The sequence below is a fragment of the Halorubrum sp. B52 genome, from assembly GCF_059752555.1.
In genome coordinates this window covers 331531-386380 of the sequence record NZ_MWTG01000009.1, presented here as the reverse complement: position 1 = coordinate 386380, position 54850 = coordinate 331531, and the positions used below count along the sequence as shown (strand labels likewise).

General features: G+C 71.0%; 59 protein-coding genes (2 of these 59 running past the window's edge). 25 read left to right on the top strand and 34 right to left on the bottom strand.

What is annotated here, in order from left to right; all coding sequences use genetic code 11:
* Positions 1–145, top strand: partial view of a DUF7344 domain-containing protein gene (locus B4V04_RS10535; protein WP_498231444.1) — the final stretch only. 392 nt of this gene lie to the left of the window's left edge; only the last 145 of its 537 coding nucleotides appear in the window; the start codon falls outside the window, past its left edge; its stop codon occupies positions 143–145.
* Positions 146–158: 13 nt separating this feature from the next.
* On the opposite strand, the gene B4V04_RS10530 is transcribed toward B4V04_RS10535, so the two are convergent.
* Positions 159–671 carry a DUF7344 domain-containing protein gene (locus B4V04_RS10530; RefSeq protein ID WP_144797994.1) on the bottom strand — a complete coding sequence of 171 codons (513 nt, stop codon included), beginning with the start codon at positions 669–671 and terminating at the stop codon, positions 159–161.
* A gap of 601 nt (positions 672–1272) precedes the next feature.
* On the opposite strand from B4V04_RS10530, the gene B4V04_RS10525 reads away from it, so the two are divergent.
* Entirely contained in the window at positions 1273–2382 is a 1110-nt protein-coding gene (locus tag B4V04_RS10525; RefSeq protein ID WP_498231443.1) for a glycosyltransferase family 2 protein, read from the top strand.
* Positions 2379–3482 carry a non-hydrolyzing UDP-N-acetylglucosamine 2-epimerase gene (gene wecB / locus B4V04_RS10520; protein ID WP_498231442.1) on the top strand — a complete coding sequence of 368 codons (1104 nt, stop codon included), beginning with the start codon at positions 2379–2381 and terminating at the stop codon, positions 3480–3482. Before B4V04_RS10525 ends, wecB begins: the two co-directional genes overlap by 4 nt.
* Before the next feature lie 30 nt (positions 3483–3512).
* Here the strand turns inward: wecB and B4V04_RS10515 are convergent, their stop codons facing one another.
* The 5 genes from B4V04_RS10515 to B4V04_RS10495 all read right to left on the bottom strand — a co-directional run bounded on the left by B4V04_RS10515 (position 3513) and on the right by B4V04_RS10495 (position 7229).
* Positions 3513–3776 (bottom strand): HalOD1 output domain-containing protein, encoded by a 264-nt coding sequence (locus B4V04_RS10515; RefSeq protein ID WP_498231440.1) that lies wholly within the window; start codon positions 3774–3776, stop codon positions 3513–3515.
* Between the two features lie 226 nt (positions 3777–4002).
* Complete coding sequence (locus B4V04_RS10510) at positions 4003–4956, bottom strand: DUF7260 family protein (protein ID WP_498231438.1); 954 nt, start codon at positions 4954–4956, stop codon at positions 4003–4005.
* A 201-nt stretch (positions 4957–5157) separates the two neighbouring features.
* Positions 5158–6000 (bottom strand): eIF2B alpha/beta/delta subunit family protein, encoded by an 843-nt coding sequence (locus B4V04_RS10505; RefSeq protein ID WP_498231437.1) that lies wholly within the window; start codon positions 5998–6000, stop codon positions 5158–5160.
* Positions 6001–6577: 577 nt separating this feature from the next.
* The gene (locus B4V04_RS10500) at positions 6578–6934 is read right to left on the bottom strand and encodes an RNA polymerase Rpb4 family protein (RefSeq protein WP_498231435.1); all 357 of its coding nucleotides are present in this window, start codon (positions 6932–6934) and stop codon (positions 6578–6580) included.
* Between the two features lies 1 nt (position 6935).
* Positions 6936–7229, bottom strand: coding sequence for a 50S ribosomal protein L21e (locus B4V04_RS10495; protein WP_498231433.1), 294 nt, complete (start codon positions 7227–7229; stop codon positions 6936–6938).
* A 247-nt stretch (positions 7230–7476) separates the two neighbouring features.
* Between B4V04_RS10495 and mptA the strand changes: the two genes are divergently transcribed.
* Entirely contained in the window at positions 7477–8406 is a 930-nt protein-coding gene (gene mptA, locus B4V04_RS10490) for a GTP cyclohydrolase MptA (protein ID WP_498231431.1), read from the top strand.
* A 142-nt stretch (positions 8407–8548) separates the two neighbouring features.
* On the opposite strand, the gene B4V04_RS10485 is transcribed toward mptA, so the two are convergent.
* The 4 genes from B4V04_RS10485 to B4V04_RS10470 form a co-directional block, all read right to left on the bottom strand.
* A complete protein-coding gene (locus B4V04_RS10485; RefSeq protein ID WP_498231429.1) occupies positions 8549–9586 on the bottom strand; it encodes a sensor histidine kinase in 1038 nt (345 codons plus the stop codon).
* Between the two features lie 155 nt (positions 9587–9741).
* Positions 9742–10548: a TrmB family transcriptional regulator gene (locus B4V04_RS10480; RefSeq protein WP_498231427.1), complete on the bottom strand. Its 807-nt coding sequence runs from the start codon at positions 10546–10548 to the stop codon at positions 9742–9744.
* Between the two features lie 143 nt (positions 10549–10691).
* The gene (locus B4V04_RS10475; protein WP_498231425.1) at positions 10692–12350 is read right to left on the bottom strand and encodes a DUF255 domain-containing protein; all 1659 of its coding nucleotides are present in this window, start codon (positions 12348–12350) and stop codon (positions 10692–10694) included.
* A 136-nt stretch (positions 12351–12486) separates the two neighbouring features.
* Positions 12487–12708: a DUF8028 family protein gene (locus B4V04_RS10470; RefSeq protein WP_498231423.1), complete on the bottom strand. Its 222-nt coding sequence runs from the start codon at positions 12706–12708 to the stop codon at positions 12487–12489.
* 250 nt (positions 12709–12958) lie between these two features.
* On the opposite strand from B4V04_RS10470, the gene B4V04_RS10465 reads away from it, so the two are divergent.
* Together B4V04_RS10465 and B4V04_RS10460 are read left to right on the top strand one after the other, a co-directional pair.
* Positions 12959–14056: an asparaginase gene (locus B4V04_RS10465; RefSeq protein ID WP_498231422.1), complete on the top strand. Its 1098-nt coding sequence runs from the start codon at positions 12959–12961 to the stop codon at positions 14054–14056.
* Positions 14057–14115: 59 nt separating this feature from the next.
* Positions 14116–15318: a hypothetical protein gene (locus tag B4V04_RS10460; protein ID WP_498231420.1), complete on the top strand. Its 1203-nt coding sequence runs from the start codon at positions 14116–14118 to the stop codon at positions 15316–15318.
* A 30-nt stretch (positions 15319–15348) separates the two neighbouring features.
* Here the strand turns inward: B4V04_RS10460 and B4V04_RS10455 are convergent, their stop codons facing one another.
* The 9 genes from B4V04_RS10455 to cheB form a co-directional block, all read right to left on the bottom strand.
* Complete coding sequence (locus B4V04_RS10455; protein ID WP_498231418.1) at positions 15349–16518, bottom strand: ATP-dependent ribose-1-phosphate kinase; 1170 nt, start codon at positions 16516–16518, stop codon at positions 15349–15351.
* A complete protein-coding gene (locus B4V04_RS10450; RefSeq protein WP_498231417.1) occupies positions 16515–17486 on the bottom strand; it encodes a ribose 1,5-bisphosphate isomerase in 972 nt (323 codons plus the stop codon). The genes B4V04_RS10455 and B4V04_RS10450 overlap by 4 nt, the downstream gene beginning before the upstream one ends.
* Before the next feature lie 73 nt (positions 17487–17559).
* The gene (locus B4V04_RS10445; protein ID WP_498231415.1) at positions 17560–18240 is read right to left on the bottom strand and encodes a ribulose-1-phosphate aldolase; all 681 of its coding nucleotides are present in this window, start codon (positions 18238–18240) and stop codon (positions 17560–17562) included.
* Positions 18237–18950, bottom strand: coding sequence for a ribulose-1,5-bisphosphate 5-phosphatase (locus tag B4V04_RS10440; protein WP_498231413.1), 714 nt, complete (start codon positions 18948–18950; stop codon positions 18237–18239). The genes B4V04_RS10445 and B4V04_RS10440 overlap by 4 nt, the downstream gene beginning before the upstream one ends.
* Before the next feature lie 195 nt (positions 18951–19145).
* Positions 19146–20018 (bottom strand): CheF family chemotaxis protein, encoded by an 873-nt coding sequence (locus B4V04_RS10435; protein WP_498231411.1) that lies wholly within the window; start codon positions 20016–20018, stop codon positions 19146–19148.
* Entirely contained in the window at positions 20019–21230 is a 1212-nt protein-coding gene (locus tag B4V04_RS10430) for a HEAT repeat domain-containing protein (RefSeq protein WP_498231410.1), read from the bottom strand.
* Positions 21230–22033: a CheR family methyltransferase gene (locus tag B4V04_RS10425; protein ID WP_498231408.1), complete on the bottom strand. Its 804-nt coding sequence runs from the start codon at positions 22031–22033 to the stop codon at positions 21230–21232. Before B4V04_RS10425 ends, B4V04_RS10430 begins: the two co-directional genes overlap by 1 nt.
* A complete protein-coding gene (locus B4V04_RS10420; protein WP_498231407.1) occupies positions 22030–24231 on the bottom strand; it encodes an ATP-binding protein in 2202 nt (733 codons plus the stop codon). Before B4V04_RS10420 ends, B4V04_RS10425 begins: the two co-directional genes overlap by 4 nt.
* The gene (gene cheB, locus B4V04_RS10415; RefSeq protein WP_498231405.1) at positions 24231–25364 is read right to left on the bottom strand and encodes a chemotaxis-specific protein-glutamate methyltransferase CheB; all 1134 of its coding nucleotides are present in this window, start codon (positions 25362–25364) and stop codon (positions 24231–24233) included. The genes B4V04_RS10420 and cheB overlap by 1 nt, the downstream gene beginning before the upstream one ends.
* Before the next feature lie 102 nt (positions 25365–25466).
* Here cheB and B4V04_RS10410 point away from each other — a divergent pair, with 102 nt between their 5' ends.
* From B4V04_RS10410 to B4V04_RS10395, 4 genes are all read left to right on the top strand, one after another.
* Complete coding sequence (locus B4V04_RS10410) at positions 25467–25946, top strand: chemotaxis protein CheW (RefSeq protein ID WP_498231404.1); 480 nt, start codon at positions 25467–25469, stop codon at positions 25944–25946.
* A gap of 108 nt (positions 25947–26054) precedes the next feature.
* Positions 26055–26750, top strand: coding sequence for an RAD55 family ATPase (locus B4V04_RS10405; protein ID WP_498231402.1), 696 nt, complete (start codon positions 26055–26057; stop codon positions 26748–26750).
* A complete protein-coding gene (locus B4V04_RS10400; protein WP_498231401.1) occupies positions 26750–27136 on the top strand; it encodes a DUF8057 family protein in 387 nt (128 codons plus the stop codon). Before B4V04_RS10405 ends, B4V04_RS10400 begins: the two co-directional genes overlap by 1 nt.
* Before the next feature lie 43 nt (positions 27137–27179).
* The gene (locus tag B4V04_RS10395; RefSeq protein ID WP_498231399.1) at positions 27180–27788 is read left to right on the top strand and encodes a DUF7504 family protein; all 609 of its coding nucleotides are present in this window, start codon (positions 27180–27182) and stop codon (positions 27786–27788) included.
* 49 nt (positions 27789–27837) lie between these two features.
* Here the strand turns inward: B4V04_RS10395 and B4V04_RS10390 are convergent, their stop codons facing one another.
* On the bottom strand, positions 27838–28440 hold the full coding sequence (locus B4V04_RS10390) for a hypothetical protein (RefSeq protein WP_498231397.1): 603 nt from the start codon (positions 28438–28440) through the stop codon (positions 27838–27840).
* Between the two features lie 141 nt (positions 28441–28581).
* Here B4V04_RS10390 and glmM point away from each other — a divergent pair, with 141 nt between their 5' ends.
* Both glmM and B4V04_RS10380 read left to right on the top strand, forming a co-directional pair.
* Positions 28582–29943: a phosphoglucosamine mutase gene (gene glmM, locus B4V04_RS10385; RefSeq protein WP_498231395.1), complete on the top strand. Its 1362-nt coding sequence runs from the start codon at positions 28582–28584 to the stop codon at positions 29941–29943.
* Positions 29944–30142: 199 nt separating this feature from the next.
* Positions 30143–30433, top strand: coding sequence for a hypothetical protein (locus tag B4V04_RS10380; protein WP_498231393.1), 291 nt, complete (start codon positions 30143–30145; stop codon positions 30431–30433).
* A 114-nt stretch (positions 30434–30547) separates the two neighbouring features.
* Here the strand turns inward: B4V04_RS10380 and B4V04_RS10375 are convergent, their stop codons facing one another.
* The 4 genes from B4V04_RS10375 to B4V04_RS10360 all read right to left on the bottom strand — a co-directional run bounded on the left by B4V04_RS10375 (position 30548) and on the right by B4V04_RS10360 (position 34001).
* On the bottom strand, positions 30548–31186 hold the full coding sequence (locus B4V04_RS10375; protein WP_498231391.1) for an Sjogren's syndrome/scleroderma autoantigen 1 family protein: 639 nt from the start codon (positions 31184–31186) through the stop codon (positions 30548–30550).
* 108 nt (positions 31187–31294) lie between these two features.
* Positions 31295–31717, bottom strand: a complete 423-nt coding sequence (gene sufU, locus B4V04_RS10370) for a Fe-S cluster assembly sulfur transfer protein SufU (RefSeq protein WP_498231389.1) — start codon at positions 31715–31717, stop codon at positions 31295–31297.
* Positions 31718–31778: 61 nt separating this feature from the next.
* Entirely contained in the window at positions 31779–32318 is a 540-nt protein-coding gene (locus tag B4V04_RS10365; protein ID WP_498231387.1) for a response regulator, read from the bottom strand.
* A gap of 405 nt (positions 32319–32723) precedes the next feature.
* Entirely contained in the window at positions 32724–34001 is a 1278-nt protein-coding gene (locus B4V04_RS10360) for an aminotransferase class V-fold PLP-dependent enzyme (RefSeq protein WP_498231385.1), read from the bottom strand.
* A 527-nt stretch (positions 34002–34528) separates the two neighbouring features.
* Between B4V04_RS10360 and hemC the strand changes: the two genes are divergently transcribed.
* The 4 genes from hemC to B4V04_RS10340 all read left to right on the top strand — a co-directional run bounded on the left by hemC (position 34529) and on the right by B4V04_RS10340 (position 37909).
* The gene (hemC, locus tag B4V04_RS10355) at positions 34529–35716 is read left to right on the top strand and encodes a hydroxymethylbilane synthase (RefSeq protein ID WP_498231383.1); all 1188 of its coding nucleotides are present in this window, start codon (positions 34529–34531) and stop codon (positions 35714–35716) included.
* Positions 35709–36512, top strand: coding sequence for a uroporphyrinogen-III C-methyltransferase (gene cobA, locus B4V04_RS10350; protein ID WP_498231382.1), 804 nt, complete (start codon positions 35709–35711; stop codon positions 36510–36512). Before hemC ends, cobA begins: the two co-directional genes overlap by 8 nt.
* Entirely contained in the window at positions 36509–37345 is an 837-nt protein-coding gene (locus tag B4V04_RS10345) for a uroporphyrinogen-III synthase (RefSeq protein ID WP_498231380.1), read from the top strand. Before cobA ends, B4V04_RS10345 begins: the two co-directional genes overlap by 4 nt.
* Before the next feature lie 162 nt (positions 37346–37507).
* Positions 37508–37909: a hypothetical protein gene (locus tag B4V04_RS10340; protein WP_498231379.1), complete on the top strand. Its 402-nt coding sequence runs from the start codon at positions 37508–37510 to the stop codon at positions 37907–37909.
* Here B4V04_RS10340 and B4V04_RS10335 read toward each other — a convergent pair whose 3' ends face one another.
* The 3 genes from B4V04_RS10335 to B4V04_RS10325 form a co-directional block, all read right to left on the bottom strand.
* A complete protein-coding gene (locus B4V04_RS10335; protein WP_498231377.1) occupies positions 37910–38974 on the bottom strand; it encodes a DUF4382 domain-containing protein in 1065 nt (354 codons plus the stop codon).
* A gap of 131 nt (positions 38975–39105) precedes the next feature.
* Entirely contained in the window at positions 39106–40431 is a 1326-nt protein-coding gene (locus tag B4V04_RS10330; RefSeq protein ID WP_498231375.1) for a 5'-deoxyadenosine deaminase, read from the bottom strand.
* A 123-nt stretch (positions 40432–40554) separates the two neighbouring features.
* Positions 40555–40971 (bottom strand): SHOCT domain-containing protein, encoded by a 417-nt coding sequence (locus B4V04_RS10325; protein ID WP_498231373.1) that lies wholly within the window; start codon positions 40969–40971, stop codon positions 40555–40557.
* A gap of 127 nt (positions 40972–41098) precedes the next feature.
* Here B4V04_RS10325 and B4V04_RS10320 point away from each other — a divergent pair, with 127 nt between their 5' ends.
* Positions 41099–41755 carry a non-canonical purine NTP pyrophosphatase gene (locus B4V04_RS10320; RefSeq protein WP_498231371.1) on the top strand — a complete coding sequence of 219 codons (657 nt, stop codon included), beginning with the start codon at positions 41099–41101 and terminating at the stop codon, positions 41753–41755.
* Between the two features lie 9 nt (positions 41756–41764).
* On the opposite strand, the gene B4V04_RS10315 is transcribed toward B4V04_RS10320, so the two are convergent.
* The 3 genes from B4V04_RS10315 to B4V04_RS10305 all read right to left on the bottom strand — a co-directional run bounded on the left by B4V04_RS10315 (position 41765) and on the right by B4V04_RS10305 (position 44177).
* Positions 41765–43105, bottom strand: a complete 1341-nt coding sequence (locus B4V04_RS10315; RefSeq protein ID WP_498231370.1) for an aminotransferase class III-fold pyridoxal phosphate-dependent enzyme — start codon at positions 43103–43105, stop codon at positions 41765–41767.
* A 129-nt stretch (positions 43106–43234) separates the two neighbouring features.
* A complete protein-coding gene (locus B4V04_RS10310) occupies positions 43235–43510 on the bottom strand; it encodes a PadR family transcriptional regulator (protein WP_123113152.1) in 276 nt (91 codons plus the stop codon).
* Between the two features lie 520 nt (positions 43511–44030).
* A complete protein-coding gene (locus tag B4V04_RS10305; RefSeq protein ID WP_498231368.1) occupies positions 44031–44177 on the bottom strand; it encodes a DUF8555 family protein in 147 nt (48 codons plus the stop codon).
* 328 nt (positions 44178–44505) lie between these two features.
* Between B4V04_RS10305 and priS the strand changes: the two genes are divergently transcribed.
* The 3 genes from priS to B4V04_RS10290 all read left to right on the top strand — a co-directional run bounded on the left by priS (position 44506) and on the right by B4V04_RS10290 (position 48030).
* Positions 44506–45669, top strand: coding sequence for a DNA primase small subunit PriS (priS, locus tag B4V04_RS10300; RefSeq protein WP_498231366.1), 1164 nt, complete (start codon positions 44506–44508; stop codon positions 45667–45669).
* Entirely contained in the window at positions 45666–46676 is a 1011-nt protein-coding gene (locus B4V04_RS10295; protein ID WP_498231364.1) for a DNA replication complex subunit Gins51, read from the top strand. Before priS ends, B4V04_RS10295 begins: the two co-directional genes overlap by 4 nt.
* A 109-nt stretch (positions 46677–46785) precedes the next feature.
* Positions 46786–48030, top strand: coding sequence for an MBL fold metallo-hydrolase (locus B4V04_RS10290; RefSeq protein ID WP_498231362.1), 1245 nt, complete (start codon positions 46786–46788; stop codon positions 48028–48030).
* 6 nt (positions 48031–48036) lie between these two features.
* On the opposite strand, the gene B4V04_RS10285 is transcribed toward B4V04_RS10290, so the two are convergent.
* Positions 48037–48903, bottom strand: coding sequence for a hypothetical protein (locus B4V04_RS10285; RefSeq protein ID WP_498231361.1), 867 nt, complete (start codon positions 48901–48903; stop codon positions 48037–48039).
* Entirely contained in the window at positions 48900–49487 is a 588-nt protein-coding gene (locus tag B4V04_RS10280) for a DUF7344 domain-containing protein (RefSeq protein WP_498231360.1), read from the bottom strand. The genes B4V04_RS10285 and B4V04_RS10280 overlap by 4 nt, the downstream gene beginning before the upstream one ends.
* A 449-nt stretch (positions 49488–49936) precedes the next feature.
* On the opposite strand from B4V04_RS10280, the gene B4V04_RS10275 reads away from it, so the two are divergent.
* Positions 49937–50524 carry a hypothetical protein gene (locus B4V04_RS10275; protein ID WP_498231358.1) on the top strand — a complete coding sequence of 196 codons (588 nt, stop codon included), beginning with the start codon at positions 49937–49939 and terminating at the stop codon, positions 50522–50524.
* 385 nt (positions 50525–50909) lie between these two features.
* On the opposite strand, the gene B4V04_RS10270 is transcribed toward B4V04_RS10275, so the two are convergent.
* Positions 50910–51167 (bottom strand): hypothetical protein, encoded by a 258-nt coding sequence (locus B4V04_RS10270; protein ID WP_498231356.1) that lies wholly within the window; start codon positions 51165–51167, stop codon positions 50910–50912.
* A gap of 149 nt (positions 51168–51316) precedes the next feature.
* Here B4V04_RS10270 and B4V04_RS10265 point away from each other — a divergent pair, with 149 nt between their 5' ends.
* The 4 genes from B4V04_RS10265 (at position 51317) to B4V04_RS10250 (ending at position 54534) form a co-directional block, all read left to right on the top strand.
* Entirely contained in the window at positions 51317–52114 is a 798-nt protein-coding gene (locus tag B4V04_RS10265) for an inositol monophosphatase family protein (protein ID WP_498231355.1), read from the top strand.
* A gap of 348 nt (positions 52115–52462) precedes the next feature.
* Positions 52463–52993, top strand: coding sequence for a DUF5817 domain-containing protein (locus B4V04_RS10260; RefSeq protein ID WP_498231353.1), 531 nt, complete (start codon positions 52463–52465; stop codon positions 52991–52993).
* Positions 52994–53077: 84 nt separating this feature from the next.
* The gene (locus B4V04_RS10255; RefSeq protein WP_498231352.1) at positions 53078–54091 is read left to right on the top strand and encodes a DUF7490 domain-containing protein; all 1014 of its coding nucleotides are present in this window, start codon (positions 53078–53080) and stop codon (positions 54089–54091) included.
* Positions 54088–54534: a DUF8060 family membrane protein gene (locus B4V04_RS10250; protein WP_498231351.1), complete on the top strand. Its 447-nt coding sequence runs from the start codon at positions 54088–54090 to the stop codon at positions 54532–54534. Before B4V04_RS10255 ends, B4V04_RS10250 begins: the two co-directional genes overlap by 4 nt.
* A 37-nt stretch (positions 54535–54571) precedes the next feature.
* On the opposite strand, the gene B4V04_RS10245 is transcribed toward B4V04_RS10250, so the two are convergent.
* Positions 54572–54850: the 3' portion of a DUF8113 family protein gene (locus B4V04_RS10245; protein WP_498231349.1), read on the bottom strand. Its footprint extends 96 nt past the window's final position; only the last 279 of its 375 coding nucleotides appear in the window; the start codon falls outside the window, past its right edge; the stop codon is at positions 54572–54574.

Below are 54850 nucleotides of genomic sequence, written 5' to 3'. Positions count from 1 at the left end.
CCCCGCCGTCGCGGGCGGCGTCGTCGCCGTCGTCACGGCCGGCGCCCTCGGCCTCGGCCCGCTCGCCGCGGTGCCCGCGGTCACGTGGACGCTCCTCAGCGTCGTCGGCATCTTCGTGATCGTCGCCCTGCAGTCGGCGACCTGACCGCGAAGGGGGCTCAGTCGCTGACGAGCTGCTCGAGGAAGTGGTACTCCCGCTGCTTGAGCTCCGTCTCGTAGTACTGAAACGCCGCGAGAGACAGCAGCGCGGCGGCGAACGCGACGCTCGTCACCGGCGGAGCGAGCCCGATAAGCTGGACGACGGCGAGCGCGCTGCCGACGACCGCGAGGGCTCCGTAGTACACCGGCCATCGGCGGCGCGGCTCCGATTCGGACTCCAAGATCGCTTCGACCTCCTCGATCCGGTCCGTCAGCGACACCGCCTTCGTGTCGCTGTCGTACCGGACCAGACCGACCTCCTCCAGCTTCGGAACGTGGGTCTGGTACAGCGAGATGTAGAACCGCTTGACGATGTCGTCGTCGACCTCGCCGTCGCTCTCGGCCTTCGCCGTGTCCTTTGCGAGATCCCGTAACACCGCCCTGCCACCGCGTCGGTGGAGATGGTACAGGATCAGCCGTCGCCGCGAACTACTCAGCACCTCGAACACCTCGTCTTTCGTGATTTCCTCCATGGGTTCAGATCTCCGCTTCGCGCGCAGACGACGGCCACCGTTCCTGCGGTCGACTTGGGTGAACGGGTACCCGATCAACCCATACTCAGTTTGTTATCACCCCCATATCGGCGCTATTCACTCCCTGATTGCCCGCGTCCGGACCGGGACGGCGATCGGTCGATGCGGGCGTCCCCGGCTCCGGAACGACGCGAGACGGTGACGGGCGAGCGACGGAGCGAGCCGAGTGCCCGCCCGGAGGGCGGCGTGCACGACCGGTCCGCGCACGGCGCTGGCTCGCGCGGAAATCCGACGACTGCGACGGGAGCGAGGCGAACGATCGCCGACCGTCGGCAGGGGCCGAGAGGCCGGTTTCGCCCCCGGGACGAAGCGGAGACCGGACGATGTCGACGGGTGAGGCAGTGTATAACAAAAGCCGTGTCAAAGCGTTGTCGTGGTATGCTCCGCCGGGCGGGTCCGAGCGCGGACTCGGCCCGGGGGGACCAACACGGAGCCTCCGACATGACCACTAGCACGCGCCGAACGAAGCGGAACCGACGGCCCCTGCGCCCCCGATTCGGAACGGACCGACGCGGGGACCGCGGCGGGGACCGAAACTGAGATGTACGACGGCGAGACCGTCGGCGTTGTCGTCCCGGCGTACAACGAGGCCGGTCACGTCGGCGGGGTGATCGAGACGATTCCCTCCTACGTCGACCGGATATACGCGGTCGACGACGCGTCGACCGACGAGACGTGGCCGGAGATACGCGAACACGCGCGGCGTCGGAACGAACGGGCGGCGACTCGAAACGGGGCCGGCGGAACGGCGGAGGAGACGACCAGCGTGGTACCGATCAGACACGAACGAAACCGCGGGGCGGGCGCGGCGGTGAAGACGGGCTACGCCCGCGCGCTCGACGACGGAATCGACGTGGTCGCCGTCATGGACGGCGACGGCCAGATGGATCCCGCACACCTCGAGCGGGTCATCGAGCCGGTCGCGGCCGGCGAGGTGACGTACGCGAAGGGGAACCGGCTCCGGGCCAGTCGCGACTACGCCTCGATGTCGCGCTGGCGGCTGTTCGGGAACCTCCTCCTCACCATGCTGACGCGCGTCTCGAGCGGGTACTGGGAGCTGTCCGACCCGCAGAACGGGTTCACGGCGATCTCCAACGAGGGCCTCCAGATCGTCCGTTTCGACCGACTGTACGACCGGTACGGGTTCCTCAACGACCTCCTGTTCGCGCTGAACGTGAACCGGCAGCCGATCGCCGACGTCGCCCACCCGGCGCGGTACGGCGACGAGCGGAGCACCATCCGGTACTCGACGTTCGTGCCGCGGCTCTCGGCGCTGATCGCGCGGAACTTCCTCAAACGGATCGGCCGGTCGTACGTGCTCCGGCGGTTCCACCCGCTGGCGGCGTGTTACGCGCTCGGCGCCGTCGTCCTGCTCGCCGGCGTCGCCGCCGGCGGCTACTCGCTGTGGAGCGCCGGCGTCGACACGTTCCTCGGCGGCATGACGTCGTTCGTCGTCGCGACGCTCGGACTCCTGCTGGTGCTGTTCGGGACGTGGCTCGACGTCGTGGAGAACGAGGGGTTGGTTCACGACATCGGCCCGCTCGGAATCGACGGGAGCGCTCGCGTCGGAGCCGTCTACGACGACCGGGGACTGGACATGGCTCACGACGGCGGAACGACCGGCGACGACCCGGAGGCGGACGGTCGATGACGGAGGTCGCGTTCGTGCTCGGCACCGGGGCCGAGGCGATCAGGCTCGCGCCCGTGATCCGGGCGTGCGAGCGGCGCGGCGTGGATCACGCGGTGATACACACGGGAGAACACCGCGCGGAAACGCTCGAGCGGGCGGCGTTCGACCGGTTCGACCTGTCGGCCCCCGACATCACCCTCGACGTCGGCCCGGGGCCGCACGGGAAGCAGACGGGGATGATGTTGGCCGGGGTCGAGCGGGCGCTCGCGGAGACCGACCCGGCGGTCGCGGTCGTACACGGAGAGACGAACAGCGCCCTCGCCGGCGCGGTCGCGGCGAGCAAGATGCGTCCGGAGGTCGCTCACCTCGAGGCCGGGCTCAGGAGCTTCGACCGGTCGGCGCCGGAAGAGACGAACAGAGTGGTCGTTGATCACGTCGCCGATTACCTGTTCGCCACGACGGAGAAGGCCCGGTGGTATCTCGTCCGCGAGGGGGTCACGGAGCTGCGGATCACCGTCACCGGGAGCACGGCGGTCGACGCCCTCGAGCGCGTCCGTGACCGTTCGCCCCCGGAGAGCGAGGTGCTCGACGAGTTCGGCCTCCGAGCGGGCGGATTCCTCCTCGTGGACGTCCATCGACGGGAGAACGTCGACGACCCGGAGCGCTTCCGCTCGCTTCTGGAGGGGGCCGCCCGCTCCGGGAGCGCACGCGGCCTGGAGGTCGTCCGTCCGGTCCGTCCGCGCGCTCGCGACCGCTCGGGGGGCTCCGGTCTCGACGGAGCCGTTCCGGTTCGGACCGTCGACTCGCGGGAGTACGCGACGTTCGTGCGGCTCCTGTCGGCTTCGGCGGCCGTCGTCACCGACTCGAGCCGCGTGCAGGAGGAGGCGTGCATCCTCGGGACCCCCTGCGTGACCGTGCGAAACGAAACCGAGCGGTCGGAGACGACCGAGGTCGGCGCGAACCGACTCAGCCCGTGCGATCCCGACGGGGTCTGCCGTTCGGTGACCGAGGCGCTCGACGCGGACGGGGAGTGGCGGAACCCCTACGGGACCGGCGGGGCCGCGGAGCGGATCCTCGACGCGCTTCCGGTGAGCACGGAACGCGAGGAGGTGGTACGGTGAGGACGGTCCGCGTTCGGTTCCGGTCGGGGGCTAGTTCGGAGCGCTCGCTCGGACGGTCCGGTCCCCGGTCACGGTGACGAAGCAGCCGGCCATCCGGAACGAGACGGAGAGCTCCATCGAGTCGGCGCGTTGAGCCTGCTCGACGAGGCGCGCCAGCGATTCGACGTCGACCACGTCGTACAGGCGGTCGTCGATCCGGTCGGGTTCGATCCCGCGTTCGTCCGCGACGGTCGTGACGATGTCCCAGCAGAGAGTGTCGGCGAGGTCCGGGGTCATGTGCGTGGATGTATCCAACGGCTACGGGGGCATCTCGGTTGTGACGACGTGTATGGCATGTCAATCGAGCGGGCACTACACACGTAGTACCACGTCAGGCGATGGCGCGGCGTCGGAGAGATGCCCGCCGCCCACGTCGTCGTCGCGAGCCGCCGCTCAGAGCGTCGCGTCGAACTCCGCGGTCCGCTGATCGTCGGCCCGGCGTACCCTCCGTCGGCCCGGCGTACCCCCCGCCCCGCTCGGACTACTGACCGCCCGCCAACCGGCTCGCGACGCCGTCACGGTCCGTGCGTATCCGCTCCGCGAGCTCGGAGACCTGCGCCAACACGGGGTAGAGGGGCCCGTCTGTCGGCCCGTACAGGTACTCGTAGAAGGCGTGGTCCCCGTCGACGTCGACCGCGGAGTCCGGCGTCATGGGCGGGTCGGTGATCGCCTCCTGCCGCTCGGCGGCGATCCCGTCGCACTCGCGTTCGAGGTCCTCGAGCCGCTCCCAAACGTCGATCGCCGCGTCGGTCCCGGCCCCGGAGACGCCGTCGAGGTGTTCGAGGAGCCGCCTCCGACGGCGGTCGACGCAGGAGAGGTCGTCCTCGAACGCTCGCAGCGCCTCGATCTCCTCGCCGATCGCCTCGGCGAGCGAGGAGCGCGCGTCGGCCGCCCGTCGGCTCCGACCGACGAGCGCCGACTGCGCCGCGTCGGACAGGGTGCCGTTCGACGCCAGCGCGGTCGCCGTGTCGGGACCCAGCTCCGCGGCGAGGCTCTCCGGGACCGTCTCGTCGTACTCCTCCCTGTAGTGCGGCACCGACATCACCGTGTCGCGGTACGCCGCCAACACGCGCCTGAGCCTGACGTCGCCGCCGGCGCGGTCGACCGTGCGGACCGTCGCCATCGGCCCGTCGAACCCCGACGCCGTCGACTCGGCCGGCGCCGGATCGAGCGCGTCGATGCGGTCCGCGAACTCCTCGAACGCGTCGCGCTCGGCGAGGACGCGCCGCCGCTCGTGCTGGCCGGCGTCGACCGCCTCGCGGACGTACGCGAACGCGAGGAACGCCGCGAGCCCGACGACGACCGCCGCGACGACGACGGTCGGCTCGCTCGCCGCCGCGCCGACCTCACACGAGAAGCTCGTACACTCCTCCATCGCCGCCGGGTCCGAACCGGGGATCCGAAAGGCGTTGGCGGAGCCCGAATACACACTCATTGTATCCGTTAACACGGTGCACACACAAAGCATTTACGTCCGTTTTCCGGCGTAAAGAAAGATTCCTCGCACCGCGACGGGATCGGCTCCGCGACGGCCGGAGCGACGGCGGTCGGGACGGCGCAGTTCCGCCGCTGCTGATCGGCCTCACGTAACGGGTGAGCTCGGCCGGCAGTCGGGTCAGAGAAGCGGACGGCCCGGCTACTCGACGACGCCGTCGTCGGTGATCACGGTGTCGACCATGCCGATCGGGGTGGCGTCGTAGCTCGGGTTCTCGATCTCGACGTCCTCGACCGGCTCGCGCATCACCTCGACGGCGTCGCGGAACTCGTTCTCGAAGCGGAACTCCTCGATCGTCTTCGCGCCCGAGCCGACCGCGGTCACCGGGACGCCGAGCTCGCGAGCGGTGACGACGACCGGGAAGGTCCCGACCCGGTTGTAGTAGGTGCCGCCGGTGATACAGGTGATCCCGAGGAGGACGTGGTCGCAGTCGCGCAGGGCGTACCCCATCGCGCTGTCGACGACCATGTGGACGTCGACGCGGGACATCCCGGCGAGCACTCGCGCCGTCTTCCGGCCCAGGGTGCGCGGGCGCGCCTCCGTGACGTAGACGGTCAGGTGCGCGCCGTCGCGGGCGGCGGTCTCGATGGACTCCAGCACCGTCGTGGAGTAGTCGTGGACCAACAGCGTGTCGCCGTCCTCGATGCGTTCGGCCGCGTTGGCGGCGGCCTCCCCCTTCGCCGTCTCGATGTCGTCGGCGACGCGGTCGATGGTCTCCTGTAGCAGCTGTTTGGCGTCTTCGACGCTCGTCGGCTCGCCGATGATGGAGCGCTCGACGTCGCGCATCGCGTTGTGGAGCGCGGCGTGCGAGGGGTTCGACCGGCGCAGCACGCCCGCGTTGTGCTCCAAGTCGCGCTCGAACTCGTCGACCGTCACGTACTCGCGGTCGAGCAGCTCCGCGAGCGCGCGCGTCGCCTTCACGGCCACCGCCGACGTGCTGTGGGTCCGCATCGCCCGGATCTCGGCGACGGTCTCGTCGATCATACCGATATCCTCGTTGCGACCGTTCAAAGGGGTTCCGGGGTTTCGTCGATCGCTCGCGGCGACGAATCCGGCCGACGGCGAGGTCGACGTACCTCCGTCACGGACGCGGTGGCGCGCGCCTGCGAGGCCGCGAGTCGCGGCCGAGCAGCGTGCGCGAGGGAGTCGCTGGCGCCGGCGGCGCCAGCGACGAGGCTGGGGAGGCGTGAGGCCGCGGTGCTGTGCGGTGCGGGGCGGGACTCAAAGGGGCAGCCGCGAGGCGGGCGCAGGCGACGCAAGCACTGGAAAGAGCGAGCATCGCGAGCGATTGAAGCGCGCAGCGAGCGTGCGCCCGCCTCGCGGCTGGGGCTTTGGAGGTGTTCACCGCTGGTCACCGAGTAGTGAGGTATAGCCGAGCGGCTGGGGCTTTGGAAGTGTTCACCGCTGGTCACCGAGTAGTGAGGTATAGCCGAGCGGCTGGGGCTTTGGAGATGGCCACTGCAGATCGCCGAGTGACGATGTACGACCGAGCGGTTGGAGTTGTGAAGAAGTCCCGACGATCGAAGAGAGTCGCAGCCGAAAAGACGCGCTCCGTGAGGTATCAGGCGTACTTCGCGACGACGTCGAGCACGTCATCGAGCTCGTCGCCGTCGAGCGAGTACCGCTCTTGGGCGAACACCGAGCGCAGCTCGGTGCGGTCCTCGGGGAGGAGGTCGGCGATCTTCACCGCGGTGGGGACGTCGATCTGCTCTAACTCCGTCAGCTCCTCGACGAGCTCGCGGGACTCCTCGGCGTCGAGCCGGGCGAACCGGTTGACGTGCTCGATCGCGCGGGCGAGCTCGTAGCGGAGGTCGCGGTCCTCGTCCTCGGCGCGCTCCGCCTCGATGTCCACGAGGACCTCCTTCGCCTCGGAGATGGTGACGTACTCCTCGTCGACCTTCTCTTTGAAGATCGTCATCTCAGTTCTGCTGGGCGCTCATGTGGGCGGCGCGGACGATGAGCGTCTTCGTCTTCCCGCCGTCCGGAATCTCGACTTTGAACGCGGCGCCCTGCTTGCCCACGACGGTGCCGGTCCGGCCGTCGAAGCGCGGGTGGAAGCGACCCTCCTGGACGCTGGGGTCGATCTTGAGGTGGACCTGCGAGCCACTCTCGAACTCCTGGATGGCTCGCTGCGGCGGCGACGTGCCGCGGTCGCGCGGTTTGTTCGAGAGCTTGTCGCGAGTCGCCTTCTGGGGCCCATTGGAACTCGGCATGGTCTTGGGCTACGTTCCGCTGCCGCAGGTATAAATGGTGCGTTACGGGCGTCGCCCGAGAGCGGGTACCACACCGCGGGACGCCACCGCAGACGCGTCGCCGCGAGTCGGCGAACGCCGGTCGGCGTCGACCCTCGATCACGCGGCCGAGCACGGCTCGAAACCCCTCGCGACGGGCGCGAGAACTACCCTATGGGAGACCCCCTATCGAAAGTGCTAATCCCGGCAGTTCCCTACCGTGTTCGTAATGAGCCATCAGCTGCCGGACGTACAGGCGTCGGCGCCCGACGTCACCGTCGGCCTCTCGCAGGTCGGCGTCACCGGCGTGGAGAAGCTCGTCAAGCTCGCCCGCGGGGACAAGCGCCCCATCGTCCTCATGGCCGAGTTCGAGGTGTTCGTCGACCTCCCGAGCGGGCGCAAGGGGATCGACATGTCGCGGAACCTCGCGACGATCGACGAGATCTTAGAGGAGATCACCCGCGAGGAGGCGTACCGCGTCGAGGAGGTCTGCGGGGACGCCGCCGAGCGGCTCTTAGAGAAGCACGACTACACCACCACCGCCGAGGTGTCGATGACGGCGGAGCTGGTCACCCGCGAGGACACGCCGGCGTCCGGGATCGAGACGCAGAGCACGTCGACGATCATCGCCAGCGCGACCGCGACCGAGGCGGGCACCCGCGAGGAGATCGGCGCGGAGGTCACTGGGATGACCGTCTGCCCCTGCTCGCAGGGGATGAGCGAGTCCCGCGCCCGCGAGAAGCTCGCCGACCTCGGCGTCGACGAGGAGACGACGGAGGCGTTCCTGGAGGCCGTCCCGCAGCCGGGCCACTCCCAGCGCGGCCACGCGACGCTCACCGTCACCACCGACGGCCACCCCGACCTCGACCTGCGCGACCTCATCGACGTCGCCCGCGACTCGATGAGCGCGCGGATCTACAACATGGCGAAGCGGCCGGACGAGGACCACATGACCTACGAGGCCCACGCCGACGCGAAGTTCGTCGAGGACTGCGTCCGCGCGCTCGCCGAGGGCACGGTCGAGGAGTTCGACCACCTGCCGGAAGACGCCGTGGTCCGCATGAAACAGTCCAACGACGAGTCGATCCACCAGCACAACGCCCACGCCGAGCGGGAAGTCACGATGGGCGACCTGCGGGCGGAGCTGAACGCGCGGTAGGTGAGGTCCGGGACTCGCTCCCCGATCGGCCTCCCGTCGCAGCCCCGTCGAAATCCCCCGCTAGAGGCGTATTTCGATCCGAAATCACCGGTCGCTGACGACGGCGAATTGGACAAGCCGCGCGGGACCGTCGTTGGGAGGTCTACGCCGATCGCTCGAATTCGACGTGAAACGCCGCTCCGGTCGGGGTATTCTCAGTCACCCAGATGTCCCCGCCGTACTGCTCCATGAGCGTTCGAACGAGGTAGAGTCCGATACCGGTTCCCGTACTGTGTATTCCCTTCTGGCCTTCCTTGAAAATCGAGTCACGCATCTCGGGGGAGATCCCCGGACCGTTGTCCGCGATGGCAACAACCACGGTGTCAGTCTGAGTCTCTACACGGACGTCGACGACGGGCTCGTCCGTATCGTTGTGCTGTACGGCGTTGTTCAACAGGTTCCGGAAGACGGAAGAGAGCATCTCGTTCGCGATCACTTCGACGTCCGTGATCTCGCCGTCGGCCCTGAACTCCGCCTGGGGGAAGAATTCGCGTCGCAGTTGGACCTCTTTTTCCAGGGCGGCACGGAGCGAAACCGGTCGGGTTTCCATGTCCCCACCGCTCGCGATGGTTTCAGCGTAGTCACGAGCGATCTCAGTGAGCTCCACCACGTCGTCGGCAGCCGACAGCATCTTCTCTAACAGAGCGCCTCCGTCGTCATCCACGTGTGCTTCGAGGAATTCGCCCCATCCGAGAATAATGCTCATGTCGTTACGGATGTCGTGACGGAGGATGCGATTGAGCGCTTCGAACTCCTGCTCACGTCGCTTTAGTTCAGTGATGTCGGTACAGATACCGACGATCCGCTGCAGGTCGCCGTCACCGTCTCGGATGGGAATCTGCCGCGTGTGGATCCAGCGGACCGTCTCGTCCGGACGGACGGCGCGAGCCTCGTACGACTCCTCGGAGACCTGTTCAGGGGCCGTTTCCATGTACGACAGAACCGTCTCGAGGTCGTCCGGATGGATCCGATCGAGCAGCTCGGAGGGGTCCTCTCGTATGGTTTCCGCAGAGATTCCCCAGATCCCCTCCGCACCGGCACTGACGTAATCGAATGTTCCCGGGTCGGAAACGATCCAGATCGAGATGCCGTCGAGATAATCGATCAGCGACCGGAAGTCGGGCTCCGTTGGACTGTCCATAACCTGTAAGCGAGGACTCCGGACACCAGTAAAAAACTCCGATTAACTGACGTCGGTCCGCAGACCCGCTCCGGACGGAGCGGTTCGGTAATACGCTGCATCGACCGTACTCGGATCGGGAGGCCGCGGTGGTCGAGCAGCGAGAGCAAGCCGGCTCACCCGAACGACAGCGGCTCCGCCTCCGACCATCGCGGCTCGAACTCCTCGCTCACGCTCGTCGCGAACTCCGCGTCCTTCACGTCGATCATCGCGAACGGCTCGTCGCCGGAGAGCGGGTGCGGCACCTCGATGCACACCTCGATGCCGTCGAACACGTTGAACGTCCCGTCGACGCCCGCGGTCGTCCGGACCTCGAACCCCTCCATATCGGACATATCCGCGGTGTAGCGTCGGCCGACGCTCCGCGGCAGCGCGTCCACCGTCTCCGGCGACAGCAACACCCGTATCTCGACGCCTCGCTCCAGTGCCGACTCCAGCTCCGCGGCCACCTGTTCGCCGATCGTGCCGAGGTCGAAGCCGGTCGCGGGCGCGCCGACGACGACGACCATCCGGCGCTCGGCGGCCGCGATCCGCTCCAAGAGGAGGTCCGTCGCCTCCTCCGCGCCGACCGCCGCGGTCCAGAACTGGCCGTCCACCGGCTCCCCGGCGTCGAGCTCCGTCGAGAGGTCGGCGACCACCTCCTCGTACTGCTCCGCCTGCGTCTCCAGCTCGCGCTTCTTCTCGTCGAGCAGGCGGTCGAGCGCGGCGTCGGGCTCGACCGCCGCGTACTTCTTCGGCCGACTGGCGGCCTGGCTCCGGACGAGGTTGTGCTGCTCCAAGCTGTTGAGCACGTCGTACACCCGTCCCATGGGGACCTCGCTGGCTCGCGAGAGGTCCTTCGCCGTCGTCGGCCCGGTGCGCAGCAGCGCGCGGTAGGCGCGAGCCTCGTACTCGGAGAGCCCCAGGTCCCGGAGAGATGCCATACGCGTCGATCACGCGGCATCGACATAAACACGTCGCCCGTTTACACGCGGGTGCAGTGGTGAGAGGCGAATCCCCGCCGAAGGAGGACCGACCGAACCGCCGCAGACGACCGGTGACGGACGACCGCGCCGGACGCGGCGCTCTACTCCGCGGTCTCGGCGACCCGCCGCATCAACTCGTCCGGCGTTTCCGCGGGCTCGGAGACCGCGTCGCCGGCGATCACGACCGCCGACCCGGCGGGGACCGACCGCGGCGCGGGCGACCCCTCCGCGCGGGCGTTCGGGGCGACGACCTTCTCGTGGTCGGCGACCCGCCACGCCGCGCGGTGGAGGTCGCTGCCCGGCTCGTCGCCGACCGCGACGACGGTGGTGCCGCGGAGGAGCCGCCCGACGAGGCTCCCGTAGCCGGCGACCTGCACGCCGAGCCGCTCCGTGGCGCCCGCGAACGACGCCGCCGTCTCGCGGGCGACCTCGCGGTAGCGGTCCTCGCCGGTCAGCGCCGCCAGGTCGAGCAGCGCGGTCGCCATCTCGACGTTGCCGTCGAGCGGGCGGAACGGGCGGTCGAGCAGGCCCGGCCCCGACCGCGGCCCGTCCACGAAGGAGCCGTCGACGCGGAGTCGGTCGATCGCCCGGTCCGCGACCGCGCGAGCGATCTCGGCGCCCTCGCCGAAGACGCCGGCGGCCCGCACGTACGCGCTCACGACGCGGGCGACGTCGTCGAGCAGGTCCGACTCGCCGACCTCGTCGCTGCCGCGGTAGCGGGTCACCTCGCCGGAGTCGGCGTCGATCAGGTCGCGCTCGAGGCCGTCGAGGATCCGCTCGGCGTACTCGCGGGCGCGCTCGTCGTCGGTGTACGCGGCGACCGCGAGCAGCGCGTCGGCCGCGAGCGCGTTCCCGCCCGCGAAGACGGTGAGGTCGCGGCGGGGCGGGTCGAGCTCGGCGCGGTCGTCGGCGGGCGCGGCGTAGTAGGCCCGTCCCAGTCCGGGGCCGAGGCTGCCGCCGACGCCGTAGCCGGTCCAGAGGTCGTCGGTGAGGAAGTCGACCGCGTCGGTCGCGGGCGTCAGGTACGCCTCGTCGCCGGTGTAGAGGTAGGCGTTCGCGAACGCGCGGGTGACCGCCGCGTTCGTGTCGATCGGCTTCTCGTAGGCGACGTCGCCCCAGTCGCGGGTCCCCGCGAACCGGAAGAAGCCGCCAGCGACGTCGTCGGCGAGGTGGTCGCGCACCGCGTCCAGCGTCCGGAGAGCGCGGTCGCGGTCGCGCTTCAGGGCGAACTCGACGGTGCGGGGGAGCGGGAACTTCGCGTCGGTCCCCCAGCCGGCGTGCTCCTCGTCGTACTTGACCTCGACCTGCCCGGCGAGGTGGCTCTCGATCGCCTCCGTCAGCTCCCCGCGCGGCGGGAGGTCCGCGTCGAGCGCGCGGGGGACCCGCCCGGCCGAGCGCCCCTTGTCGGCCCACATCTGGCGGACGGACTCGAGCACCTGCCGCATCCCGTCGACGTCGAGGTAGCCCGCGCCGGTGAGGAGTTCGCCGTCGGGCGTGAGGAACGCCGTGGTCGGGAAGCCGCCCATGTTGTACCGTTCCCGCACGCGCGGGCGACGGTCGACGTCGACGCGGACCGGGACGAACCCCTCGTTGACGTTGGCGGCGATCCGGGGCTCGGCGTACGTGACGGCGTCCATCTCGTGACAGCCCTCGCACCACGTGGCGGACAGAGAGAGGAGCACCGGGCGGTCCCGCTCGTCGGCCTCGGCGAACGCCTCGGACCCCCAGTCGCGCCACTCGACGTGCGTCTCGTCGGTCATACAGAGGGTCGGACCGGCCCGTGGGTAAGCGCTTCGAGACGGGGCGGGAAGGAGAGAAGACCGGAGGGCGAGAGGACCGGGAGGGTCGCGTTCGAACGGTTCGGTGCGTCTGGAGGGCGGCGCCTCGGGTCCGCGGTCAGCGCTTGTAGTCGTGGCCGAGCGCGAGCGCCAGCGCGTTCGCGAACAGGAGGGCGACGAACAGCTGCCCGGTGCCGCCGTCGAGGCCCGTGTACAGCAGGACGGGGTACGTCGCCGGGATGGCGATCGCGGCCCAGAAGGCGGCCGCTTTCACGGTCCCGGTCATCAGTCCGGCGACCTGTCGGCCGGAGGCGAGGCGCGTGGGAGCGGGGATTGACATTGACACCTACGTGTATGTTCGGGTACCTCATATATCCGGCAGAGGGTTCGGGGAATTTCACCACATTTCTCGGGGGGTTAGGAACGTTTTAACACGCCCTCAGAAACGTTTTGATTGTTTATAGCCCCCTCTCATCCTTTTCTGCCGTGATCGGCCGTCGTCCCCGGTCGCCGGGGCCGCCCCGCCGGTGCGGCGGGGACGCGGCTGCCGCGGGACCAACCGCTTTGGTCCTCCGGGAGTACCGAGGGGTATGACGAACACCGAGCCGACGACGGAGCGCGGGGCGCGCGACGGGAAACGGACCGCGACCGACGGCGGGGCGAAGCCGCGCGTCGCCGTCGTCGCCTGCGGCGGCACCATCGCGTCCGAGCCGGACGACGGCGGCGCGGCGCCGGCGAAGACCGGCGACGACCTCGTCGCGGCGGTCCCGGGCGTCGAGCGGTACGCGACCGTGAGTGCCCGCGAGGTCTGCTCGCAGCCCGGGTTCGACGTGCGGTGGCGCGACGTGCTCGCGACCGCCGCCGCGGCGCGCGAGGCGGTCGCCGAGGGGGCCGACGGCGTCGTCGTCACCCACGGCACCGACACGCTGGCCGACACCGCGTTCGCGCTCGACCTGCTCACCGACCTCGACGCGCCGGTCGTCGTCACGGGGGCCCAGCGCCGGCTCGACGAGGCCTCCAGCGACGCGCCGGCGAACCTGACTCTCGCGGTCCGGGCCGCTGCGGACGACCGGTTCTCGCCGGGGGTCCACGTCGCGTTCGACGACGAGCTCCACGCCGCCCGCGACGCGGTCAAGAGCCACAGCAACGCGCTCTCGACGATGGCCTCGCCGGGGACCGGCCCGGTCGCGACGTTCACCCGCGCCGGGTCGCGGCTCGTCCGCGAGCCCGGGCGGGGGGTCGACGTCGACCCGCTCGCGGACGCGATCGAGGGCGCGGAGCGGGTCCCGGAGGTGCCCGTGATCCACTCCGGGACCGGCGTCGGCGCGGGCGCGGTCGAGCGCGCCGTGGACGCCGGCGTCGGCGGACTCGTGATCGAGGGGACCGGCCTCGGCAACGCGACCGCCGCGATCGGCGACGCCGTGGCCGAGGCCCTCCCGGAAACGCCCGTCGTCGTCGCCGGACGGCCCCCGGCGGGCCCGACCGAGCCGGTGTACGGCACGCCCGGCGGCGCGGTCACGCTGGCGGAGCACGGGGCGACGTTCGCCGGCCCGCTCCCGGCGTCGAAGGCGCGGGTCGCGCTCGCGCTCGGGCTCGCGGCCGGCCTCGACCGCGACGAGGGAGACGCCGAGGGCGACGCCCTCGCCGCCCTGTTCCGGGCTCCGGGAGGGGTTGAGAGCCCGAGATAACACAGGGAGCCGTTTGTGTCTACGGGAAGCCCTTATGCGCGCCCGGCGTAGCGACGACCATGATCCGACGCACGCGCCGGGCGGTCCTGTGCGGCTTCGGCGCCGGAGGCGTCGCTGCGCTCGCCGGCTGCACGAGCGAGGGCGATCCCGGAACCGGCGGCGGGAGCGACGGTGGCGACGGCGACGGGAGCAATGGGAGCGACGGCGGAGACGGAGACAGCGATCCCGACCCCGAGACCGCGGTCCATCAGGCCGGCGGACCGCTCTCCGGCCCGGCGTGGAGACGCGAGGAGCGCCGCGGCCTCTGCGCGCTGATCACCGAGGAGAGCGACGCGGCGTGGCTGCTCCGAGAGGCGCCCGCGGAGACGGTCGCGTTCGTCGAGGCGACCGACTTCGACGAGTCGGTGCTCGCGTACGTCGAGTCGGTCGGGCCGACGACCTGTCACGACGCGATCTCGTTCGCCGACGTCGCGGTCGAGGACGGGACGCTCGTCGCGAGCGCGACCGTCGAGGGGCTCGGCGACGAGACCGTCGCCTGCGGGCAAGCGATCACCTTCCCCGGGGCCTTCCTTCGGGTCACGACCGACTCCCGTCCCGAGTCGATCCGGGTGTCGGTCACGGACGGCTGGGGCGAGACGAGCGAGGTGACGGGCGAGGACGGGGTCCGCGACCCCGAGGCGCTGCCCGGCGGCGTGCGCCCCGACGGGGACCCCGAGGCGCTCCCCGCGTCGTTCGAGTGCGAGCGCGAGGGGTTCGAGCGCCACCCGCAGGCGTACGACGGCGAGGTCGACTGGGGCGGCGGCGGTGGCGTCGGCGGGGACGACGGCGGCGATACCGGGACCGGTGACGGGGGCCCGCTCGCGCTCCGAGCCGTGATCCCCGGCGACGACGACCCCGCCTCGGAGCCGCTGGCGGTCGGTCGCGGGACCGCCTTTCGGATCGAGCTGACGAACGTCTCGGCGCGCGAGGTCCACGTCAGCAACCGGGGGAAGTACAACCTCGAACTGCGCACCGAGGCCGGCTGGACCGAGATCCGCGGCGGCGACGAGGACGCCACCTTCGAATACACCGACGAGGCGATCGCGGTCCGGCCGGGCGAGACGCTCGCGTGGGAGTTCGAGATGACCGAGTCCGGTCTGATCGAGGGCGGCCCCCACGCCGACGCGCTGCGAGTCTGCCCCGATCTGGTACCGGGTCGCTACCGGTTCGTCTTCTTCGGCGCCGACGACCTCGCGGTCGCGTTCGACTACGCGGGCGAGTGACCCGGCGGCGCCTCGCGCGTCCGCGGCCGCCTAGACGCGCACTTCTATCAGGAGGTCCGACTCGGGCGACTCGCCCATGACGTCGCGCACCCGGTCCCACGAGAGGCTCGCGCGGGCGGTCACCGTCTCGGCCGCGATCGCGCCGCAGGCGTTGCCGACGAGCAGCGGCACCTGGTAGTCGCGCGGGTCGTGCGAGAACCCGCCGTCGACGACCTCGGGCTCGCGGAGGGCCGCGCCGAGGAACCCGGCCGCGAAGGCGTCGCCCGCGCCGGCCGTGTCGACCGGGTCGACGTCGAAGCCGGGGTGAGAGACGTCGCCGTGGGGGGTCCGAACCGTCGCGCCCTCGTCCCCGAGCTTGATCGCGACGACGCGGTCGTCGGGCTCCCACGGGTCGATGTCGGTCGAGTCGGCGAGCGCGTCCGCCTCCCGAGCGTTCAGGAAGAGCACGTCGGCCGCGTGGAGCGCGGCCTCGAACTCGCGGTCCCCGACGCGCCGGCCGGGGTCGAAGCTGCGGGTCGCGCCCGCCTCGCCCGCGGCGGTCGCCAGCGCCGCCGCCGTCGCCGGCTGCTGGCCCGTGAGGTGGAGGTGGTCGGCCGCCGCGAGGGTGTCGCGGTCGAGCCCGGCCGCCGTGAACGACTCGTTGGCGCCGTCGTTGGCCAACATCAGGAGCTCGCCGCCGCCGTCGACGATCACGTACTTCACCGAGGTGGGCTCGTCGGCGTCGACGAGCACCTGCCCGGGGTCGACGCCGGCGCTCGCGAGCTCGCGGAGCGCGAGCGCGCCCGACTCGTCGCCGCCGACGCTCCCGTAGACGACGGACTGGCCGCCGAGGTCGACGAGGCCGACCGCAACGTTCGCGGCGCTGCCGCCCCCGGACTGCTCGAGCCGCTCGATCCGCGTCTCCCCGTCGGGCTCCGGCAGCCGGTCGACGTGGATCGTCACGTCCCAGTTGATGTGGCCCGCGGTGACCACCTTCGGCGCGCGGCTCGACTCCTCGGGCGAGAGGTCCGGGTCATCGTCGACGGGCTCGGAGCCGTCCGGCCCTCCCGCGCCGTCGGCCGTCTCGGCGTCGCCCGACTCCCACTCGGACACCTCCTCGTCCCACTCCGCGACCTCCTCCTCCCAGTCCTCGGTCCCGTCCCCGGTCGTTGCTCCGTCCCAGCCCGTCTCACGGTCTCTGTCCCTCTCGTCCCCGCTCATGGCTCCGCCCACGGCTCCGCGGCGCCCTCGCCGAACAGCTCCCGCATCAGCGTCACGATGCTCTCGGGCGGGAACTGCCCCTGCTCGGTGACGATCGCGTCCATGTACCGCGGCGGCGTCACGTCGAACGCGGGGTTCTCGACGGCGATCTCGCCGATCTCCTCGCGGGCCGCGGGGTCGATCACCTCCGCCTCGTCGCGCATCTCGATCTCGACGGTGTGGCCCGTCAGCGTCTCCGGGTGGAGCTTGATCGTCTGGGCCGCGGTCATGATCGGGACCCCGCGCTCGCGGGCGTTGACCGCGAGCCCCGAGGTGCCGATCTTGTTGATCACGCCGCCGTCGGCCGCGATCGAGTCGGCGCCGACGACGACGTGGTCGACCTCGTCGAGGTAGCGCCGGGCCGCGGAGTCGACGATGAGGGTCACCGGGACGCCGGCGTCGCGGAGCTGTTCCGCGGTGATGTGGCCCTGCTGGCGCGGGCGCGTCTCCTTGACGACCGCCGAGATCGACTTCCCCTGCTCAACGGCGGCCTCGATGCACGCGAGCGCGTCCGTCGAGTGGCAGTGGGTCATCACCGTGTCGCCGTCGGCGAGGCGGTTCGCGCCCACCCGCCCGAGGTCCTCCTGCGCGCGGTCGAGCTGGCGGACGAACGCCTTGCTCGCGTCGACCACGCTCCGGCGGAGCCGATCGACGTCGTCGCCCTCCATCCGCTGGAGGACGTACCGGAGGGCGTTCGGCAGCGAGACGGCCGTGGGGCGCGTCTCGCGGAGGGTCCGGGCCGCGGAACGCATCGACGCGCGGAACGCCGCCGGGTCGCTCGCGGTCGGCCCGCTCGCCGCGGCCGCGCGCGCCTGCTCGGCGAGCGCCTCGGCCGCGGCGGACGCGATGGTCGCCGCCCCGCGGATCTCCATCGTCGCGATCGCCTCGGCGGTCTCGCGCACCGCGGCCGCCGGCTCGTGCTCGGTCATACCGATCCGGTAGCCCGTCCGGATATTTATATAACCGGGCGACTGGAGCGACCGTCGAGGCGGGCGGCCGCGGCTACTCCCCGTCCGCGGTCGGCTGCTGCCCGTAGCTCTCGAACCGCTCCTCGACGGTCGCCAGCTGGTCGTCGGTGAGGACGGTGGGCTCGCCGACCGCCGACGCCCGGAGGTAGAGCCGACAGAGGTCCTCGACGTGGTGCGTGTTCTCCACGGCGGTCTCGATGTCCGGCCCGGTCACGACGAGCCCGTGGTTCGCGAGGATCGCCGCGTCGGCCTCGGCCTCGGCCATCGCGGCGACGGCGTTCGCGGCCAGCTCCTCGGTCCCGTACGGCGCGTAGTCGGCGAGCGGGACCTCGCGTCCGACCGCGACGATCATGTAGTGGACGGGCGGCAGCTTCCGACCGAGCGTCGCCATCGTCGTCGCCCACGGCGAGTGGGTGTGGACGATCGCGCCCGGCCGGTCGTGTTTGTAGATTCCCGTGTGCATCGGCACCTCGCTCGACGGCGCCATCCGGCCCGCCAGCCGCTCCCCGTCGAGCGAGACCACCGGCACGTCGTCGGCGTCGAAGGAGTCGTACGGCACGCCCGTCGGCGTCACCGCGACCGCGTCGCCGTCGCGGACGCTGAGGTTCCCGGTCCGGCCGGGCGTCAGCTCGGCGAGCGCCGGCGCGTACTCGACGACCGCCTCGCGGGCGCCGCGGAGCAGGTCCGGGTCGGAGTCCGGCGCGTCCCGACTCACAGCGCCACCTCCGTCAGGTCGGCGAAGGCGTCGAGGCGGTGGTCCGGACGCCGCGGTCCACGCAGCTCGGCGTCGCTCGGCGCGTCGCCGCCGGCGACGAACAGCGCCGTGTCCATCCCGACCGCGTTCGCGCCGACGACGTCGGCCTCGACGTTGTCGCCGACCATCAGCGCCTCGCTCGGCCGGCAGTCGAACCCCGCGAGGACGGTCGTGAAGGGGAGCGCGCTCGGCTTCTCGCGGCCGACCTCCTCGGAGGTGACGAGCCGGTCGATCCGGTCGTCGACCCCGAGCCGCGCGAGCTTCTGCAGCTGGACCCGAGTGGTGAGGTTGGTCACGACGGCGACGTCGACCCCCGCCGCCGCCAGCGCGTCGAAGACCGACTCCACGCCGTCGCACAGCTCCATCTCGGTCGCGTACCCCTCCCAGTAGGCGTCGCCGAGCGCGAGCGCGGTCGCGGCGTCCCGCTCGCCCGCGTGGCGCCGGAGCGCGCGCTTGAAGTAGATATGGCGACTGTGGGAGGCGGCGGTGACAGCCGTCTCGCGCTTCGCCTCCCGGCGCGCGGTCGCGTACAGCTCGTCGAACGCCTCGCGGTCCATCTCGTACCCGCGCTCGCGGAACGCCGCGAGCGCCGCCCGCTTGCCGGCCTCGTTGCAGGGCGGGTACGGGTAGAGGGTGTTGTCGAGATCGAAACACACCGCCTCGTAGCTCATGCCCTCACTCGACCTGGCGGCGACTTAAGCGTGGTTCGGCGCGGGCGCTCCGTCGTTTTATAACCGATACCGCGGCCAACGCGCCCGTGAACTGACCGACCGTCCGCGGCGGCCGAGGCGGGAGCCCGGCGCACCGCCGCGGAGCGGGACCGCGCCGGCTGTTCGCTAACTTCCGTCAGCGATCGGTCCGACCGCTCACTGCTCGTTCATCGCCTCGCTGGCGATGTTCCGACCGCGGGAGTTGAGCGCCACCTCGCGGCGCACCCGCACCTCCTCGACCACGTCGAGCTCGACGAGCCGCTCGAACGTCTCCTCGACCGCGTCGACGTCCATCCCGAGGAACGAGGGGATCTCGAACGGCGAGACGCCGGAGTACAGCGCCATCAACACCTCCCGGTCGCGGCTGGAGAGGTCGACGTTCGTCGACGAGCGCTCCTCTCCCTTGCGGAGCCACGCCTCGACGAACCGCATCCGGTTGGGATCGCCGGCGACGTGCGTCTCGATGCTGGTCCCCTCGTCGTCGGTGTGAGACACCTCGATGACGGGCTTCTTCTCGCCGTTGACCGTGCGTTTGGCGGCGTCGAGACCGCTGATGTCGTCGAGGTCGAACTCCACGAACGCGCCGCTCTCGAGGGCGGCGTTGAGCCCGTTCTCGTCGATCTTCACGCGGGCCTGCTCCCACTCGGTCTCCTGGACGACGCCGCCCTCGATCGCGGGGTGTTTGGCGGTCACCGTTCGCTGGTCGAGCAGGGCCCGGTAGACGTCGCGCTCGAACGACTCGTGGTCCGACGCGGCGACCAACAGCACCTGGTCGCCGAGGTCGAAGCTCACGTAGTTGGAGACGCGCGCGACCGACTGGTTGGCGTCGTGGCGCCCGCCCAGCCCCCGGAGCTCCGAGAGGGGGATCGTTCGCTTCCCGTCGTTGCCGGCTAAGATCAGCCGCCGGTTCGAGAGGAGCACCCGGCCGGGCGTCCACGAGACGTCGCTCACCTTCCGCCCCTCGCGGACGGCGACCGCGAAGCGCCCCTGGGTGTCCGTGACCTTGTACTCGCCGCCGCCGTCGGACATTTACGGCCCCCCCGCCCGGAGCTTGGACACCGCGGAGAACACCCGCTGCCGGACCGCGGAGCTCTCGTCGTCGGTGAGCTCTTCGAGCCGGTTCAGCGTCTCCTGGCCGCCGACCTGCCCGAGCACGAACACCGCCTTCGCTCGGGCGTCCTCCGGGTGCTCGGTCCCGAGCCGGTCGAGCAGGCGGTCCTCGACGATCGGCCCGCCGAGGCTCTTGAGGCTCGTGGCCGCGAACTGAGCGGTCTGCGGATCCTCGTCGGCGAGCGCGCCCGCGAGCGCCTCGACCGCGTCCGCCGACTCCGGCTCCGCGACGCGGCCGAGGATCCACGCCGCGTTCCGCCGCTGGCGGTCCTGCTGGCCGTCCGTGAGGATCTCGACGAGCGGCTCGACGACCGTGGCGTCGTCCGCCGACTTCAGCTCGGAGACGACGCGGTCCCGCACCGCGTGGCTCTGCTCGGTCGGTACGTTCGACAGCAGCTCGATGACGGAGTACACCGCGGCGTTGCGGACGACCGCGCTCTCGTCCCCGAGCGCGCGCGCCAGCGGCTCCACCGGCTCGGGGTTGTTCGCCTTCCCGAGCGCGCCGGCCGCGATCCGTCGGAGCGACTCGTCGCCGTCGTCGAGGAGGTCGAGCAGCGGCGAGAGCGCCCGGTCCGTCCCGACGTTCCCGAGGGCGTTCGCGGCAGCGCGCCTGACCCGCGGGTCGTCGTCGCCGAGCCGCTCCGTCAAGGCAGGCACCGACCGCGGGTCCGCGAACGTCCCGCAGGCCTGACAGGCGCGCAGCCTGACCCGCGAGTCCCCGTCGTCGAGCGCCTCGACGAGGTGTCGGAGCCCGCTCGCGTCGTCGAGTCCGCCGAGCGCGTTCGCGGCCGCCATCCGGAGCTCCGGGCGATCGGCCTTGAGCGCGCGGGCGAACTTGCGGGCGGTGACCCACTCCGCCTCGGAGCCGCGGGTGCCGGTGAGCGCTTCGAGCAGCTGTTCGAGCGCCGCCTGCCCGAGCTCGTCGAGCGCGTCGACGGCGGCCCCGCGGACCTCCGCGTCGTCGTCGCTCGTCGCCGCGCGGAGGAGCCCGTCGACCGTCGCCTGGTCGTCGACGTCGCCGATCTCGCCGAGGAACTCGGCCGCCCGGCGACGGACCGCGGCGCTGTCGCTGCTCAGCGCGTCCCTGAGCCGCTCCGCGTTCCCGTCTCGGGCGTACTGGTACAGCGACATCAGACCCTCCCGAACACCCGTCGGCGCTTGTCGACCGGCTCGTACCTGTCGGACCGGTCCGGCGGGACGCTCTCGGTCATTCCGAGCACGAGCACGCCGTCGTCGGCGAGCGACGCCTCCAGCGTGTCGAACAGCGCCCCCTTGTGGTCGACGTCGATGTAGATCAGCAGGTTGCGGCACAGCACGACGTCGAAGGGGTCGCGCGCGCCGTCTCGGATCAGGTCGTGCGTTTCGAAGTCGACGAGCCGCTGGACCGCCGGCCGGACCCGGAACGCGTCGCCGTCGCGCTCGACGTAGCGGTCGGGGTCCGAGAGCGGCTCCAGCTCCTCCGCGATGTCCGTCGTCCGGGTCGTGTGATAGACACCTTCGCGGGCGTTGTCGAGCGCCTCCTCGCTGATGTCGGAGCCGAGCACCTCGACCCGGGACTCGTCGATCTCGGGGTCATCGCAGGCCAGCATCGCGACCGAGTACGGCTCCCGACCGTCCGCCGATGGAGCCGACCAGACCCGGACCCGCCGCCGCTCGTTCGTCCGCTCGCGGAGCACGTCGCGGAGCACGTCCCACATCTCGGGGTTGCGGAAGAACTCCGTCACGTTGATGGTGAGCGCGTCCATTAGCGCCTGCCGCTCGTCGTCGTCCTCGCGGAGCAGGCGTTCGTACTCCGCGTGCGACTCCGTGTCGCGGCGGCGCATCCGCGCCGTGATCCGCCGGTCGAGGTACGACTCGTTGTAGTAGCCGGGCTCGAACGGGACGGTGTCGTCGATCTGGCGGAGGACGCCCTCGAAGGCGGTCTCGCCGCTCATAGGCTCACCACGTCGAGGACGGCCACGACGTCGCCGTCGCCGAGGACCGCCGTGCCGCTGAGCCCCGGCGTCCCCGACAGCGGGCCGTCGAGCGGTTTCACCACCACTTCCTCCTGATCGAGCACGGCGTCGCAGTGGAGCGCGACCTGGCGCGTCTCCTCGCGGATCCGCACGAGCATCCCCTCGTCGGCGACGCCGCCGTCTGTCGTCGCGGTCCCGGGGTCGCCGCCCGTAGCGTCGCCGTCCGCGAGGTCGGCGCCGCCGGCGCCGCTACCGCCGGGACCACCGCCCACCCCCGACTCGGCCGCCGCGGCGCCGTTCTCCGCGAGGCGCTCGTTCAGCCGGATCACGGGGTACAGGTCGTCCTCGTGGCGGACGATCTCGTCGCCGTGGACCTCCTCGACGTCGTCCGCGCGGGCGACCTCCGCGATCGACTTGATCGGGATGCCGTACTCCGTGCCGCCGACGTCGACGAACATCACCTTCACGATGGCGACGGTGACCGGGAGCCGGAAGCGGACGGTCGTCCCCTCGCCCGGCTCGCTCTCGACCGCGACGGAGCCGTCGAGGTCGCGGGCGGTGGTCCGGACGACGTCCATCCCGACGCCGCGCCCGGAGACGTCGGTGACCTCCTCCGCGGTGGAGAAGCCGGGGTGGAAGACGAGGTCGTAGGCCTCGTCGTCCGCCATCGCCTCGACCGCCTCGCGGCTCTTGACGCCCTCGTCGACCGCCTTCTCGCGGAGCTGGTCCGGGTCGAGCCCGCCGCCGTCGTCGGCGACCTCGATGATCACGTGGTCGCGCTCGCGCTCGGCCGTGAGCCTGACGTGCCCGGTCGGGTCCTTCCCGGCGGCCTCGCGCTCCTCCGGGGGCTCGATCCCGTGGTCGACCGCGTTCCGCAGGACGTGGACGAGCGGGTCGCGCATCTCCGTGAGGATCGTCCGGTCGAGCTCGACGTCGTCGCCCTCGATCTCGAAGTCGATCCGCTTGTCGAGGTCCCGCGAGACGTCTCGGACGAGCCGCGGGAACGAGTCCGACACCTGCGAGAACGGGATGAGCCGCATGTCCATCGCGGTGTCCTGCAGGCTGGACGCGAGCTTGTCGAGCTCGTCTAACGTGTCCGACTCGGCGTCCGCCGCCTCCAGCTCGCGCCGGAGCTTGATCCGGCTCGTCACCAGCTGCTCGACGAGCCCGTACAGCTCGTCGACCTGGTCGACGTCGACGCGGATCGACTTGATCTCGTCGCGGTCGGCCTTTCCGGACGCGGAGTCCGGGCGCTCGTCGGCATCGACGCCCTCCGGATCGGTGCCGTCCGCGGAGCCCGCTTCCGGCACCTCGTCCGCGGAGGGCGCCTCCGGTTCGGCCGGCTCCCACTCGTCGCCGTCGCCGTCGACGGCACCGGCCGCCTCGTCGACGAGCGCCGTCGCGACCGACTCGACCTGCGTGAGCGCGCCGAGCCCCTCCACGACCACGTCGGGGTCGGCGCCGGAGACGAACGCGTCGAACCCCTCGTCGTACTCGCCGTCCTCGAGCGCGTCCGGGCCCGGAACGGTGACGTGGCCGTCGAACTGCCCGTCGAGCGCCTGCAGGACGAGCGCGGCGTCGACCCCGGCCATCGCCGTCTCGCCGACCGTCACGTCGGCGTACACGACCGGGGCGTCGAGCGCCGCGACGGCCGCGGGGAGGTCGGGGACAGAGACCTCGGAGGCGTCGTCGCCGTCGGCGGTGTCGCCGTCGGCGGCGTCGTCGACCGGCGTCGCGTCGCCTTCCTCACTGCTATCGGCGGCTCCGACCGAGCCGTCCTCGGCCGAATCGCCGTCGACGGTCCCGCGCTCCTCCATCTCGCGGAGGCGGCGCTCCAGGTCGGAGGGATCCGTCGACACCTCGCCCGAATCGGCGATCTCCGCGACCATCGCCTCGACGGCGTCGACCCCCTCGAAGAGGAGGTCCATCAGCTCTGGCGTCACCTCGCGGTCGCCCTGTCGGACCGCGTCGAGTAAGTCCTCGAGGGCGTGCCCGAAGTCGGAGACGCCGTCGTACCCCATCGCCGCGGCGTTCCCCTTCAGCGTGTGGGCGACGCGGAACACGTCGTCCATCGCCTCGGCGTCCTCGGGGTCGGCCTCCAGCGCGAGCAGGGCGTTGTTGAGGTCGGTGATCCCGTCCTCCGCCTCGGCGACGAACGCGGCGCGGTGGGAGTCCATCAGGCCGCACCTCCCACGATCGCGCCGGCGACGTCGTCGAGGTCGTGGATCTCGTCGACGCCCCCCGTCTGCACCGCGCGCTTGGGCATCCCGTAGATGACGCAGGTGTCCTCGCTCTGCGCGATCGTGCGGGCGCCGGCGTCGGCCATCGCGCGGATCCCCTCCGCGGCGTCCGACCCCATCCCCGTCAGCACGACGCCGACGAGCGGGTCGTCGACGACCGCGGCGGCCGAGCGCATCGTCACGTCCGCGGCCGGCGTCACCGACTGCGAGTCGTCCTCGTCGAGCTTGACGCGGAGCCGCCCGGCGCGGTAGCCGTCGATCCGCGTGTGGCTCCCGCCGCGGGCGACGACCGCCTCGCCGGCCCCGATCCGGGCCCCGTCGCTCGCCTCGCGTACGTCGTACGCCGAGGCCTCATCGAGCCGGTCGGCGAACCGCGAGGTGAACGCCTCCGGCATGTGCTGGACGACGACGACCCGGCAGTCCGCCATCGGCAGCGCCGACAGCACGCGCTCGACCGCGTTCGGCCCGCCGGTCGACGCGCCGATCACGACCGTCAGCGGCGCGTCAACGTCGACAGCCGTCGCGGTCGGCGAGGCGCCCGTGCTCGCGCCAGTCGGACCCGTCGAACCGGTCGCCGAGCCGCCCGGTCCGCCGCCGGTGCGGTCGCGCTCGCGCCGGTCGCGCGTCGCCGCGTCGAGGTCGGCGTCCGCGACCGATCTGACCGCCTCGACCAGCCGGTCCGACTCGCGGGAGACGCCGGTGGACACCTCGCCGCCGGGCTTCGAGAAGAAGTCGACCGCGCCGCGTTCGAGCGCCTCGAAGGTGACCTCGGCGCCCTCCGCGGTGTGCGCGGAGAGCATCAGGACGGGCGTCGGCGTCTCGTCCATCAGCCGCTCGACGGCCTCCAATCCCCCCATCCCCGGCATCTCGACGTCCATCGTCACCACGTCCGGACGCGTCTCGGCGACCACCGACAGCGCCTCCGCGCCGTCGCCGGCCTCGCCGACCACCGCCACGCCGGCATCCGTCAGGAGATCGGCGATCAGCCCACGCATGAACGGCGAGTCGTCGACGACAACGACCCGCAAGGAGTCGTCGCGACCGCCCCGCCGATCCGTCGTCCTACTCATGTGCGGAAGCGGACTCAGAATCGGCATAAACCCACGGACCCAGTAATCACCCCTGATAATTCAGGGGACACGGTTATTGGTCGCTTCGCCGCAGGTCCGCCCATGGCAGCCACCGAGACGGAGGCCGAACCCACGAAGGTGTTGGAGTTCGGGCTGGGCGACGGGACGTACTGTCTGGACATCGGCGTCATCGACGAGATCGTCGACGCCGGCGAGCTGACGCGCATCCCCAACTCGCCGGACCACGTCGAGGGCGTGATGGACCTCCGCGGGCGGACGACGACGATCGTCGACCCGAAGACGCTATTCGACATCGAGGCGGAGGGCCCCCGCGAGCGCATCGTCGTGTTCGACGACGACGAGATCGACGAGGGCGGCACCGTCGGCTGGATGGTCGACGAGGTGTTCCAGGTCCGCGACGTCGCCCCCGAGGACGTCGACCGAGGAACGACCGTGGACGACGAGGGGATCCGCGGGATCGTCAAGTCGGACGACCGCTTCGTCGTCTGGGTCTCGCCGGACGTGGAGGAGATCGCCGATATCGACGCCGGCGACATCGTCTCCGAGGAGCCCGAGCCGTAGCGAGGGCCTGAGCGGGCGGCCGAAAAGCGGCGGCGACGCGACCGCGACCGTTCTCACCCCTGAGAAACGGGAGCCAACCCTTATGCGCCGACCGACGAGTGGCTTCGTATGCGCGCCACAAGCGGCGTTCCCGGGTTCGACGACCTCGTCGACGGCGGCTTCCCGGAGAATCGCTTATACGTTGTCAGCGGCCCTCCCGGCAGCGGGAAAACGACGTTCTGCTCGCAGTTCGCCGCGCAGGGGGCCCGCAACGGCGAGGACGTGCTGTACATCAGCATGCACGAGACCAAGGAGGGGATCCGCCGCGACATGAGCGGGTACGAGTTCGGGTTCGACCGCGCGCTCGACACGGACCGAGTCACCTTCCTCGACTCCTTCTCCTCGGACGGCCGCCGGTTCTTCGGGCTCCCGGGCGAGCGCCGGGACCACTCCGGCGTGACGAACCGGCTCACCGGCTTCATCAACTCCCGCGACATCGACCGCGTCGTCTTCGACTCCACCATGCTGTTGCGGTTCCTCCTCGACGACGACGAGGACACGATGATCCAGCTGCTCTCCTCGCTGAAGCGGACGGACGCGACGACGCTGCTCATCTCCGAGATGACCGACCCGAGCGCCTACTCGGAGGAGCACTACCTCGCGCACGGCGTCGTCTTCATGCACAACTACCTCGAGGACGACGGGATGCAGCGCGGGATCCAGGTGCTGAAGATGCGCGGGACCGACGTGAACACCGACATCCAGGGCGTCGAATTCACGGACGGCGGGCTCCGCGTCGGCGCCGCCGCGACGGTGACCCACTGATGTACGACCGGACCTTCGGCACGGACTGGGACGACCTCGACCGCGAGGAGGCGGTCCGGCGGGCGTTCGCCCTCGGCGTCGCGGCCGGCGTGGGGAACAGGCGCCCGGCCGAGCTCGACCGCGTGATGGAGGCGTTCCCGAGCGCGTACGACCGGAGCCTCGTCGAGCTGGCGTACGACGAGGGGCGGACCAAGGCGCTCGTCGCCGCGGACGACGCGGACGACCCGAGGGAGGTCTGGGACGCGCTCGTCGACGGCGCCGGGACGCCCCGCGAGCCGCCCGTGCGGGCCGCGCTCCCCGGAGCGATAACGGATCTGACACTGACGGAGCCGCCCCGAGAGGGTCCCCCGTCGTCACTTAATTTCCCCTCGATGCTGCGGAAGTGATCCCTCGGAAGGGTTTTACGCGATACCCCCTCAATCCAGACACATGACCGTGCTTCCCGACGCTGTCCGTGGCGCCGACAGCGTGCTCGTCAGCGGCCCCCCGATGAGCGGGAAGTACGACCTGTTCAACCGGCTGCTCGCGGAGTGGACCGACGAGCCGGTCGTCATCTCGACCGGCCGCACCGCGGAGAAGGTGCGCGACGACTACGAGACGATCACGGGGCGGGACGGCACCGACGTGACCGTCATCGACTGCGTCACCCACGAGCAGGGCGACAAGCGCGAGGACACGCCGACGACCAAGTACGTCGGCAGCGCCGGGAACCTCACCGACATCGGGATCAAGTTCACCGACGTCGTCGAGTCGTCGGCCGGCCGCGACCGCGCGGTCGGCGTCTACTCGCTCTCCCAGCTGTTGATGTACTGGGACCCCGAGCGGATCTACCGGTTCACCCGCGTCATGACCTCCCAGACCTCGGGCGAGGGCTGGCCCTTCGTCGGCGTCGTGGGATCGACGGCACACGACGAGCAGGTGGTTCACACCCTCCACGAGCCGTTCGAGCTCGTCGTCGAGACGCGCGTGGAGGGCGACGACCGCGAGTTCCGCGTCCGCGGGCGGGTCGGCGGTCCCTCCGACTGGACCGGGTTCTAGCCGGAAGCGACGGCGCCCGGGCGACCGCCCGCGACGACGACCGCGCCGCTCACCCGATCAGCTCGAACTGCGCCCCGAGCGGCGGCGCGTCGACGATCCCCCAGTAGACGAACCGGTACGTTCCGGGACCGAGCGGCGGGCAGACGGCGAGGTCGAGGTCGGGCACCGCCGAGGCGATCGCCTCCTCGTCGAGGTCGATCGACCAGCTGTACGCCCCGGTCGAGCCGAACGTCTCCTCGGAGCGGGGGAGTTCGACGGCCTCCCCGGTCGTCGAACCGCGGACGTCGAGCCAGCCCGACGCGGTCTCCCGTTGGATCGAGTAGGCGTGTTTCCCGAGCGCGGTCGCGGGCTCGTCGCCCGTGTTCCGCAGCACCAACCGGAGCGACTGGCCGTACGTCTCCGAGTTCCCCTCGGCGGAGAGCTCGACCGTCGTCTCGCCCGCCTCGACGAGCGTCCCCTCGACCGCCCCCTCGAACGGCTGCGCGAGCCGGACGAACTCGTCGTCCTCGCAGGACAGCGTCTCCGGGGTCCCCGCCGGTCCCTGCGGCCCGTCGCCGGCGGCGAAATCGAGGCAGCCGGCGACGCCGGCCGCCCCCGCGGCGGCCAGCGTCGCCCCGGTCCGCGCCAACAGGTCGCGTCGCGTGCGCTCCATACGAACCGTAGGGGCGGGACCGGTTTCAAGGGCACGCGTTCGGGCGGCCGACGCCGACCGACTCTCTCCCGGACCGGCCCCACCGGCTCGCCGCGTCCGGGGTTCGGAACCGCTTTCCCGTCGGCCGGCGCATGACCGTCCATGGAGCTGTTCGGATCCAGCGGCATCCGCGGTGTCGCGCTGCGGTACCTCACGCCGGAGCTCGTCCTCGACATCGCGAAGGCGGCCGGATCGGTGTGGGACGCCGACCGGGTCGCCGTCGCCCGCGACACCCGCACCACCGGCGAGCTGTTCGCCAACGCCGCCGCGAGCGGGCTGGCCGCGGTCGGCTGCGACGTCGATCGGCTCGGCGTCGTGCCGACGCCCGCGGTCGGCAGCTACTGCGAGTCGGCCGGGATCCCCGCGGTGCTCGTCACCGCCTCGCACAACCCGCCGGAGTTCAACGGGATCAAGCTCGTCGGCGACGACGGCGTCGAGCTCTCGGTCGACGTGCTCGAGCGCGTCGAGCGCCGCGTCCTCGACGACGACTACGACCTCGCCGACTGGCGGGACGCCGGAGAAACGACCACCGTCGAGGGCGCGGTCGACGACTACGTCGACCAGCTGATCGACGCGGTCGACCGAGAGGCGATCGCCGACGCCGGCCTGACGGTCGCGGTCGACCCGGGCCACGGCGCGGCGTCGGTGTCGTCGCCGCGGATCTACCGCGAGCTGGGCTGTGAGGTGCTGACGGTGAACGCGACGCCGGACGGCCACTTCCCCGGACGCGACTCCGAGCCGGTCCCGGAGAACCTCGAGGCGCTCTCCCGGCTCGTCGCGACCTCCGACGCCGACGTGGGGATCGCCCACGACGGCGACGCGGACCGCGCCGTCTTCGTCGACGAGGACGGTGGCTTCGTCGACGGCGACACCTCCTTCGCGGCGCTGGCCGACGCCTGTCTCGACCCCGGCGACACCGTCGTCAGCGCCGTCAACGTCTCCCAGCGGCTCGTCGACGTCTGCGACGCGAACGACGCCGACCTGGAGCTGACGCCCATCGGCGCGACGAACATCATCACTCGGACGCGCGAACTCCACGAGGAGGGGCGGTACGTCCCCGTCGCCGGGGAGGGGAACGGCGGGCTGTTCTTCCCGCCGTACCGGCTCTCGCGGGACGGCGCGTACATCGGCGCCCGCTTCCTCGAACTGCTCGCGGACGCGGGCGACCCCGCCAGCGAGGTCGTCGCCCCCTACGCCGACTACCGCTTCGTGCGCCGGAACGTGGAGTACGCCGACGCCGACGAGCGCGACGAGATGCTCTCCGCGGCGCGGGCGTACGTCGAGACCGCCGACGCGAAGCCGAACACCACGGACGGCTACCGCCTCGACTACGGCGACGCGTGGGTGCTCGTGCGTCCCTCCGGGACGGAGCCGAAGATCCGGATCTACGCCGAGTCCGCCGACGCGGACCGCGCCGAGCAGCTCGCGGCCGACATGCTGGTGGCCGTCGAGAGCGGGCGATAGTCGGAGACGGGGGCGCCACGCCGGAAGCACGATGAGCGACGTATCAGGAACCCGGGGAGCGACGCGTCAGGAGTCCGAGGAGCGATGCAACCGAAATCCGGTGAGCGGCGCGACGATAGATACCTCAACAAAATTTCATTAAAGAAAACCGTCACCTACCGGTAGTAATATATTAACTCGTCCTGTAGTAATAATCGACATGGCCGCAAAGAAGCCCGTTGTCGCATCGCGCGTCGACCAACACGGTTCGACCGCACCGACCGATCTGGTGCGGACGATGGAGAGCGAAACGGAGACGATCACCGGCGCCGTCGCGTCCGGAGCGGTAACGCTGGAGGACCTGGACCGGTTCGTCCGGAGCGTCGAGCGCGGCGAGGTCGACTGCTGCGGCGGGACCGACGCCGTCGTTCGGATCGTCCGGTCCCTGTTGAGCGACCGGCGCCCGAGCTGGGAGGAGATGGAGCCGGCCGGGCAGGCGACGGGCGCCTGACTCCGAGCCCGAAATAATCGGTTATCTGCGGTCCTGCGAATCTCTCGGCGGCTTTTTCGCGCGCGTCCGCTCTCGTCTCATCGTTCGGACCGCGCCGTTCTCTCGCGTCGTCCGCTACCGGTCGAGCGCCGCGAGCGCCTCGGCCGCCTCGCGGGCCGCCTGCAGGTGATCGCGCGCTCGTCGAGGGTCGTCCGTCTCCTCGGCGGCGTCGGCGAACTGGTTGAGCGTCCGGATCAGCGACGCGCGCGCGTCGGCGACGCTCCCGGACCCGGCGGCCGTCGTCGCCGCGGAATCCCCCTCGGACGCGCCGGCGGTCGGAGCGGACGCCTCGGTCGACGGCTCCGGGGGCGTCCCGGCCGACTCCCGGTCGGGCCGCCGCGGCTCGGCCGCCCCGTTCGCGCCGGTCGCCGGGGACTGCGCTCCGTCCGTCGGCGGTGTCGGCGATCGGTCGACCGCGTTCGCGCGGGCGTCCCCGGACGCGCTCTCGGTCGAATTGTTCGCGGCCGAGTTGCCCGCGGCCGAGTCGTCTCCCTCGACGTCCGCGGCGTCGACCGTGTGGCAGGTCGGACAGAACTCCTGTCCGTCCTTCCGGAAAATCGGGTCGCCGCAGTCGTCGCAGTGGCGGTTCGTCATCGTCGCTCCCTGCAAGAGGAGCTCCGACATCCGCTGGGTGTGCTCGCGCTTCTCCTCGTCGTCCGCGAGCTTCTCGCGGAGCTTCTCCCGTTCGGCCTCCTTGTCGAACCCGTCGCTCATACGCGGACGAACGTGGTTGACGAGCAAAAGTCCGGTGGGCTCGGGACGCCCGCGCGCCGAGGGCGACCGTCGCCGCCGCGGCGTTGCGGTCCCGTCACGGCGCGACGGCTACTCCTCGGTGATCGTGCGGTCGTCCGCGTCGAGCTCGCCGCGGTGGATCTTCGAGCCGTCCTGCGCGACCTGCCGGCCGAGCACCGCGCACTTCACCCGCATCGGGGAGATGTCGACGCCGAGCATCTCCGTGACGTCGTCGGTGTCCATCTCGTGGAGCTCTTCGACCGCCATCCCGTGGAGTCGCTCCGAGAGCATGCTCGCGGAGGCCATCGAGATGGCGCAGCCGTCGCCGGTGAACCGCACCGCCTCGATCGTCTCGCCCGCCTCGTCGAGGTCGACGTCCATCCGGATCGTGTCGCCGCAGGAGGGGTTCTCGCCGACGTGCGTGAAGTCCGGCTCCTCGAGCTCCCCGTAGTTGCGCGGGTTCTTGTAGTGGTCGAGGATCTGCTGCCGATACATGTCCGAGCCCAGTCCCATATCGCTCTGTGGTAGGCCGGTGCGGGTCAAAAGGGTTCCGTCGGTCGCGACGAACGACCGACTACTCCTCCGAGGGAGGCGCTCCCGCGGCCGCCCCAGGTCCGTCCGGTGAGACCGTCGTCGCCGTGCGGGAGCTCCGGGCGTCGCCGCCGACGAGTCCGCGGAGTCGTTCGAGGAGACGGTCGTACTGGCCGCGTTCCGACCGCTTCGAGAAGTAGGCGTCCGCGCCGGCCTCGAGCGCCCGCGCTTCCGCCTCGCTCTCGCGCCAGGTGGTGTGAAACGCGACCGGCACGCCGCTGCCCCGCTCCCGGAGCCGTTCGACCAGTTCGACGCCGGAGCCGTCCGGGAGCCGCTGCTCGGTCACGACGCAGTCGGCCGCGCCGAGCGCCTCCAGCGCCGCCCCCATCCCCTCGACCGACCGGACCGCGAACCCGTCGACGAACCGCTCCGCAAAGGCCGCCAGCAGCTCCGCGGAGTGCGCGTCCGGCTCGACGTGAAGCAGGACGACGGGGTCCCCGCCTTCCGCCGGATCGCCGCCGCTGGCGGTGTGCGTGTCTGGCTGCGCATCGGACGCGGTCGGAGTTCGTGTGGAATCTGTCATGAGCAGGAGATATCGACGCGAAATGGTCGGCCGTTCGTGACGGTCCTCGTCGCGGCCACGCCCTCGCCGAGCGCCGCGAACTCCGGGCGTCGTAAGCCGCCGGCGCGGGCGTCCCGAGAGCGGTCGCCGCCGAGCGAGAGATCGGTCACGGTGGCTCGGCGAACGCGCCTCGTACACGTATAACTGGAAGACGCTCAGTCCGGTTTGTCCCGGATTAAGCCCGTTTTATCGTCGCGTGTCGCGTTCGGTTATAACCGGTCACCGACCGCTCCCGCGAACGCTCCGGCGACGGGGTGGCGGACGGTCGAACGCGGCCCGGTCAGACGGTTTCGGCGCGATGCCTCTGGGGACGTGGAGCGGGGAACACGCGGCGCGGACCTCGATCTCCGGCGCGCGAGGCCGGCGTCAGGCGAACAGGTCGCGCGCCTCGCCGACGGCCTCGACGAGGGCGTCGATCTCCTCCACGGTGTTGTAGAGGTAGAAGGAGGCGCGCGCCGAGGCGGCGACGCCCATCTCGTCGTGGAGCGGCTGCGTGCAGTGGTCGCCGGCGCGGATCGCGATCCCGTAGTCGTTGAGGATGCTGGAGAGGTCGTGCGCGTGGACGCCCTCGACGTTGAACGCGACGAGCCCGCCGCGGTCGTCGCCCGGCGGGCCGTAGATCTCGACGCCTCCGAGCGCCGACAGCTCGTCGTAGGCGTACTCCGCGAGCAGGTCCTCGTGGGCCTCGACCCGGTCCATCCCGATCTCCTCGAGGTACTCGATCGCGGCCGCGAAGCCGATCCCCTGCGCGATCGAGGGCGTGCCGGCCTCGAACTTCCACGGCAGGTCCTCCCACGTGGAGTCCTCGAAGGAGACCCGCCGGATCATGTCGCCGCCGTAGAGGTACGGCTGCATGGAGTCGAGGAGCTCCTCGCGGCCGTACAGCGCGCCGATCCCGGTCGGGCCGCACATCTTGTGCGCGGAGAAGGCGAAGAAGTCGACGCCGAGTTCTCTCACGTCGACCGCGCGGTTCGGCACCGACTGCGCGCCGTCGGCGAAGACGTACGCGTCGTGCTCGTGCGCGAGGTCGGCCAGCTCGCCGATCGGGTTGATCGTGCCGAGCGTGTTCGAGACGTGGACGGCCGACACCATCTCCGTGTCGTCGTCGATGAGATCCGCGGCGTCGGCCATGTCGAGCCGCCCCTCGTCGGTGACGTCGACGAACCGCACGTCGGCGCCGGTCCGCTTGCCGATCTGCTGCCAGGTGACGAGCGAGGCGTGGTGCTCCATCTCGGTGAGGACGACGTTGTCCCCGGGACCGAGCTCCTCGAGGCCCCACGCGTACGCGACGAGGTTCATCGCCTCCGTCGTGTTCTTCGTGAAGACGATCTCCTCGCGGCCCGCGGCGCCGACGAAGTCGGCGACGGTGTCGTGGGCCTCCTCGTAGGCGACCGACGCCTCCTGGCTCAGCTGGTGGATCCCGCGGTGGACGTTGGAGTTGTAGCTCCGGTAGTAGTCGGAAATCGCGTCGACGACCGGGTCGGGCGTGTGCGACGTCGCCGCGTTGTCGAGGTAGACGAGCGGCGTGTCGTCGCCCGGTCCCTCCCCAGGCGACTCCGGGTCCCCGCCGACCTTCCGGTCGAGGACGGGGAAGTCGGTCCGGAGCGCCTCCACGTCGAACGGGTACTGCTCCTGAACTCCCATTACGCCGAGTTGGGCCCCGAGGACTAACACGTCTTCGGTTCGGTAGGTGTTGCTGATAGCTCGGAGCGGTACTGACACTTATAAATCGTTGCCGTCGGCGGTGCGACGAACACCTCCGAAGCCCCAGCCGCTCGGCGATACGTCGTTGCTGTCGACGATGCCACGAACACCGCCAAAGCCCCAGCCGCGAGGGCTCGCGCACCTCGCTGCGGTCCTCAGTCGCTCGCGTTGCTCGCTCCCTGCGGTCCTTGCGTCGGTGGGCTTCGCCCTCGCGACTGCCCCTTTGATTCCCACCCGCACCGCAACCGCAGCCTCACGCCTCCCCAGCCTCGGCGGACGGCCCGGCGCGGGCGACGCCGCGCCGGACCGCCGCCTCCCTCGCGCGTGTTCCTCGGCCGCGGGGCGGCCTCGGAGGCACGCGCCAGATACAGGTATAAAAGATCGCGTCGGAGCTTCCCCTTCCACCCGCGTTCCGCCGCCACGCCCGAACTAATGCCCTTTTGAACGCGGGGACCCTCCGGTCGGGTATGACCGAGACCCTCAGGCTCGCCACGCGCGGGTCGGACCTGGCCCTCCGGCAGGCCGGGACCGTCCGCGACGCCCTGTCGAGCCGCCGACGCGACGTGGAACTGCGGCGCGTCGAGACCCGCGGCGACCAGATCCCCGACGAGCTGATCCACCGGCTCGGGAAGACCGGCGCCTTCGTCCGCTCGCTCGACGAGGAGGTGCTCGCCGGCGACGCCGACCTCGCCGTCCACTCGCTGAAGGACGTGCCGACCGAGGGGATGGACGACATGGTCGTCGCCGGCGTCCCCGAGCGCGCCCCCTCCGGCGACGTGCTCGTCCACCCCGACGGGCTCGGGATCGAGGACCTCCCCTCGGGCGCCGTCGTGGGGACCGGCTCGCTCCGGCGGACGGCGCAGATCAAGGCCACGCGTCCGGACCTCGTCGTCGAGCCGCTCCGCGGCAACGTCGACACCCGGATCGAGAAGCTGCTCGCGCCCGGCCTCCAGGCGGAACACGAGCGCCGGCTGATCGCCTCGGGCGAGGCGAGCGCGATGACCGCCGAGGGGGGTGGCGCTGACGGCGAGGGCGACGCGGAAGACGGCTCGGGAGACGCCGAGGGCGACGACCCCGAGGTCGACGAGGAGTTCGAGACCACCGTCGAGGAGTGGTTCGACTCCCTCTCCGACCTCGAGCGCTCGGCGATGGAGCGGAAGGTGGAGACGGAGTACGACGCCATCGTCCTCGCCGAGGCGGGGCTCCGGCGCTCCGACCTCTACCACGACGTCCCGACGACCCGGCTCCCCCGCGAGGAGTTCGTCCCCGCGGCGGGCCAGGGCGCCATCGCGGTGACCGCGACCGACCCCGACGTGATCGAGGACGTGCGCTCCGCGGTCGACCACCCCCGGACCCGGGTCGCGGTCACCGTCGAGCGGACGATCCTCGGCGAGCTCAACGGCGGCTGCGTCGCCCCCATCGGCGTCTCGGCGCTCGTGCAGGGCGAGCACGTCCACACCCGCGTCCGGGTGCTCTCGACGGACGGCACCGAGGAGGTGGCCGACACCCGCGACCTCCCGATCCGGTCGCACGCGAAGGCGGCCGAGTCGTTCGCGGCGGACCTGGCGGACCGGGGCGCTGCCGACCTGATCGCGGCCGCCCGCGAGGAGGCGGAGACGGACGAGGGAACCCGACAAGAGGCGGACGATGAGTGAGGGGGACCAGTCGAGCGAGGAGGCCGACCTCGGCACCGTCTACCTCGTCGGCTCCGGCCCGGGCGATCCGGACCTCATGACCGTGAAGGCCGCCCGGCTGATCGAGTCGGCCGACGTGGTCCTCCACGACAAGCTCCCCGGCCCGGAGATCCTCGGCGAGATCCCCGAAGAGAAACGCGAGGACGTCGGCAAGCGCGCCGGCGGCGAGTGGACCCCGCAGGAGTACACGAACCGTCGGCTCGTCGAGCTGGCGCGCGAGGGGAAGTCGGTCGTCCGACTCAAGGGCGGCGACCCGTTCGTCTTCGGCCGGGGCGGCGAGGAGGCCGAGCACCTCGCCGACGCCGGGATCCCCTTCGAGGTCGTTCCGGGCGTCACCTCGGCGATCGCGGGCCCCGCGGTCGCCGGGATCCCGGTGACCCACCGCGACCACGCCTCCTCCGTCTCCTTCGTCACGGGCCACGAGGACCCGACGAAGGCGGAGTCGGCGGTCGACTGGGACGCGCTCGCCGCGACCGGCGGGACGGTCGTCGTGCTGATGGGCGTCGGGAAGCTCCCGGCGTACGCGGCCGAGCTCCGCGACGCCGGGCTCGCCGGCGACACCCCGGTCGCGCTGGTCGAGCGCGCGACGTGGCCGGAGATGCGGGTCGCGACCGGCACGCTCGACACCATCGTCGACGTCCGCGACGAGGCGGGGATCGAGCCCCCCGCGGTCACCGTCATCGGTGACGTGGCCGCGACCCGGGAGCGCGTCGTCGAGTTCCTCCGGAACGACGAGCGGAGAGGTGAGGAGGCGTGAGCGACGCCGAGAGCGAGGTCGACGGCGTCGGCGAGAGCGAGGGGCGCAAGCGCGCCGATTTCCCCCGCGTCGCCGTCTTCCGCCCGGCCGACGAGCGAATCGACGACGCCGCGGCGCTGTTGGAGTCGCTCGGCGCCGAGCCGGTCGCCGACCCGATGCTCGCGGTCGAGCCGACCGGCGCGGTTCCCGCCGCGGCCCCCTGGGTCGTGCTCACGAGCAAGACCGGCGTCGAGCTCGCGGCCGAGGCGGGCTGGGAGCCGGGCGACGCGACGCTCGCCGCCATCGGCCCCGCGACCGCCGCCGCGGCGCGCGAGGCCGGCTGGGCCGTCGACGTGGTCCCCGAGGAGTACACCTCGGCGGGGCTCGTCGAGGCGCTATCCGGGCGCGTCGACGGCGAACGCGTCGAGGTGGCGCGCTCGGACCACGGCAGCGACGTGCTCTTGGAGGGCCTCCGCGCGGCGGGCGCGACGGTCAACGAGACGGTGTTGTACCGGCTGACGCGGCCGGACGGGGCGGGCGAGTCGGCCGAACTGGCCGCCGCGGGCGACCTCGACGCCGCCGCGTTCACCTCGTCGCTCACGGTGACGCACTTCCTCGACGCCGCCGAAGAGCGGGGAGTCCGCGACGGGGCGATCGCGGGCCTCGCCGACGCGGTCGTCGGCGCCATCGGTCCGCCGACGGCGGAGACGGCGGCGGAGCACGGGATCGACGTCGACGTCGTCCCGGACGACGCCGACTTCGCGGCGCTCGCCGAGGCGGTCGTCGCAGCGGCGGCGGACGGTCAGGGGACCACGGACGCCGAGACGACCGACGACACCTCATCGAGCCGTTAGTTCTCAGCGACGAGAGTCGACTCCTGACAGAACGGTATCCGATCTTCGAGAGGTGTTTCGAGACCCCTCGCGGCGTTTCGAGCCGACCGTACTGGCAACCGATTTATCAGACGAGATAACTAGGTCCGTGCATTTATCATCCGACAGGTACGGATTAGTGACATGCAACCGAGCGAGCGCTGGGCGCTGCGGACCGACGACGAGGTGTTAGTCGTCGAGTTCCCGCACGGGACGGGGCTCAGTCCCGCCGACGGCGAGGCGCTGCTCGACCGGTGGCGGAGCGTCACCGCCGACCGCGCGGTCGACGCCGTCGTGCTCGTCGTGCGGACGAGCCGCCCCTGTTCGGACGCCGGCCGGCGCGCGCTCCGCGAGTCCGCGCAGATCGCCGTCGCCCGCGGCGTGGACCGGTTCGCGGTCGTCGGCGAGCGCTCGAAGCGCCGGTACCTCAAGCGGACTATCGACGTCGAAGGGGTCGACACCGAGGCGTTCAACGACACCGCACCGGCGCTGCGCTGGGCGAAGCGTCAGTCGGCGACCGTCCCCTCCGTCGAGACGTCGTCGTAGCTAGCTGTCGTCTTCGACCGCGGTCTCGTTTTCGGCGTCGTCCGTCTCGTTTCCGCCGTCGTCGGTCTCGTTTCCGGCGGCGCCGTCGTTCTCGTCGTCCGATCCGTCGGCCTCGTTTCCGCTCTCGTCCTCTTCGTCCTCGTCCTCACCGTCATCGTCGTCGTCATCGTCGTCGATCTCGTTGACGTCGACGTCCCGGCCCGCGACCCCGCTCCCCGAGATCACGGGCTTGAGGATGTAGCCGTTGTTCGGACCGCGCTTGACGACGTTGATGTCGAAGACGAAGCTGACCGGTTCGTCCGGGTTGACCTCGAACCCGTTCGTGATCTGGAGCTTCTCGCTCGGGAGCTTCACGTCGACCGCTTCGCCGTCGACGATCCCCTCGACGGCGGAGACGGAGAGCTCGATCTTCTCGTAGCTCCCCGCCGGGATCTCGCCGTCGAACACGGCCGTCGCGTCCTCCTCGATCACCTGCGTGAGGTCGACCGTCGCGCCGTCGAGGTCGACGACGGTGAAGCCGCGGTCGTCCTCGCTCTCGTCGTCCTCGTCCCCGTCATCGTCTTCTTCGTCGGCGTCCTCCTCGCCCTCGTCGTCTCCGCCGTCTTCCTCCTCTCCGCCTTCCTCCTCGGCGGTTCCGTTGGGAGAATCGGACTCCGACTCGGTCTCGTTGCCGGTCTGATTCGTCTCGTCGTCTTCGTCGTCGGACTCCTCCGCCTCGTCCTCGCCGTCCTCGTCTCCGTCGTCTTCGTCCCCTCCCTCGCTCGCCTCGAAGATTCGAGCCTCGCTGAGCGTGACGTCCAGTCGGTCGAAGTCGGCGATGTCGGCCGGCGCGTCGCTGATGAGGAGTCGGAAGTTGCCGGTGAGCGTCTCCGACCCGTCCGATCCGTCGGAGCCGTCGGAGCCGTCGGAGCCGTCCGACGAGGGGAGCGCACCGTCGCCGGCACAGCCGGCGAGCAGCGTCGCGCTCGCGCCCGCGCCGAGCGCCACGAACTCCCGGCGCCGGAAGCCGTCGGTCGAGGTGTCCTGCGAGCTGTCGCCGCCAGTCGTCTGCGGTCGGTCCGTCATGGTGAGTCGATCAACGGGCCCCGGACGGGTATATAACGGAGATCCTCAGTCCGAATTAATACGGATCAAACCCGTTTTCAGCGGTCGGGAATCACCGGGAAGACCCCGACGACGGCCGCCCGAACGACGGGTTACGTCGCGGCCGTGTCGATTCCGGCCTCCTCGACCACGCGCTCCGCCTCCCGGGCGGCGCGCTCGCGGACCGCGTCGGCGTCGGTCCCGACGTGCTCGCCGTCGGCGTACCGGACCTCGCCGTCCACCATCGCGAACACCACGTCGTCGCCGTGGGCGGCGTACACCAGGTGCGAGAGCGGGTCGTGAACCGGAGTGGCGCGCGTGCGATCGGTGGTGAGCCCGATCACGTCGGCGCGCCGGCCCTCGCGGAGGGTTCCGAGCCGGTCGAAGCCGGCGGCGCGCGCGCCGTTCGTCGTCGCCATCTCCAGCACGGTCTCGGCCGGGAGCCGCGTCGGGTCGCGGGCGTCCACCTTCCCGAGGAGGCTCGCCTGGCGCATCTCGGTGAAGGGGTCGAGCGTGTTGTTGCAGGGCGGGCCGTCGTTGCCGAGCGCGACCGTGATCCCCCGATCGAGGTAGTCGTGGACCGGGGCGACCCCGGAGGCGAGTTTCATGTTCGAGGAGGGGCAATGCGTGACGACCGTGTCGGTCTCGGCGAGGACCTCGCGCTCGCGCTCGTCCGTGTGGACGCAGTGCGCGAGGGTCACGTCCGGCCCCGTGAGCCCGACCTCGTCGAGCCACAGGACGTTCCGCTTGCCCGTGTCGGCCTCCACGGTCGCGATCTCCTCTTCGTTCTCGCTGGCGTGGGTGTGGATCGTCACGCCGTCGTGGCGGTCGGCGAGCTCGCGGCAGCCCCGCAGGCACGCCTCGCTGCAGGTGACGGCGAACCGGGGGGTGACCGCGTACCGGACCCGGCCGTCGGCGGCGCCGTGGTACTCCTCGATCAGGGCCTCGCTCTCGGCGAGCGCGGCGTCGGTGTCCTCTATGAGTCCGTCGGGGGAGTCCCGGTCCATCAGCACCTTCCCCAGGCGCGCGCGGATCCCCGTGTCGATCGCGGCCTCGAACGCCTGCTCCGCGTGGTTGACGGAGAGGTGGTCGACGACGGTCGTCGTCCCGCTCTCGAGGCACTCCAAGTACCCCAGCTCGGCGGCGGCGCGGGTCGCCTCGGCGTCCATCGCGGCCTCCAACGGGAGCACGGCGTCGAACAGCCAGTCGAGGAGGGCGGCGTCGTCGGCGATCCCCCGGCCGAGCGACTGCACCGAGTGCACGTGGCCCCCGATCAGCCCGGGCGCGACGACGTCGACCTCGCGGCGCTCGCGGTCGGGGTACTCCTCGCGGAGGGCGGCGGCGTCGCCGACCGCGGCGATCGTCGCGCCCTCGACGACGACCGCGCCGTCGGGGATCACGGTCTCGGGGTCGGCGATGACGGTTCCGGCGATCAGCATGTCCGTCCGTTCCTGACGGTCGTCTCTTAAGAGCGTGTTCCTCGCGGGCCGGCGGCGTTCGGTTCGGCGGCCCGCGACGCAGACGTCGCACGCGCTACCGCCACCGCCGCGCGCCACCGCCCGCTACTCCGGTTCCGTCTCTCGCTCGCGGCGCTCGCGGGACTCGCGCCGATCCGCGGCGTCGGGGCCGATCCGGCCCTCCGGCTCCTCGGTCTCCAGCAGCCGGTCGAGCCGTCGCTCGAACTCCGCCTCGCCGATCTCGCCGGTCGCGTACCGCTCGCGGAGCGTCGCCAGCGGGTCCTCGGTCGTCGCGGTCGCCGACGCCGACTCCCCGTCGGCCCCCTCGGACTCGACGAGCGGGAAGTCCTCGCCGAGCACCAGCACCAACGGGATGAGCACGAAGAAGCCGAGGATGAACGTGGCGGGGATCAGCGCCGACAGCACCTCCGGGAGGAGGACGGCGAACAGCGACGTGAGCCCGAACGAGAGGACCGCGACGAGTCCGATCAGCCGCTTCTTCTCGGACGTCGGGAGGGGCATACGCGGGAGATTTCGACGAATCGACAAAAACGTACTGCCGACCGTACGGATCGTCGCCGCGCCCGCCGCGTCCGCGCGCCCGTCGCCGACCGACGGCTATTCGTTCCGGCCGTCCCCAGCCGGATCCGTGCTCAGATACGTGACGACGAACCCCGGGAAGGTGCGCGAGGCGGAGCGCTACCTCCCGGACGGCTCGGTGGAGCGGCTCGACTTCGACTACACGGAGATCCAGGCCGACGAGCTGGGGCCGATCGCGGCCCGCGGCGCGCGCGAGGCGTACCGTCACGCCGGCGGGCCGGTGCTCGTCGACGACGCCGGCCTGTTCGTCGAGGGGCTCGACGGGTTCCCGGGCCCGTACTCCTCGTACGTGGAGGAGACGCTCGGGATCGAGCGCGTCCACGAGGTCGCCGCCGGCCTCGACGACCGTCGCGCCGCGTTCCGCTGCACCCTCGGCTACTGCGACGGCGAGGGGTTCGCCGCGAGCCCGGACCCCGTCGATCGGGGGGACCGGGACGCGGCGGCCGCGGCCGGCCCGGACGGCGGAGAGCGGGACGGCGACGCGGGAGACGGCGACGGCGCGGGCGACGCGCTCCCGGTCAAGCTGTTCGAGGGGTACGTTCCCGGGCGAATCGTGGCGCCGCGCGGCGACGGCGGCTTCGGCTACGACCCGATCTTCGAACACGACGGCGAGACGTTCGCCGAGATTGACACCGACCGGAAGAACGCGGTGTCGCACCGCGGCCGCGCCTTAGAGAAGTTCGCGGAGTGGTACGCGGACCGGTGAGTCGTCGCCTCAGGCGGTCTCGGCGATAGCGGAGGTCAGCAGGTCGGCGCCGAGCTCGATCTCGCGCTCGGTGACGTCGAGCGGCGGGAGGACCCGGAGCACGTCGTGGCCGCACGCCAGCGTGAGCAGGCCGCGGGAGAACGCGTTCTTCAGGACCGCGTCGCGGCGCTCCTTGGAGTCGAACTGGAGGGCGAGCATGAGTCCCTTTCCGCGGACGTCGACGACGCCCGGGAGGTCGGCGTCGCGCATCGTCTCTTTGAACTGTCGGCCCCGAACCGTGGCGTTGTCCATCAGGTCGTGCTCGCGGATCGCGTCGAGGGTGAGCGCGCCCTGCGCGGAGGCGATCACGTCGCCGGCGCCCCACGTCGACGAGAGCCGACTCTTCTCCTCGGGGAACACGTCCGAGCGGGAGATCGTCGCGCCGACGCGGAGCCCCTTCGCGCTGGAGATCACGTCCGGTTCGAGCGCGTAGTGGTCCGAGCCCCACAGCTCGCCGGTCCGCCCGACGCCGGACTGGATCTCGTCGGCGATCAGCGTGATGTCGTGCTCGTCGACGAGGGCGGCGACCTCGTCGGTGAACGCCTCGGAGGGGAACCGGTAGCCGCCCTCGCCTTGGATCGGCTCCAGGATGAGATACGCCACGTCGTCGGGGTCGACGTGCCCGCGATCGGGGTCGAGCTTCTCGCGGAGCCGGGAGACGCCGCCGGCGAAGAAGCCGCACGAGCAGGTCTCCGGGGTGCAGGTCCGGTCGTCGCAGAACGGGACGTCGTGGACGCCGCTGATCTCCGGGAACTCCCGGCGGTAGACGGCCTTGGAGCGGTTGAGCGAGAGCGCGCCGAGCGTCCGCCCGTGGAACGCGCCGTCGAACGTGATCGCGTGCTTCGCGCCGCCGGAGTCGTCGTACGCGATCTTGATCGCGTTCTCGACCGCCTCCGCCCCGGAGTTCGAGAGGAAGACGGTGTCCATGTCGTAGTGGGCGGTGACCTCGGTGAGCCGCTCCATCAGCCCGGAGGAGCCGGGAAGCCCGTCGCCGGGCGACTCGCCGCCGGCGACGTAGAAGTCCTGGCCCGCGATCTTCAACGGGTCGACCAGGTCGAACTCCGCGAGTGGCTCCATGACCAGCGGGTTGTTGTACCCGAGCGGCGCGGCGGCGACGTGGCTCGTGAAGTCCATGAGGACGTTGCCGTCGACGTCGGTGCAGAACGGGCCCTCGGCCGGGGCGGTGCGGTCCCAGACGAACTCGTAGACGTACGTGCTCGGCGCGGCCGACTCGTGGTGGTAGTCGACCCACTCCCGCGCGTGCTCGCCCGGGAGGTCCGTGACGTCGGGGGTGGCCGTGTGGCGATCCATGGTGACGCGACGCACGCGGGCGGAATAAATGCAGGGCGATCCGGCCGGCGTTGGAGAAACGTCCAACTGCGGCTCCCGAAGGTGGGTGAAACGGACGAGAGAAGGGTCCGCGTGGCCGAACCCGACCGGTTAGTGGTCGACGTACTGCGTCTCCCACTCGGTCCGGGCCTCGATCTCGCGTCGACCGCGGCGGGTCAGCGTGTAGTAGTTCGTGCGCCGGTCCCGCTGGCCCTTCTCGACGAGGCCCTTCTCGACGAGCGTGTCGAGGTTGGGGTAGAGCCGGCCGTGGTGGATCTCCTTCTCGTAGTAGTCCTCGAGCTCCTCTTTGATCGCGAGTCCGTGTGGCTCGTCCAGACCGGCGATCACGTAGAGCAAGTCACGCTGAAAACCCGTGAGATCGTACATGCAACTGTCAATACATTCCTATTCCAAATAAATAAACATACCGTTATAAACAACGTCGATCCGCGCTCCGACCCGCGGAGTCTCTCGATACCTGCGGTTCCGTCGTGTCAGTCGAGCAACTACGATGCGCCGGTCCGGGGCCGAACTGCGCCCTCGATCGAATGCACGGGAGATGATAGATCGGCCCGGAACGACGGGAGATCGGGACGGTCGCTGGGATCCGGAGTCGGCGGGCGCTGGACTCGGTGGTCGGCGGGCGCCGGACTCGGAAGGTGGCAGTCGCACCGCTCTCAGCGTGGCGGTGTCTGAGTACGCAGAAAGCCGGCGCGCCCGACGCGGAAAAAAGCCGCGTCGAGCGGCCGATTGGTCCCCGCTGACGCTTCGGCCCTCCAGACGAAGCGTCACCAGTTGATACAGGGTTCGAATTGATAAAGCTAACGAGGGCCCGCTGTTGGTGTAGCCTCCGTAACACGTTACCGAGGTCGAGGCGGGTGGGCGGGTCCGCGCCGGGCGGCCCGGGTCACATGTGCTCCTCCTCTAGCACCCAGCCGAGCGCGCGCTTGTAGTGGGTGAACAGCTGCTCGACGCCGCGGTGCGACATCTCCTCGTCGTCGAGTTCCTCGCAGAGGAACTCGTACTGCTCCCGGATCTCGTCTTCGGAGCGCATGGGCGCGGCTACGGCGCGTGCCGGGATAGTGTTGGGGCCGAAGACGACGTACACGAGGCGCGATGCGGATCGGCGGCGAACACCTCCAAAGCCCCAGCCGTGAGGCTGCCCCTTTGAGTCCCACCCCGCACTGCGACCGCACCGCAGCCTCACGCCTCCCCAGCCTCGCGGCTCCCTCCGGTCGCCGCGTCCCTCGCGCGCGCACCTCGCGGCCGCCGAGGACGGCCGCTCGGCGGCGCGCGCCTTCCGCAACCGCCGCGGTTCTATTTATAAATGGTCGCCCGCGAACGATACGTTGATACGTCGACCGCCGGTACCCGATGAGACGATGGACGACCGGACGCGCGAGTACCTGAAGGGGCGGTTCGGCGACTACTACCGCCGCGCCTCGCCGTCGCTCCCGCCGGACGCGAACCTCCGCGAGTGGGGCCACATCCCGTGGACGCCCGGCTCCGGGACGACGATGGTCCGCCACCAGTCGCTGTTCGACCTGGGCGACGTCGACACGTTCTTCGCGGACAACGCGCCCCGGCACGCTTACTTCTCGGCCGCGCGCTACGACGACCCCGGCGCCTCGACGATGTCGAAGAAGGGGTGGCTCTCCGCCGACCTGATCTTCGACCTCGACGCCGACCACCTCCCGGGGGTCGACCCCGAGACCACCTCGTACCCGGAGATGCTCGCGGAGTGCAAGGACGCCCTCCTGCGCCTGCTGGACTTCCTCGACGACGACTTCGCGTTCGACGACCTCACCGTCGTCTTCTCCGGCGGGCGCGGCTACCACGTCCACGTCCGCGACGAGAGCGTGCGGGGGTTAGACAGCGAGGCGCGCCGCGAGATCGTCGACTACGTGCGCGCGATCGACCTCGACACCGAGGGTCTGATCCGCACCGTCTCCGAGCGCGGCACGACGAAGCGCGTGCTCCGCACCGAGGGCGGGTGGGGCGCCCGCGTCCACGAGGCGCTCGTCGCGTACGCCGACGACCTCCGCGACATGGACGAGGACGAGGCCCGCGAGCGCCTGATGGAGCTGGACGGGATCGGCGAGGGGCGCGCGGAGACGATCCTCGGCGCGTTCGACCGGAACCCGACCGCGGTCCGCGAGGGCAACGTCGAGGCCGGCGGCCCGGGCGTGCGCCGGCTCGTCTCCGCGCTGGCGTCGCGCGTGGCCGCGACCGACACCGCGCCGATCGACGAGCCGGTGACCACCGACACGCGGCGGCTCATCCGGCTTCCGGGGACGCTCCACGGCGGCTCCGGGCTCGTCGTCACGCCGATCGAGCGCGACGGGCTCGCCGGCTTCGACCCGCTGCGGGACGCGGTGCCGGACCGGTTCGTCGGCCGCGAGATCCGGATCGAGACCGACGCGGATCGGACGGTAGAATTAAACGGTGAGCGCGTCAGAGTTGAACCCGGTAGAAACACCGTGCCCGAGTTCGCCGGGGTCTTCCTCATGGCCCGCGGCGAGGCGCGGAAGGCATCCGAACAATGAACCTCGACGAGCTCAGATCGGCCCAGGCGAAGGAACGCCGCAAGGACAGCCTCCAGCACCTGCGGGACTCCTTCTACGACGACGTGGCCGCCTACGTCGCCGACCTGCGCGCGGCCCGCGACCGCCGCGCCGAGCAGGTCGACAAGCCCTTCTCCGACGACGACGTCCGCCGCCTCTCGGACGAGGTCGAGACGGCCGAGGAGGTCGCCGAAGCGCTGTACGAGCGCCGCGTCGGCAAGGTCGTCAAGCTCGCGTCGTTCGCGGCGGCCGACATGCCGGTCGACGCCGACGGCATGACGACCGAGGAGCGGGAGCTGTTCGACGACCTCGTCGAGCGGATCGAGGCGAACAAATCCAGCGTGCTCGACGTGCTCTCCGGCGAGGTGTCGGTAGACGAGTCATCGTCCGGGTCGACGGCCGCTTCCGCATCGGCGTCCGCTTCCGCGTCCGTACCCGCGCCGGACCCCGATTCTCCGGATCCGGCGGATCCGACCGGGCGGACGGACTCGACCGACGGCGGAGCGGACGAGGTCGCCGACGCGCTCGCCGGCGCCATGGGCGGCGCGGACGACGAGGTGGCGGACGCCCTCGACGCGACCCCCGGCGAGACGGGAGGGGCGTCCGAACCGCCGCCGGCCGACGCGCCGGAGCACAGCGCGAGCGACGGCGCCGTCGACGCCGCATCGGAGGGCGCCACCGCCGACGGCGGCCCGACCGCGGTCCCGCCCGAGCCCGCACCGCCCGGCGCACCGGGGGTCGACGACCCGGGGGACGCGGGCGAGGCCGACTCGTCCGACTCGGCTGACGGCGTCGCCGGCGCCGGCGCCTCCTCCGAAACCGACCCGACCGTCGACGACCGCACGACCGTCCGGATCACCCGCGACGTCGGCGCCATCTTCGGCGTCGACGAGCGGGAGTACGACCTCGCGAGCGAGGACGTCGTGACCCTCCCCGTCGAGAACGCGGAGCCCCTCGTCCAGCGGGACGCCGCGGAGCGGCTCGACTGAGCCCGTCGACGGACGCCGACGCCGCGACCGACGAACACTAATGCCGCGGCGCGGCACGCCGACGCCGCGACCGACGAACACTAACGCCGCGGACGGCTACGGACCGGCAATGGAGGTCGAGTTCCTCGGCGGCGCCCGCGAGGTCGGTCGGAGCGCGGTCCTCGTCGACGACGCGCTGCTCTTGGACTACGGCCTGTTGACCGCGGACCCGCCGCGGTACCCGGTCCGCGACCCCGAGCCCGACGCGGTCGTCGTCTCGCACGGCCACCTCGACCACGCGGGCGCGGTGCCGGCCCTGCTGAAGGGCGATCGGCGGCCCGCGGTCCACTGGACGCCGCCGACCGCCGACCTGACGCGGACGCTCGCGCGTGACACGCTCAAGCTGCACGGCAACAGCCCGCTCTGTCCCTTCTCGGAGGAACACGTCGCGCGGCTCGGCGAGGTCGAGGAGCGGCACGGCTACCGGGAGCCGTTCGTCGTCGAGGCCGGCGGGACCGACTACGAAGTGACGCTGTTCGACGCGGGGCACATCCCGGGGTCGGCGCACGTGCTCGTCGACGATGGAGACGTCCGCCTGCTGTACACCGGCGACTTCCACACCGACGACCAGCGGCTCGTCTCGGGGACGACGGCGCGGCCCGACGCCGACGCCGTGATCTGCGAGTCGACGTACGCAGACGTGACCCACGAGGACCGCCGCGCGGTTGAGGACCGCTGGGCCGAGAGCGTGCGGACGACGATCTGGGAGGGAGGGACCGTCGTCGCGCCGGCGTTCGCCATCGGGCGGACGCAGGAGCTGATGCTCGTCGCCGAGGCGAACGACCTCACCCCGTACGTCGACGGGATGGGGACCGAGGTGACGCGGCTCGTCCGCCGGCACCCCGAGTTCCTGCGCGACCCCGAGGCGCTCCGCCGGGCGGCGGGCGCCGCGCGCTTCGTCACCGGCCGCGACGGCCAGCGCGAGCGGATCGCCGCCGACAACGAGCTGATAATCACCACCTCGGGGATGCTCGCCGGCGGTCCGGTCCACTCGTACCTCCCGGAGATCCGCGGCAGCCCGACGAACCTCGTGACGCTGACGGGGTATCAGGTCGAGGGGACGCCGGGCCGCGAGCTCCAAGAGCGCGGGCGGCTGGCGATAAACGGTCAGGTGCGCCCGGTCAGCGCCCGCGTGGAGTCGTACGACTTCTCCGCGCACGCAGACCGCGAGGGGCTGGAGTCGTTCCTGGATTCGTACCGCGGCGCGCAAGTGCTGGTCAACCACGGCGACCGGTGCGAGGCGTTCGCCGGGGACCTCCGCGCGGACGGGGTCGACGCGAGCGCGCCCGAGATCGGGGAGCGGGTCGAACTGTAGAAGCGATCAGTCGTCGTTTTCGTCGACGACGGAGGTGTTCGACACGGTCTCGGCGTTCAGCGGAACGTCCCCGGATTCGACCCCGTCTCCCGCGCTCGGGTCGGCGTGTTCCGCCCCGTTCCATCCCGGGTGGAAGTAGGCGACGCCCCGATCCCGGAACTCGACGGCCGCCACGCGCTCGTTCGATACGTCGGGGAGCTGCGGCCGCACGGGGTTCGAGGTGTTCAGGTCCTCGACCGTCACGGAACGGATCGCTCCCTCGGGACCGCCGCTCCCCGGATTCGCCGCCGTGAGCCAGACGGTCGCCTCGACGGTCCCGTCCGCCCCGTTCGTCTCGACGTGTGCGTTCCCCACGCCGCTGTACGTGACGCCAGTCACCGTCGGCCCCGTCGGCACGCAGGTCACGGCGTGGGTGCGGTTCAGCGAGACGCCGACGCCGGCGCCGTTCGCGTCGACCTCGAACGCGAGCGGGACCGTCTCTCGATCGGGGCAGCGCAGCGTGACGTCGACCGCGGCCGCGCTCTCCCGATCGAGAGACGAGGGCGGGTCGACCGACTCGATCGTCGCGTCCGTCGCTCCGGGGTCCGCGATCGAGACGTCGACGTCGAACTCGTCGAGGTCGGTGCCGAACCGGTTGCGGTACTCGACGACGGGCGCGGGCTCCCCGTCGCGGACCTCGTCGGCGAGCGGCTCGTAGCCGAGGTACGCGCTCGCGTCGTCGGTCACGTTGACCGCGAGCCCGCGGTCGGCCTCCATCGCGGTGAACCCCGCGGTGCCGAAGACGAGCCCGACCGCCGCGGTGAACGCGAGCACGAGGCTCAGCGTGCGGATGGCGCTCACGCGTCGCGTCGGTGACAGACTGGCAGTGCTCATTCTCGGGTGCGGAGCTCCGGCGGTTTCTCCGTGTCGCCGAGGCGCGCTCGGCGGCCGACGACGTGGTGGGCGGCGGCGGAGATACCGAAGGCGGTCGCGGTGAACGCCCCCACGTCGAGCGCTTCGAACCCGGCGAACCCCGGCGCCCCCGCGGCGACGGCGATCAGGAGAGAGACGGCGACGCCCGCGAGCCCGACGTAGTAGAGGCTCCACGGGATCTCCTTGCTGCGGAGCACCTCGACGTAGATGTCGAGCTCCTCCAGCTCGGGCGTCGGCTCGACGAGGTTCTCCTCCTCGTCGACCGTCACCACGTTCTTCTCCTCTAACTTCGGGAGGTGCGTGCGCCGGAGCGTGCTGTACACGTTTCGGCGGTCCTCGTACCGGACCTCCTCCGGGTCGACGTCGCGCTCCCACGCGGTGACGTGCGTGGAGAGCTCGGAGACGTGGAGCGGCTCCTCGGTGTGCTTGAGCGCGTGGATGACGAAGCGACGCCGCCTGTTCGACAGCACCTCGAAGACCTCGTCCTCGGACAGTTCACCCCCGTTTCGGCTCGATCCGTTCGTCGTGGCAGCGGTAGATAGCATCGATGTGAACACCCTCGTTCGACGCCGGCGGATCCCCCTCTTCGAACCGGCGGTTTTCGTTTGTAGCGTGTGAGGGAAACTACCATAAATAGGTAGGATAGTTAACCTATCAATGAAATTTTCCTGTCACGAACAGGGGCAGATCGTCGGTCAGACGAGGGAAAACCGAATCCGGTACGCATCTCCGACCGGATCTTCAGGGGGTCGTTGATTACCGAAGCCGCTTCCTGAAACGAGTTAGGAGCTCTTTATCGGTGTCTCAGAGTTGCCACGATGCGGAGACGAGGAGCGCCCGCGGCGTATCGAGGCGCGCACGTCACGCAACGAGGAGCGCACGTGAACATGTCGAGAATATCATAACGAAGTACCACCACCCGTATGTGTTATCCAAGCGCTCCCGGCCCGGACGCCCGGGCTGCGGGGGTGCGAGAACACAGGTGAGATACGACATGGAACGACGCAAATTCGTGATCGGTCTGGGATCGCTCGCTGCCGGCGGGGCAGCTGCAACGGGGACAGGTGCGTTTGCGAGTGTCGAGGCCACTCGGAGTGTCAATGTCAATGTGGTGGGTGACGGAAGTGCATATCTCGGCTTAGAGGACACGTCAGCGTACGCCGATATGGACGGCAAAGAACTCAAGTTGGATTTCGCTGCGAACGGCAACGGTGGCGCTGGTATTAACGCGGACTCCGTTTCGACGTTCGATGGGGTGTTCAGAATGGTGAACAACGGCCCCAACGACCTCGATATCACTATCGACAAGTCAGGACTGGCCAATCCGGATCGGTGGCACTTCGTTCCGAAGGAAGTCTACGAGGAGTACAGCGGCAACTACCCCGAAGACAGCTTCTACCCCAGCTGGGACGACTTCGGAGGATACGATACCACCAACGCGAGCGGCGGAGGCCTAGACTCGGGCGGCTCCACGAAGGTCGGTGTGGCGATTGATGCGCGCGACAGGAGCGGCCTGCCGGGCGGAGAGATCACGTTCGCCGTTACGGACGAAGACGGTCCGTACGGGAGCAACTCATCGTGACGTAGCGGGAGCAGTAGCAGTTAACAGCGGTACGAGATATTTTGGTCGCAGTGAGTTAGAGGATGAGGGATTCAGTCATCGAAGACTGACTGTTTCGGTACCTCCAGGTGGGCCCTCGCTACTCCTGTCATCCCGGAATTAGACGAACTTTCACGTACCCGCCGGGATCGTCCTCGCGGTCCCATCCTAGTGCGACACGCACCGCGGTGACCGCGACCGAAGGAAACGCCCCCGGTCGCTCTTTGACCCACGAAACGACGACTTCCGAGGCCGAATACCTTCGATCTGACGCTCTCGCAGCGGCGCAGTCAGCAGACTAGACGAGGTAAGAGAAAGGGGAGGGCTGGGAGAAAAAAGGACGGACGACCGCGATCAAGCGGGTCGCCTACGCCCCGCCGTCGGTGTACGCCCAGTCGTCGAGCACGCGCTCGGCGGTCGCGTCCGCCTCGGCCGGGGTGACCCGGTTGCCGGCGACGACCTCGTCGGCGAGGTCGCAGGCGAGGTCGTACACGGCCGCGCCGTCGGCGCGCTCGGCGACGCGCTCGAACGTCGGCCGGTAGCCGGCGGCCGCGCGCTGTCCGGTCTCGTCGAGGGCGGCGTCGATCGCGTACTCGAGCTGACGAACCGCTTCCTCTGGTTCCATACACGGGTGATCGCATCCGTCGTACTTAAGTGTACTCGGATTCGGAATTGAGTTAATACTCTCGCGACGGTCGCGCTTCCGCGGGGGAGAGCCGTGGAACTCGGAGCGCGGATCGACGTTTATACGCGTCGGGGCGCCGCAGAGCGCCCATGACCGAGGCAGGCGAGCGCGCGGCCGTCGCCGAGCGCGCGGCGCGGGCGGGCGGCCGCGTGGCGCACGACCACTTCCGGAGCGACATCGCCGTCGAGAGCAAGGGCGAGGACGACGTGGTGACGGAGGCCGACCGGGCCGCCCAGCGCACAGTGATCGAGTCGATCCGCGAGTCGTTCCCGGACGACGCGGTCGTCGGCGAGGAGGGCGAGGAGCGCAAGACCGTCCCCGAGGAAGGCGCGTCGTGGGTGATCGACCCCATCGACGGGACGCACAACTACGTCCGGGACATCCGCGTGTGGGGCACCGCGGTCGCGGCGGTCGTCGACGGCGAGCCGGTCGCGGCCGCCACGGTCTGCCCCGCGCTCGGCGACGTGTACACCGCCGACGGCGACGGGGCGTACCGCAACGGCGACCCGATCGCGGTCAACGACGTCGCCGACCCGCGCCGGGCCGCCGTCGACCCGACGCTCTGGTGGGACCACGACTCCCGCGACGAGTACGCCGACGCCTGCGAAGCGATCGTTCGGCGGTTCGCCGACATGCGCCGGTTCGGCGCCGCGCAGGTCGTGCTCCCCACCGTCGCCGCGGGCGGCCTCGAAGGCGTCGTCTCGAACCTCCGAGCGAACCCGTGGGACTCGGTCGGTGGGGTTTTCATGATCCGGCAGGCCGGCGGGCGCGTCACCGACCTGGAGGGGAACCGCTGGCGACACGACTCGACCGGCCTCGTCGCCTCGAACGGGACGCTCCACGACGAGGTGCTCGCCGCCGCGCGCGAGATCGAGAATTTGGACTAAGCGCGATTATTTATAAACGAGATGCGGTGGCGCGCGCCGGTGAGCGCCCACCGGGCGCGAACCGCGCGTGCGACGAGGCTGGGGAGGCGTGAGGTGCGGTACTGTGCGGGGTGGGACTCAAAGGGGCAGTCGCGCTCGGCGAACCCCAGCGACGCAAGGACCGCAGGGAGCGTAGCGACCGAGGACCGCAGCGAGCTGTGGGAGCCGAGCGCGACTGGGGCTTTGGAGGTGTTCACCGGGAAGCCGTCGTTCACGTACAGCCGAGCCGTTGGGGATTTGGAGGAGTTCCCCGCCTCGTCAACGACGTATAGCCGAGGGTTCAAATCCGGTCCCGACGAACCCCGAGACATGTACGCGGTCGTCGGCTGTAACGAGTGCGCGGCCATGTGGCTCCTCGCCGACCCCCGGACCAGCGACAGCGCCAACTGCCCGCGCTGCGGGAAGACGCACCGGACGGCGAAGCTCAAGCGCTTTTACGAGTCCGAGGACCGGGCGGCTGCCCGTGAGGCCCGGGCCGCGCTGCTCGCGAAGAAGCGCGACGAGAGCGCCGCGTTCGCCGAGATCGACCACGTCTCGGAGCTCGAACGCGCCGTCGACGACGCCGGGGTCGACGACCGGGAGTACCTCGAGGCGAGCGGGATCGACGCCGACGCCGTCGACGAGGCGGGCGCCCGCGCCGAGGGCGGCGGGCCGGCCTCGCGCACCCGGACCGAGATCGTCCGCGACGCGGTCGAGGCGGTCGAGGAGCCGACCGAGGGGAACGTCGTCGCGCACGCGAGCGAGCGCGGCGTCCCCGCCGAGAAGGCCCGCGAGATCCTGACGAGGCTGACGCGGCGGGGCGAGCTCTCGGAGTCGCGGGGGCGGTACAGGGTGTTGTGAGCCGGCCGCGGGGGCAATCGACGTCGCCGTCCGGCGACCCCGAACTCGACAAAGCACTTATATCGCCGGTCTGACGTGCGACGTATGGACACGCGAACTGCCCTCCTGGCGGCCGCGGCCGCGGTGCTCGTCGTGAGCGCGGTCGGGGTCGTCGCCGCGCCGGACGCGCTCGACGATCCCCGCGAGGAGAACGAGCGCCCCGGCGACGTGCGTATCGCCGGCATCGTCGTGTCGCCGGGCGAGGTCCGCGGCGAGACGGCCGAGCTTCGGCTCGGGGTCGACCTCCGGCACCGCGGGCCGACCGTCGAGAACGTCACCGTGCGCCACCGCGCGATCGGCGCCGACTCGGGGCTGCTCGTCGACGAGACGACGGTCGACGTCGGCGACGTCGACGGCGGCGGCGAGCGGACGATCAACGGCTCCGTCGACGTGGAGCGCGCTGGCGGCTACCGGATCGAGACCGTCGTCTTCGTCGACGGGGAGCGACGGGAGAGCCGGACGACCCGCGTCGGCGGCGTGGCCGCGCTCACGCCCGACTACGCCGACTCTCGCGTCGGCTTCACCGAGGGGAACGTCTGGCCGACAGTCGCGGTGAGCGTGCGGGAGGCCGACAACGCGACCGCGACGCTGTCGGTCTCCGTCTCCGTGACCAACCGCGGCGACGAGGCGTCCGAGCCCCTCGATCTCCGCCTGTTGATGCGGCAGGCCGAGTCGAACGTGATCGCCGACGAGGCCCGCGAGACCGTCGGGTCCGTCCGCCCCGGTCGGACGGACACGGTGACGGTGACGGTCGAGGTGCCCGCGAACTACAACTACTACGTCGACGCGGCGCTGTGGAGCGACGACGTCCTCATCGACGAGACGCAGGGCGTCGCCAACCTGAATCCCCGCGAGACGATCTCCGCCGACGAGAGCGTCGAGGAGGTGGAGTTCTCCGTCGAGGACTTCGCGGGCGGCGGTGGCGACGGTGCCGACGGGGCCGACGGCGAGAGGCCCCGCGACGACGGGAGCACCGACGACGGCACGCCCGGCTTCGGCCCGGTGGTCGCGCTCGCCGCGCTCCTCGCCGCGGCGCTGTACGCGCGGAGGCGACCGTGACGGGCGAGGACCGACCCGCGCCGGACGAGACGGGACCGAACACCGACCGCGACGACGACCGACCCGCGACCCAACCCATGACCGACACCGACGACGACGCGACCGAGACGGGCGAACCGACCGCGGCCACCGGCGCGGCCGCCGAATCGACGGACGACGACCCCGACCGGTCGACCCGCCCGAACGGATCGACCGACCGCGGGATCGGCCGGCTCCCGACCGGCCGCCTCCGCGGGATCCTCGACCGGGTCGGCCTCGCCGCGCTGGTCCTGCTCGCGCTGATCGCCGGGTGGGGGTTCTACAGCCAGACCGGCGCCGCGATCCGGACGTGGCTCGATCCGGCCTACCAGCCGATCGCGCTCGCGGCGTTCAACCTCGCGATCCTCTTCGTCGCGCTCGCCGGCGTGGCCCACCAGCTCTCGCGCATCCGGGCGAACGAGTAGTCGGGACGGCGGGTCGAATGCGCGCCGCCGCGACGCCTCACTCCTCCGGGAGGTCGTCCGTGTCGGCGGGGATCCGATCCACCTGTCCGGCGAGCGTCGCCGCGTCGCCGGCGACCGTGGAAGGCTCGACGCCGGCCACGTTCGAGACCAGTCGGACGTGCGCCGCGAGCAGTGCGATCGCACGGAGCCCCTCGCCCTCGGGCTCGTCTTCCGCCCGCTGTGCGAACGTCGTGTCGACCTCACCGTCGCGGATGATGCCGACGTGCACCGCCTCGATATCGTCGCTATCGAGCAGGTCTCGGGCGCGGGCGAGTTT

Coding starts and splice junctions, on each gene's coding strand:
- B4V04_RS10530 (WP_144797994.1), bottom strand. CDS start 671: ATGGAGGAAATCACGAAAGACGAGGTGTTCGAGGTGCTGAGTAGTTCG.
- B4V04_RS10525 (WP_498231443.1), top strand. CDS start 1,273: ATGTACGACGGCGAGACCGTCGGCGTTGTCGTCCCGGCGTACAACGAG.
- wecB (WP_498231442.1), top strand. CDS start 2,379: ATGACGGAGGTCGCGTTCGTGCTCGGCACCGGGGCCGAGGCGATCAGG.
- B4V04_RS10510 (WP_498231438.1), bottom strand. CDS start 4,956: ATGAGTGTGTATTCGGGCTCCGCCAACGCCTTTCGGATCCCCGGTTCG.
- B4V04_RS10505 (WP_498231437.1), bottom strand. CDS start 6,000: ATGATCGACGAGACCGTCGCCGAGATCCGGGCGATGCGGACCCACAGC.
- B4V04_RS10500 (WP_498231435.1), bottom strand. CDS start 6,934: ATGACGATCTTCAAAGAGAAGGTCGACGAGGAGTACGTCACCATCTCC.
- B4V04_RS10495 (WP_498231433.1), bottom strand. CDS start 7,229: ATGCCGAGTTCCAATGGGCCCCAGAAGGCGACTCGCGACAAGCTCTCG.
- mptA (WP_498231431.1), top strand. CDS start 7,477: ATGAGCCATCAGCTGCCGGACGTACAGGCGTCGGCGCCCGACGTCACC.
- B4V04_RS10485 (WP_498231429.1), bottom strand. CDS start 9,586: ATGGACAGTCCAACGGAGCCCGACTTCCGGTCGCTGATCGATTATCTC.
- B4V04_RS10480 (WP_498231427.1), bottom strand. CDS start 10,548: ATGGCATCTCTCCGGGACCTGGGGCTCTCCGAGTACGAGGCTCGCGCC.
- B4V04_RS10475 (WP_498231425.1), bottom strand. CDS start 12,350: ATGACCGACGAGACGCACGTCGAGTGGCGCGACTGGGGGTCCGAGGCG.
- B4V04_RS10470 (WP_498231423.1), bottom strand. CDS start 12,708: ATGTCAATCCCCGCTCCCACGCGCCTCGCCTCCGGCCGACAGGTCGCC.
- B4V04_RS10465 (WP_498231422.1), top strand. CDS start 12,959: ATGACGAACACCGAGCCGACGACGGAGCGCGGGGCGCGCGACGGGAAA.
- B4V04_RS10460 (WP_498231420.1), top strand. CDS start 14,116: ATGATCCGACGCACGCGCCGGGCGGTCCTGTGCGGCTTCGGCGCCGGA.
- B4V04_RS10455 (WP_498231418.1), bottom strand. CDS start 16,518: ATGAGCGGGGACGAGAGGGACAGAGACCGTGAGACGGGCTGGGACGGA.
- B4V04_RS10450 (WP_498231417.1), bottom strand. CDS start 17,486: ATGACCGAGCACGAGCCGGCGGCCGCGGTGCGCGAGACCGCCGAGGCG.
- B4V04_RS10440 (WP_498231413.1), bottom strand. CDS start 18,950: ATGAGCTACGAGGCGGTGTGTTTCGATCTCGACAACACCCTCTACCCG.
- B4V04_RS10435 (WP_498231411.1), bottom strand. CDS start 20,018: ATGTCCGACGGCGGCGGCGAGTACAAGGTCACGGACACCCAGGGGCGC.
- B4V04_RS10430 (WP_498231410.1), bottom strand. CDS start 21,230: ATGTCGCTGTACCAGTACGCCCGAGACGGGAACGCGGAGCGGCTCAGG.
- B4V04_RS10425 (WP_498231408.1), bottom strand. CDS start 22,033: ATGAGCGGCGAGACCGCCTTCGAGGGCGTCCTCCGCCAGATCGACGAC.
- B4V04_RS10420 (WP_498231407.1), bottom strand. CDS start 24,231: ATGGACTCCCACCGCGCCGCGTTCGTCGCCGAGGCGGAGGACGGGATC.
- cheB (WP_498231405.1), bottom strand. CDS start 25,364: ATGAGTAGGACGACGGATCGGCGGGGCGGTCGCGACGACTCCTTGCGG.
- B4V04_RS10410 (WP_498231404.1), top strand. CDS start 25,467: ATGGCAGCCACCGAGACGGAGGCCGAACCCACGAAGGTGTTGGAGTTC.
- B4V04_RS10405 (WP_498231402.1), top strand. CDS start 26,055: ATGCGCGCCACAAGCGGCGTTCCCGGGTTCGACGACCTCGTCGACGGC.
- B4V04_RS10400 (WP_498231401.1), top strand. CDS start 26,750: ATGTACGACCGGACCTTCGGCACGGACTGGGACGACCTCGACCGCGAG.
- B4V04_RS10395 (WP_498231399.1), top strand. CDS start 27,180: ATGACCGTGCTTCCCGACGCTGTCCGTGGCGCCGACAGCGTGCTCGTC.
- B4V04_RS10390 (WP_498231397.1), bottom strand. CDS start 28,440: ATGGAGCGCACGCGACGCGACCTGTTGGCGCGGACCGGGGCGACGCTG.
- glmM (WP_498231395.1), top strand. CDS start 28,582: ATGGAGCTGTTCGGATCCAGCGGCATCCGCGGTGTCGCGCTGCGGTAC.
- B4V04_RS10380 (WP_498231393.1), top strand. CDS start 30,143: ATGGCCGCAAAGAAGCCCGTTGTCGCATCGCGCGTCGACCAACACGGT.
- B4V04_RS10375 (WP_498231391.1), bottom strand. CDS start 31,186: ATGAGCGACGGGTTCGACAAGGAGGCCGAACGGGAGAAGCTCCGCGAG.
- sufU (WP_498231389.1), bottom strand. CDS start 31,717: ATGGGACTGGGCTCGGACATGTATCGGCAGCAGATCCTCGACCACTAC.
- B4V04_RS10365 (WP_498231387.1), bottom strand. CDS start 32,318: ATGACAGATTCCACACGAACTCCGACCGCGTCCGATGCGCAGCCAGAC.
- B4V04_RS10360 (WP_498231385.1), bottom strand. CDS start 34,001: ATGGGAGTTCAGGAGCAGTACCCGTTCGACGTGGAGGCGCTCCGGACC.
- hemC (WP_498231383.1), top strand. CDS start 34,529: ATGACCGAGACCCTCAGGCTCGCCACGCGCGGGTCGGACCTGGCCCTC.
- cobA (WP_498231382.1), top strand. CDS start 35,709: ATGAGTGAGGGGGACCAGTCGAGCGAGGAGGCCGACCTCGGCACCGTC.
- B4V04_RS10340 (WP_498231379.1), top strand. CDS start 37,508: ATGCAACCGAGCGAGCGCTGGGCGCTGCGGACCGACGACGAGGTGTTA.
- B4V04_RS10335 (WP_498231377.1), bottom strand. CDS start 38,974: ATGACGGACCGACCGCAGACGACTGGCGGCGACAGCTCGCAGGACACC.
- B4V04_RS10330 (WP_498231375.1), bottom strand. CDS start 40,431: ATGCTGATCGCCGGAACCGTCATCGCCGACCCCGAGACCGTGATCCCC.
- B4V04_RS10325 (WP_498231373.1), bottom strand. CDS start 40,971: ATGCCCCTCCCGACGTCCGAGAAGAAGCGGCTGATCGGACTCGTCGCG.
- B4V04_RS10315 (WP_498231370.1), bottom strand. CDS start 43,105: ATGGATCGCCACACGGCCACCCCCGACGTCACGGACCTCCCGGGCGAG.
- B4V04_RS10310 (WP_123113152.1), bottom strand. CDS start 43,510: ATGTACGATCTCACGGGTTTTCAGCGTGACTTGCTCTACGTGATCGCC.
- B4V04_RS10305 (WP_498231368.1), bottom strand. CDS start 44,177: ATGCGCTCCGAAGACGAGATCCGGGAGCAGTACGAGTTCCTCTGCGAG.
- priS (WP_498231366.1), top strand. CDS start 44,506: ATGGACGACCGGACGCGCGAGTACCTGAAGGGGCGGTTCGGCGACTAC.
- B4V04_RS10295 (WP_498231364.1), top strand. CDS start 45,666: ATGAACCTCGACGAGCTCAGATCGGCCCAGGCGAAGGAACGCCGCAAG.
- B4V04_RS10290 (WP_498231362.1), top strand. CDS start 46,786: ATGGAGGTCGAGTTCCTCGGCGGCGCCCGCGAGGTCGGTCGGAGCGCG.
- B4V04_RS10285 (WP_498231361.1), bottom strand. CDS start 48,903: ATGAGCACTGCCAGTCTGTCACCGACGCGACGCGTGAGCGCCATCCGC.
- B4V04_RS10280 (WP_498231360.1), bottom strand. CDS start 49,487: ATGCTATCTACCGCTGCCACGACGAACGGATCGAGCCGAAACGGGGGT.
- B4V04_RS10275 (WP_498231358.1), top strand. CDS start 49,937: ATGGAACGACGCAAATTCGTGATCGGTCTGGGATCGCTCGCTGCCGGC.
- B4V04_RS10270 (WP_498231356.1), bottom strand. CDS start 51,167: ATGGAACCAGAGGAAGCGGTTCGTCAGCTCGAGTACGCGATCGACGCC.
- B4V04_RS10265 (WP_498231355.1), top strand. CDS start 51,317: ATGACCGAGGCAGGCGAGCGCGCGGCCGTCGCCGAGCGCGCGGCGCGG.
- B4V04_RS10260 (WP_498231353.1), top strand. CDS start 52,463: ATGTACGCGGTCGTCGGCTGTAACGAGTGCGCGGCCATGTGGCTCCTC.
- B4V04_RS10255 (WP_498231352.1), top strand. CDS start 53,078: ATGGACACGCGAACTGCCCTCCTGGCGGCCGCGGCCGCGGTGCTCGTC.